At 70.9% G+C, this 55,948-nt stretch carries 56 protein-coding genes and 2 riboswitches (2 of these 58 only partly in view); of the genes, 32 read left to right on the forward strand and 24 right to left on the reverse strand.

Going from position 1 to position 55,948, the window contains the following annotated elements:
- The 4 genes from qcrA to ADL12_RS15755 all read left to right on the forward strand — a co-directional run.
- Positions 1 to 239 carry the end of a cytochrome bc1 complex Rieske iron-sulfur subunit gene (qcrA, locus tag ADL12_RS15740; RefSeq protein ID WP_062702803.1) on the forward strand. Its footprint begins 811 nt before the window's first position, so 239 of the gene's 1,050 nt are visible here — the last part of the coding sequence; its start codon lies off the left edge, out of view; it ends in the stop codon at positions 237 to 239.
- Entirely contained in the window at positions 236 to 1,873 is a 1,638-nt protein-coding gene (gene qcrB / locus ADL12_RS15745) for a cytochrome bc1 complex cytochrome b subunit (protein ID WP_062702804.1), read from the forward strand. Before qcrA ends, qcrB begins: the two co-directional genes overlap by 4 nt.
- Before the next feature lie 283 nt (positions 1,874 to 2,156).
- A complete protein-coding gene (trpD, locus tag ADL12_RS15750; RefSeq protein ID WP_062702806.1) occupies positions 2,157 to 3,221 on the forward strand; it encodes an anthranilate phosphoribosyltransferase in 1,065 nt (354 codons plus the stop codon).
- A gap of 85 nt (positions 3,222 to 3,306) precedes the next feature.
- A riboswitch (SAM riboswitch) is annotated at positions 3,307 to 3,423 on the forward strand.
- Positions 3,424 to 3,584: 161 nt separating this feature from the next.
- Positions 3,585 to 4,952: an aminotransferase class V-fold PLP-dependent enzyme gene (locus tag ADL12_RS15755; protein WP_062702808.1), complete on the forward strand. Its 1,368-nt coding sequence runs from the start codon at positions 3,585 to 3,587 to the stop codon at positions 4,950 to 4,952.
- Here the strand turns inward: ADL12_RS15755 and ADL12_RS15760 are convergent.
- The 7 genes from ADL12_RS15760 to ADL12_RS15790 all read right to left on the reverse strand — a co-directional run bounded on the left by ADL12_RS15760 (position 4,907) and on the right by ADL12_RS15790 (position 11,231).
- Positions 4,907 to 6,106, reverse strand: coding sequence for a glycerate kinase (locus ADL12_RS15760; protein ID WP_062702809.1), 1,200 nt, complete (start codon positions 6,104 to 6,106; stop codon positions 4,907 to 4,909). The two genes, ADL12_RS15755 and ADL12_RS15760, sit on opposite strands and share 46 nt — an antisense overlap.
- Entirely contained in the window at positions 6,106 to 7,530 is a 1,425-nt protein-coding gene (locus ADL12_RS15765; protein ID WP_062702810.1) for an SLC13 family permease, read from the reverse strand. Before ADL12_RS15765 ends, ADL12_RS15760 begins: the two co-directional genes overlap by 1 nt.
- A gap of 83 nt (positions 7,531 to 7,613) precedes the next feature.
- Positions 7,614 to 8,276, reverse strand: a complete 663-nt coding sequence (locus tag ADL12_RS15770; RefSeq protein ID WP_062702811.1) for a response regulator transcription factor — start codon at positions 8,274 to 8,276, stop codon at positions 7,614 to 7,616.
- 16 nt (positions 8,277 to 8,292) lie between these two features.
- Positions 8,293 to 9,780, reverse strand: a complete 1,488-nt coding sequence (locus ADL12_RS15775; protein ID WP_079052066.1) for a sensor histidine kinase — start codon at positions 9,778 to 9,780, stop codon at positions 8,293 to 8,295.
- Complete coding sequence (locus tag ADL12_RS15780) at positions 9,716 to 10,009, reverse strand: hypothetical protein (protein ID WP_062702812.1); 294 nt, start codon at positions 10,007 to 10,009, stop codon at positions 9,716 to 9,718. The genes ADL12_RS15775 and ADL12_RS15780 overlap by 65 nt, the downstream gene beginning before the upstream one ends.
- Before the next feature lie 97 nt (positions 10,010 to 10,106).
- Positions 10,107 to 10,388: an Lrp/AsnC family transcriptional regulator gene (locus tag ADL12_RS15785; protein WP_031483291.1), complete on the reverse strand. Its 282-nt coding sequence runs from the start codon at positions 10,386 to 10,388 to the stop codon at positions 10,107 to 10,109.
- Positions 10,389 to 10,430: 42 nt separating this feature from the next.
- Positions 10,431 to 11,231, reverse strand: a complete 801-nt coding sequence (locus ADL12_RS15790; protein WP_244187908.1) for a rhomboid family intramembrane serine protease — start codon at positions 11,229 to 11,231, stop codon at positions 10,431 to 10,433.
- 159 nt (positions 11,232 to 11,390) lie between these two features.
- Between ADL12_RS15790 and ADL12_RS15795 the strand changes: the two genes are divergently transcribed.
- The 5 genes from ADL12_RS15795 (at position 11,391) to ADL12_RS15815 (ending at position 16,972) form a co-directional block, all read left to right on the forward strand.
- Positions 11,391 to 11,630: a hypothetical protein gene (locus tag ADL12_RS15795; RefSeq protein WP_062702813.1), complete on the forward strand. Its 240-nt coding sequence runs from the start codon at positions 11,391 to 11,393 to the stop codon at positions 11,628 to 11,630.
- Positions 11,631 to 11,701: 71 nt separating this feature from the next.
- A complete protein-coding gene (locus ADL12_RS15800) occupies positions 11,702 to 13,045 on the forward strand; it encodes an NYN domain-containing protein (protein WP_062702814.1) in 1,344 nt (447 codons plus the stop codon).
- 211 nt (positions 13,046 to 13,256) lie between these two features.
- Positions 13,257 to 14,291 carry a C40 family peptidase gene (locus ADL12_RS15805; protein WP_062702946.1) on the forward strand — a complete coding sequence of 345 codons (1,035 nt, stop codon included), beginning with the start codon at positions 13,257 to 13,259 and terminating at the stop codon, positions 14,289 to 14,291.
- 419 nt (positions 14,292 to 14,710) lie between these two features.
- Positions 14,711 to 15,724 (forward strand): C40 family peptidase, encoded by a 1,014-nt coding sequence (locus ADL12_RS15810; RefSeq protein WP_062702815.1) that lies wholly within the window; start codon positions 14,711 to 14,713, stop codon positions 15,722 to 15,724.
- A 54-nt stretch (positions 15,725 to 15,778) separates the two neighbouring features.
- Positions 15,779 to 16,972, forward strand: a complete 1,194-nt coding sequence (locus tag ADL12_RS15815; RefSeq protein ID WP_062702816.1) for a hypothetical protein — start codon at positions 15,779 to 15,781, stop codon at positions 16,970 to 16,972.
- On the opposite strand, the gene ADL12_RS15820 is transcribed toward ADL12_RS15815, so the two are convergent.
- Positions 16,960 to 17,490: a PadR family transcriptional regulator gene (locus ADL12_RS15820; RefSeq protein WP_062702818.1), complete on the reverse strand. Its 531-nt coding sequence runs from the start codon at positions 17,488 to 17,490 to the stop codon at positions 16,960 to 16,962. The two genes, ADL12_RS15815 and ADL12_RS15820, sit on opposite strands and share 13 nt — an antisense overlap.
- A gap of 88 nt (positions 17,491 to 17,578) precedes the next feature.
- On the opposite strand from ADL12_RS15820, the gene ADL12_RS15825 reads away from it, so the two are divergent.
- The gene (locus ADL12_RS15825) at positions 17,579 to 18,895 is read left to right on the forward strand and encodes an MATE family efflux transporter (protein ID WP_062702820.1); all 1,317 of its coding nucleotides are present in this window, start codon (positions 17,579 to 17,581) and stop codon (positions 18,893 to 18,895) included.
- Here ADL12_RS15825 and ADL12_RS15830 read toward each other — a convergent pair.
- Positions 18,856 to 20,091, reverse strand: coding sequence for a glycosyltransferase family 87 protein (locus tag ADL12_RS15830; RefSeq protein WP_062702822.1), 1,236 nt, complete (start codon positions 20,089 to 20,091; stop codon positions 18,856 to 18,858). The genes ADL12_RS15825 and ADL12_RS15830 overlap by 40 nt on opposite strands.
- Before the next feature lie 119 nt (positions 20,092 to 20,210).
- On the opposite strand from ADL12_RS15830, the gene ADL12_RS15835 reads away from it, so the two are divergent.
- Together ADL12_RS15835 and ADL12_RS15840 are read left to right on the forward strand one after the other, a co-directional pair.
- On the forward strand, positions 20,211 to 21,353 hold the full coding sequence (locus ADL12_RS15835) for a glycosyltransferase family 4 protein (protein ID WP_062702824.1): 1,143 nt from the start codon (positions 20,211 to 20,213) through the stop codon (positions 21,351 to 21,353).
- A 136-nt stretch (positions 21,354 to 21,489) separates the two neighbouring features.
- Positions 21,490 to 23,112, forward strand: coding sequence for a GMC oxidoreductase (locus tag ADL12_RS15840; RefSeq protein ID WP_482262147.1), 1,623 nt, complete (start codon positions 21,490 to 21,492; stop codon positions 23,110 to 23,112).
- Between the two features lie 58 nt (positions 23,113 to 23,170).
- On the opposite strand, the gene ADL12_RS15845 is transcribed toward ADL12_RS15840, so the two are convergent.
- Positions 23,171 to 24,967, reverse strand: a complete 1,797-nt coding sequence (locus ADL12_RS15845) for an AMP-dependent synthetase/ligase (RefSeq protein ID WP_062702828.1) — start codon at positions 24,965 to 24,967, stop codon at positions 23,171 to 23,173.
- A gap of 308 nt (positions 24,968 to 25,275) precedes the next feature.
- On the opposite strand from ADL12_RS15845, the gene ADL12_RS15850 reads away from it, so the two are divergent.
- From ADL12_RS15850 to ADL12_RS15875, 6 genes are all read left to right on the forward strand, one after another.
- On the forward strand, positions 25,276 to 26,073 hold the full coding sequence (locus ADL12_RS15850) for a metallophosphoesterase family protein (protein ID WP_079052068.1): 798 nt from the start codon (positions 25,276 to 25,278) through the stop codon (positions 26,071 to 26,073).
- Positions 26,074 to 26,208: 135 nt separating this feature from the next.
- Positions 26,209 to 26,649 carry an SRPBCC family protein gene (locus ADL12_RS15855; protein WP_062702832.1) on the forward strand — a complete coding sequence of 147 codons (441 nt, stop codon included), beginning with the start codon at positions 26,209 to 26,211 and terminating at the stop codon, positions 26,647 to 26,649.
- A gap of 99 nt (positions 26,650 to 26,748) precedes the next feature.
- Positions 26,749 to 27,924 carry an ArsA family ATPase gene (locus ADL12_RS15860; protein ID WP_062702834.1) on the forward strand — a complete coding sequence of 392 codons (1,176 nt, stop codon included), beginning with the start codon at positions 26,749 to 26,751 and terminating at the stop codon, positions 27,922 to 27,924.
- 57 nt (positions 27,925 to 27,981) lie between these two features.
- Positions 27,982 to 28,467, forward strand: coding sequence for a DUF5304 domain-containing protein (locus tag ADL12_RS15865; RefSeq protein WP_062702836.1), 486 nt, complete (start codon positions 27,982 to 27,984; stop codon positions 28,465 to 28,467).
- Between the two features lie 112 nt (positions 28,468 to 28,579).
- Positions 28,580 to 29,533 (forward strand): ROK family glucokinase, encoded by a 954-nt coding sequence (locus ADL12_RS15870; RefSeq protein ID WP_062702838.1) that lies wholly within the window; start codon positions 28,580 to 28,582, stop codon positions 29,531 to 29,533.
- A 128-nt stretch (positions 29,534 to 29,661) separates the two neighbouring features.
- The gene (locus tag ADL12_RS15875; protein ID WP_062702949.1) at positions 29,662 to 30,411 is read left to right on the forward strand and encodes an endonuclease/exonuclease/phosphatase family protein; all 750 of its coding nucleotides are present in this window, start codon (positions 29,662 to 29,664) and stop codon (positions 30,409 to 30,411) included.
- On the opposite strand, the gene ADL12_RS15880 is transcribed toward ADL12_RS15875, so the two are convergent.
- The 4 genes from ADL12_RS15880 to ADL12_RS15895 all read right to left on the reverse strand — a co-directional run bounded on the left by ADL12_RS15880 (position 30,412) and on the right by ADL12_RS15895 (position 33,716).
- Positions 30,412 to 31,446 (reverse strand): CU044_5270 family protein, encoded by a 1,035-nt coding sequence (locus tag ADL12_RS15880; RefSeq protein ID WP_062702840.1) that lies wholly within the window; start codon positions 31,444 to 31,446, stop codon positions 30,412 to 30,414.
- Complete coding sequence (locus tag ADL12_RS15885) at positions 31,439 to 32,062, reverse strand: RNA polymerase sigma factor (RefSeq protein WP_062702842.1); 624 nt, start codon at positions 32,060 to 32,062, stop codon at positions 31,439 to 31,441. Before ADL12_RS15885 ends, ADL12_RS15880 begins: the two co-directional genes overlap by 8 nt.
- A 180-nt stretch (positions 32,063 to 32,242) precedes the next feature.
- Entirely contained in the window at positions 32,243 to 32,944 is a 702-nt protein-coding gene (locus ADL12_RS15890; protein ID WP_062702843.1) for a hypothetical protein, read from the reverse strand.
- The gene (locus ADL12_RS15895) at positions 32,937 to 33,716 is read right to left on the reverse strand and encodes an alpha/beta hydrolase (RefSeq protein WP_062702845.1); all 780 of its coding nucleotides are present in this window, start codon (positions 33,714 to 33,716) and stop codon (positions 32,937 to 32,939) included. The genes ADL12_RS15890 and ADL12_RS15895 overlap by 8 nt, the downstream gene beginning before the upstream one ends.
- A 165-nt stretch (positions 33,717 to 33,881) precedes the next feature.
- Between ADL12_RS15895 and ADL12_RS15900 the strand changes: the two genes are divergently transcribed.
- From ADL12_RS15900 to ADL12_RS15920, 5 genes are all read left to right on the forward strand, one after another.
- The gene (locus ADL12_RS15900) at positions 33,882 to 34,646 is read left to right on the forward strand and encodes a lysophospholipid acyltransferase family protein (protein ID WP_062702950.1); all 765 of its coding nucleotides are present in this window, start codon (positions 33,882 to 33,884) and stop codon (positions 34,644 to 34,646) included.
- A 64-nt stretch (positions 34,647 to 34,710) separates the two neighbouring features.
- Positions 34,711 to 35,940: a MacS family sensor histidine kinase gene (gene macS, locus ADL12_RS15905; RefSeq protein WP_062702847.1), complete on the forward strand. Its 1,230-nt coding sequence runs from the start codon at positions 34,711 to 34,713 to the stop codon at positions 35,938 to 35,940.
- Positions 35,937 to 36,629 carry a response regulator gene (locus tag ADL12_RS15910; protein WP_062702849.1) on the forward strand — a complete coding sequence of 231 codons (693 nt, stop codon included), beginning with the start codon at positions 35,937 to 35,939 and terminating at the stop codon, positions 36,627 to 36,629. The genes macS and ADL12_RS15910 overlap by 4 nt, the downstream gene beginning before the upstream one ends.
- A gap of 138 nt (positions 36,630 to 36,767) precedes the next feature.
- The gene (locus ADL12_RS15915) at positions 36,768 to 37,796 is read left to right on the forward strand and encodes a 6-phosphofructokinase (protein WP_062702851.1); all 1,029 of its coding nucleotides are present in this window, start codon (positions 36,768 to 36,770) and stop codon (positions 37,794 to 37,796) included.
- A 62-nt stretch (positions 37,797 to 37,858) separates the two neighbouring features.
- Positions 37,859 to 38,854, forward strand: a complete 996-nt coding sequence (locus ADL12_RS15920) for a 2-hydroxyacid dehydrogenase (protein ID WP_062702853.1) — start codon at positions 37,859 to 37,861, stop codon at positions 38,852 to 38,854.
- Here the strand turns inward: ADL12_RS15920 and ADL12_RS15925 are convergent.
- Positions 38,806 to 40,686: an anthranilate synthase family protein gene (locus ADL12_RS15925; protein ID WP_062702855.1), complete on the reverse strand. Its 1,881-nt coding sequence runs from the start codon at positions 40,684 to 40,686 to the stop codon at positions 38,806 to 38,808. The genes ADL12_RS15920 and ADL12_RS15925 overlap by 49 nt on opposite strands.
- A gap of 99 nt (positions 40,687 to 40,785) precedes the next feature.
- On the reverse strand, positions 40,786 to 40,842 hold the full coding sequence (locus ADL12_RS58455) for a trp operon leader peptide (protein WP_071528813.1): 57 nt from the start codon (positions 40,840 to 40,842) through the stop codon (positions 40,786 to 40,788).
- Positions 40,843 to 40,938: 96 nt separating this feature from the next.
- Here ADL12_RS58455 and ADL12_RS15930 point away from each other — a divergent pair, with 96 nt between their 5' ends.
- On the forward strand, positions 40,939 to 42,291 hold the full coding sequence (locus ADL12_RS15930; protein WP_062702856.1) for a class II 3-deoxy-7-phosphoheptulonate synthase: 1,353 nt from the start codon (positions 40,939 to 40,941) through the stop codon (positions 42,289 to 42,291).
- Positions 42,292 to 42,411: 120 nt separating this feature from the next.
- Complete coding sequence (locus ADL12_RS15935; protein ID WP_107119925.1) at positions 42,412 to 42,672, forward strand: (2Fe-2S)-binding protein; 261 nt, start codon at positions 42,412 to 42,414, stop codon at positions 42,670 to 42,672.
- A 4-nt stretch (positions 42,673 to 42,676) separates the two neighbouring features.
- On the opposite strand, the gene bfr is transcribed toward ADL12_RS15935, so the two are convergent.
- Positions 42,677 to 43,153 carry a bacterioferritin gene (gene bfr, locus ADL12_RS15940; protein WP_062702861.1) on the reverse strand — a complete coding sequence of 159 codons (477 nt, stop codon included), beginning with the start codon at positions 43,151 to 43,153 and terminating at the stop codon, positions 42,677 to 42,679.
- 176 nt (positions 43,154 to 43,329) lie between these two features.
- Here bfr and ADL12_RS15945 point away from each other — a divergent pair, with 176 nt between their 5' ends.
- Positions 43,330 to 43,962: a sulfite oxidase-like oxidoreductase gene (locus ADL12_RS15945; RefSeq protein WP_062702864.1), complete on the forward strand. Its 633-nt coding sequence runs from the start codon at positions 43,330 to 43,332 to the stop codon at positions 43,960 to 43,962.
- A 34-nt stretch (positions 43,963 to 43,996) separates the two neighbouring features.
- On the opposite strand, the gene ADL12_RS15950 is transcribed toward ADL12_RS15945, so the two are convergent.
- From ADL12_RS15950 to thiO, 6 genes are all read right to left on the reverse strand, one after another.
- Entirely contained in the window at positions 43,997 to 44,488 is a 492-nt protein-coding gene (locus ADL12_RS15950) for a DUF4396 domain-containing protein (RefSeq protein ID WP_062702866.1), read from the reverse strand.
- A gap of 76 nt (positions 44,489 to 44,564) precedes the next feature.
- Positions 44,565 to 45,458 (reverse strand): deoxyribonuclease IV, encoded by an 894-nt coding sequence (locus tag ADL12_RS15955; RefSeq protein ID WP_062702868.1) that lies wholly within the window; start codon positions 45,456 to 45,458, stop codon positions 44,565 to 44,567.
- A 34-nt stretch (positions 45,459 to 45,492) separates the two neighbouring features.
- The gene (gene pknB, locus ADL12_RS15960) at positions 45,493 to 47,430 is read right to left on the reverse strand and encodes a Stk1 family PASTA domain-containing Ser/Thr kinase (protein WP_062702869.1); all 1,938 of its coding nucleotides are present in this window, start codon (positions 47,428 to 47,430) and stop codon (positions 45,493 to 45,495) included.
- A 119-nt stretch (positions 47,431 to 47,549) separates the two neighbouring features.
- Positions 47,550 to 48,344 carry a thiazole synthase gene (locus ADL12_RS15965; RefSeq protein ID WP_062702872.1) on the reverse strand — a complete coding sequence of 265 codons (795 nt, stop codon included), beginning with the start codon at positions 48,342 to 48,344 and terminating at the stop codon, positions 47,550 to 47,552.
- Between the two features lie 3 nt (positions 48,345 to 48,347).
- Positions 48,348 to 48,572, reverse strand: coding sequence for a sulfur carrier protein ThiS (thiS, locus tag ADL12_RS15970; protein WP_062702873.1), 225 nt, complete (start codon positions 48,570 to 48,572; stop codon positions 48,348 to 48,350).
- A complete protein-coding gene (gene thiO, locus ADL12_RS15975; RefSeq protein ID WP_062702952.1) occupies positions 48,569 to 49,735 on the reverse strand; it encodes a glycine oxidase ThiO in 1,167 nt (388 codons plus the stop codon). Before thiO ends, thiS begins: the two co-directional genes overlap by 4 nt.
- Positions 49,733 to 49,844, reverse strand: a riboswitch (TPP riboswitch). It overlaps the preceding gene by 3 nt.
- A gap of 52 nt (positions 49,845 to 49,896) precedes the next feature.
- Here thiO and ADL12_RS15980 point away from each other — a divergent pair.
- The 6 genes from ADL12_RS15980 (at position 49,897) to ADL12_RS16005 (ending at position 55,198) form a co-directional block, all read left to right on the forward strand.
- Positions 49,897 to 50,271, forward strand: coding sequence for an avidin-fold protein (locus ADL12_RS15980; protein ID WP_062702875.1), 375 nt, complete (start codon positions 49,897 to 49,899; stop codon positions 50,269 to 50,271).
- A gap of 32 nt (positions 50,272 to 50,303) precedes the next feature.
- On the forward strand, positions 50,304 to 51,533 hold the full coding sequence (locus ADL12_RS15985) for an NAD(P)/FAD-dependent oxidoreductase (protein ID WP_062702877.1): 1,230 nt from the start codon (positions 50,304 to 50,306) through the stop codon (positions 51,531 to 51,533).
- 77 nt (positions 51,534 to 51,610) lie between these two features.
- A complete protein-coding gene (locus tag ADL12_RS15990) occupies positions 51,611 to 51,982 on the forward strand; it encodes an Rv2175c family DNA-binding protein (protein WP_058925820.1) in 372 nt (123 codons plus the stop codon).
- Positions 51,983 to 52,303: 321 nt separating this feature from the next.
- Positions 52,304 to 52,966, forward strand: a complete 663-nt coding sequence (thiE, locus tag ADL12_RS15995; protein ID WP_062702879.1) for a thiamine phosphate synthase — start codon at positions 52,304 to 52,306, stop codon at positions 52,964 to 52,966.
- A gap of 249 nt (positions 52,967 to 53,215) precedes the next feature.
- Positions 53,216 to 54,139, forward strand: a complete 924-nt coding sequence (metF, locus tag ADL12_RS16000; protein WP_062702881.1) for a methylenetetrahydrofolate reductase [NAD(P)H] — start codon at positions 53,216 to 53,218, stop codon at positions 54,137 to 54,139.
- Positions 54,140 to 54,196: 57 nt separating this feature from the next.
- Positions 54,197 to 55,198 (forward strand): SCO2102 family sporulation regulator, encoded by a 1,002-nt coding sequence (locus ADL12_RS16005; protein ID WP_062702882.1) that lies wholly within the window; start codon positions 54,197 to 54,199, stop codon positions 55,196 to 55,198.
- 50 nt (positions 55,199 to 55,248) lie between these two features.
- Here ADL12_RS16005 and ADL12_RS16010 read toward each other — a convergent pair whose 3' ends face one another.
- Positions 55,249 to 55,948 carry the 3' end of a phytoene desaturase family protein gene (locus ADL12_RS16010; RefSeq protein WP_062702883.1) on the reverse strand. 815 nt of this gene lie beyond the right edge of the window, so 700 of the gene's 1,515 nt are visible here — the last part of the coding sequence; the start codon falls outside the window, past its right edge; the stop codon is at positions 55,249 to 55,251.

Consider the following 55,948-nt stretch of genomic DNA (forward strand, 5'->3'; position numbering starts at 1 on the left):
ACTCGAAGATCTGCACCCACGTCGGTTGCCCGATCTCCCTGTACGAGCAGCAGACGCACCACGCGCTCTGCCCCTGCCACCAGTCCACCTTCGACCTCGCCGACGGTGCCCGAGTGATCTTCGGTCCCGCCGGTCACGCCCTGCCGCAGCTGCGTATCGGCGTGAACGACGAGGGCTACCTCGAGGCGCTCGGCGACTTCGAAGAGCCTGTCGGTCCTGCATTCTGGGAGCGCGGATGAGCACTACAGAGACCACCGAGTCCCGCTCTCGCGGGAAGGCACCGGCCGGCGAGCGCGTCGCCGACTGGGCCGACGGCCGGCTGGGGATCTACTCCCTGGCCAAGGCCAACATGCGCAAGATCTTCCCCGACCACTGGTCGTTCATGCTGGGAGAGGTCGCGCTCTACAGCTTCCTCATCATCATCCTCACGGGTGTGTATCTGACGCTGTTCTTCCACCCGTCGATGAACGAGGTGGAGTACCACGGCAGCTACGTCCCGCTCCAGGGACAGCTGATGAGCGAGGCGTTCAGCTCGACCCTGCACATCTCCTTCGACGTGCGCGGTGGTCTGCTCATTCGGCAGATCCACCACTGGGCGGCGCTGATCTTCCTCGCGGCCATGTTCGTGCACATGATGCGCGTGTTCTTCACCGGCGCGTTCCGCAAGCCGCGTGAGGTCAACTGGCTGTTCGGCTTCCTGCTGTTCGTCCTGGGCATGTTCACCGGCTTCACCGGCTACTCGCTCCCGGACGACCTGCTTTCCGGCACCGGTGTCCGCTTCATGGAGGGCGCGGTCCTGTCCGTGCCGATCGTCGGCACGTACCTCTCGTTCTTCCTCTTCGGCGGCGAGTTCCCGGGCACCGACTTCGTGGCCCGCTTCTACTCGATCCACATCCTGCTGCTGCCGGGCATCATGCTCGGCCTCGTGGTGGCGCACCTGATCCTGGTCTTCTACCACAAGCACACGCAGTTCGCGGGCCCCGGAAAGACCAACAAGAACGTCGTCGGCATGCCGCTGCTGCCGGTCTACATGGCCAAGGCCGGAGGCTTCTTCTTCCTGGTCTTCGGTGTCATCGCCGCTCTCTCGGCGATCGCCCAGATCAACCCGATCTGGGCGATGGGCCCCTATCGCCCGGACATGGTGTCCACCGGCGCCCAGCCCGACTGGTACATGGGCTTCTCCGAGGGCCTGATCCGCTTCATGCCGGGCTGGGAGGTCAACTTCTGGGGCCACACCCTCGTCCTGGGTGTGTTCATCCCGCTGATGATCTTCCCGCTGGTCCTGGTGGCGATCGCGGTGTACCCGTTCATCGAGGCCTGGATCACCGGCGACAAGCGCGAGCACCACATCCTGGACCGCCCGCGCAACGCCCCGACCCGCACCGCCTTCGGTGTCGCCTGGATGTCGCTGTACCTGCTGCTGCTCGTCGGTGGTGGCAACGACCTGTGGGCCACGCACTTCCACCTGTCGATCAACGCGGTCACCTGGTTCGTCCGGATCGGCTTCTTCGTCCTGCCGGTCCTCGCGTTCATCATCACCAAGCGGATCTGCCTCGGCCTTCAGCGCCGGGACAAGGACAAGGTGCTGCACGGCCGCGAGTCGGGCATCATCAAGCGCCTGCCGCACGGTGAGTTCATCGAGATCCACGAGCCGCTCAGCCAGGACGCGCTGCACACCCTCACCGCGCACGAGCAGTACAAGCCGCTCGAGATCGGCCCGACGGTCGACGAGAACGGCGTCGAGCGCAAGGTGAAGGGCTCCGAGAAGCTGCGCGCCAAGCTCAGCAAGGCGTACTTCGACGAGGACGGCCAGATCCCGAAGCCGACCGTCGAGGAGTACAAGGAGATCACCAGCGGCCACGGCCACCACTGATCACTGCGCCAGCCACGCCACGGTTGAAGGGCCCCGTCCGATTGCGGACGGGGCCCTTCGCCGTGCGTGGAGTGTCTCTCGGACGAGTCCGAACAGAGGGTCGCTTCGACGGGACAGGCGATTCGCCCGCCGGGCGGGTGGAGCGTGGGCCGGGCGAGCTGAGATGAGCACCCGTCCGGTGTTCGGACTGGGCCTCTCTCCGTGCCCCGGGGCTGGATAGGGTGGACCCGTTGAGACTCGCGTCCCGTAGTGCGGGACACCACAACTGACCCAGGAGCGGCTTATGAGCGCTGTGACCCCCGCTGGAGGCGACACCGCGGCGGGCCGTTCCTGGCCCGAGGTGTTGAGCGCCCTGCTCGGCGGACAGGACCTGAGCGCCGGCGACACGGCATGGGCGATGGACCGCTTCATGAGCGGTGAGGCCTCGGACGCCCAGATCGCGGGCTTCATGGTGGCCCTGAGGGCCAAGGGCGAGACGGTCGAGGAGATCAACGGTCTCGTCGAGGCGATGTACGCCCACGCCCAGCCGCTGGACATCCCCGGCCCCGCCGTCGACATCGTCGGCACGGGCGGGGACCGGGCCAAGACGGTCAACATCTCGACGATGTCCGCCATCGTGATCGCGGGCGCCGGCGCGAAGGTCGTCAAGCACGGCAACCGGGCGTCGTCCTCGGCGAGCGGCTCGTCCGACGTGCTGGAGAAGCTCGGCATCAACCTGGAGCTGTCGCCGGAGGGCGTGGCGCGGGTGGTGGACGAGGCCGGGATCACCTTCTGCTTCGCCGCCAAGTTCCACCCCTCGATGCGGTTCGTCGGTGGCGTACGGCGGGACCTGGGCATCCCGACCTCGTTCAACCTCCTCGGCCCGCTGACCAACCCGGCCCGCGTCACCGCCTCGGCCGTGGGCTGCTTCGACACCCGGATGGCGGGGCTCATCGCCGGCGTACTGGCCGAGCGGGGGTCGTCCGCGCTGGTGTTCCGCGGCGACGACGGCCTCGACGAGCTGACGACGACGGCCACCTCGCGGGTGTGGGTGGTCCGCGACGGCAAGGTGACCGACGAGGCCTTCGACCCGCGCGACGTCGGCCTCGACCTGGTGCCCGTGGAGGCGCTGCGCGGCGCCGACGCGTCGTACAACGCGGAGGTCGCCCGGCGCCTGCTGGACGGCGAGACGGGGCCGGTGCGGGACGCCGTACTGCTCAACTCGGCGGCGGCGCTGGTGGCATTGGAGCAGACGGACGCTCCGCTCACCGAGCAGATCCGGCTCGGCATGGCGAGGGCGGCGGAGTCGATCGACTCGGGTGCGGCGAAACGGACGCTGGAGCGTTGGGTGGCTGCCAGCAACGCCTGAGCCGGCAGCATGTGACGCAGGGCGCAGTCCAGGATCCGGACTGCGCCCTTGCGCATCGAAGATCGTATGGCAGGATGTTGGACCAGGTCATGAGTGACAGTCATGAGGCCCCGGCCGACTGTCCGGCAACCCTCCGTCCGTGGCGGGGTGCCCCGGGTGAAGACCAGGTCGTAGGCAGCGAGGTCTACGGCAAGCGCGGACCCCTCGCAAACCAGGGGTCCTGGTCGTCGAGGGAGCCTTCTGTGAGCAAGCGAATGCGATAGGGCGTAGAGCCCCGCCTCCGCGTACCCCTTTCACCTTTCCCCGTGCTTGAGCCGTATCTGCTCGCGCGGTGATTCCCCTTGCTCTCACAGGAGTTCACCCATGTCTGTCTCCACCGCTGTCTGCGCCCCGCTGCCCGTTCTCGGCCGTGATGTCACCGTCCCCCTCGTCACCGGCGGCGAAGTCACCTACGCCGCGCTCGACTACGCCGCCAGCGCCCCTGCCCTGCAGCGCGTCTGGGACGACGTCGCCGCCTACGCGCCGTACTACGGCAGCGTCCACCGCGGTGCCGGGTACCTCTCCCAGCTGTCGACCGACCTCTTCGAGAACGCCCGCAGGACCGTTGCCGAGTTCCTCGACTGCCGCGCCGACGACCAGCTCGTGTTCACCCGGTCCACGACCGACTCGCTCAACCTGCTCGCCGCCGCCCTCCCCGCCGACTGCCAGGTCTTCGTCTTCGAGACCGAGCACCACGCCTCCCTGCTGCCCTGGAAGAACGCCCGGGTCACCTACCTCGACGCACCGCGCACCCCGCAGCAGGCCGTACGGACTCTCGAGCGCGCCCTCGCCGACCGCACTGTGTCGATTGAAGGGGGCTACGGCCCGGCCCTGGTCTGCGTCACCGGCGCCTCGAACGTCACCGGCGAGCTGTGGCCGGTCCGTGAGCTGGCCGCCGCCGCCCACGCACACGGCGCCCGGATCGTCCTCGACGCCGCCCAGCTGGCCCCGCACCACCCGGTGAGCGTCCAGGACCTCGACGTCGACTGGGTCGCCTTCTCCGGCCACAAGCTGTACGCCCCCTTCGGCTCCGGCGTCCTGGCCGGCCGCGCCGACTGGCTGCGCGAGGCCGAGCCGTACCTCGCGGGCGGCGGCGCCAGCCGCAAGGTCACCCGGCGCGAGGACGGGGGAGTGGACGTCGAGTGGCACGAGAGCGCCGCCCGCCACGAGGCCGGCTCCCCGAACGTCATCGGCGCCTACTCCATCGCCTCCGCCTGCAAGGCCCTCACCGAGGCCGGCTTCGACGACCTGGTCGCGCGCGAGCAGTACCTGATCGAGAAGGTGAGGGCGGGTCTCGCCGAGGTCCCCGAGGTGCGGGTCCTCTCCCTCTTCGGCGACGACGCCCCGCGCGTCGGCGTCATCTCCTTCGTCGTCGACGGCTGGAACAGCTCCCACTTCGCCGCCGCCCTCTCCGCCGAGTACGGCATCGGGGTGCGCGACGGCCTGTTCTGCGCCCACCCGCTGGTCCGGACGCTGCTGGGCAGCGACCCGCAGGCACAGGGCGAGTGCGGCGCTCCGGAGGCCGCCCCGGGCGAGAAGTCCCTCAACGCGATCCGGGTGAGCTTCGGGGCCGGCACGCCGGACGAGCACGTCGAGCGGTTCGTCGAGGCCGTGAAGGAGCTCGTCACGGACGGGGCGAAGTGGAACTACCGCACGGAGGACGGCCGTTGCGTCCCGGACACCTCTGCGTGAGCCGGTAGCCGGGCGCCCAGCAGGATCATCCGCAGGGCGCGTTCGGTGGCGTCCGTGAGGAGCTCGGAGGCGCGCACAAGGGCCTCCGTCAGGGCCATCGGCGCCGGCAGGATGCCGCTGAAGGCGTCCACGCCGGGCACGTTGTGCGCGCCCTCGCCGAGGGTGCCCGCCAGCGCGAGCACCGGGCGGCCGGACAGCTTGGCGCGGCGGGCCACCTCGGCCGGGACCTTCCCGCGGGGCGTCTGGTGGTCCATGGCGCCCTCGGCGGTGACGACCAGGTCGGCGCGGGCGAGGCGGGCGTCCAGGTCGAGGTGGGCCAGCAGTACCTCGAAGCGGGGGAGCAGTCGGGCGCCCAGTGCGGCGAGGCCCGCGCCCAGGCCGCCGGAGGCGCCGGTGCCGTCGCCGTACCGCAGGTCGGTGCGGGTGATGGCGAGGTCGCGGGTGAGGACCTTCGCCCAGTTCTCCAGGCCCGCCGACAGCTCCTCGACCTGTGCGGGCGTCGCCCCCTTCTGCGGGCCGAAGACGCGGGCCACGCCGCGCACTCCGCACAGCACGTTGTACGGGTTGCAGGCGACGAGCAGCTCCACCTCACGCAGGCGCGGATCCAGGCCCCGGGCGTCGACCCGGCTGAGGCGTGTCAACTCCCGGCCGCCCCGGGGAAGTTCACGCCCGTCGGCGTCCAGCAGTCGCATCCCGAGCGCCTGGAGCGCGCCGGCGCCCCCGTCGGAGGTGCCCGAGTCGCCGCAGCCGACGAGGATGCGCCGTACGCCGGTGTCGAGCGCGGCGCGGATCAGTTCGCCGACGCCGTAGGTCGTCGTGGCGCCGGGGTCGCGCAGGGCGCGCGGGACCAGGGAGAGGCCCGCGACCGCGGCCATCTCCACGACTGCCGTGTCGCGGTCGCGGGAGCCGAGCAGGGCGAAGTGCGTCCCGACCGGTTCGCCGACCGGGCCCGTGGCCGGCAGTGCGACGAGCCGTCCGCCGGTCGCGGCGGCCAGCGCGGCGGCCGTGCCCTCGCCGCCGTCCACCAGCGGGATCCGGTCGATCACGACGTCCGGCAGGACCCGGCGGACGCCGTCCGCGATGGCGTCGGCGGCGGCCTGGGCGGACAGGGACTCCTTGAAGCCGCTGGGGGCTACGACGACTCGGGTCAGCATCAGATCTCCTGGCGCAGCACGGGTACGCCGAGCAGCGGCCACACCGCGACGGCGAAGAGCAGGACGAGGGCGGCGGTCAGCGGGGCCAGGACGGCGGACAGGCGCAGCAGGTCGCGCGGGGTGTAGGTGGGCGTCCCGGGGAGGTCGGAGAAGAGCGTGACCGGCTTCGCGGACGCCGGGAGCGTGTGGCAGAAACCGGCCGCGGCGGTGGACGCGAGCGCGGCGGCCACCGGATTCACGCCCGCGCCCACGGCCGCCGCGACGACCAGCGGGACGAGGACCGACGAGCGGGCCGAGCGGGACTGGAGGACCAGGTGCGCCGCCGTACTGATCGCGATCACCACGGCCAGGAACACCAGCGGGCTGACGCCCGTGGGAAGCCCGTCGACCAGCCATTTCGCGGCCCCGGAGTCGGCGAGCGCGACGCCCATCGCCATCGTCGCGGCCATGAACAGCAGCAGCGACCAGGGTACCGTCTTCAGCGCGTCCTTCAGGTGCACGGTGCCGAGCGCCGGCGAGGCCGCCACCACCGCGCCGATCAGCGCCACGACCGCGGGCGGCACCCGGTGCAGCGGCTCGCTGCACCACAGCAGCACGACCGTGCCGAGCAGCAGCGCGCAGCGCTTCTCCGCCTGCGACCACGGGCCGGTGACCGGGTGGTCGCTGTGCTCCTGGATCTGCTCGGGGGTGATGCGCACGGCGCCCTTGCGATCCGCGCGCCGAGTGGTCGTCAGGAGTACCGCCTCGGCGGCCAGGTGGGACGACGTCACCGCCAGGGGCAGGCCGAGCAGCAGCCATTCGGTGAAGCCGATCCGGTCACCGGTGGCCGACCACAGCACCGACACGGTGATCAGATGGGCGCCCGCCCCGATCAGGGTCGCCACCGCCGACAGCAGGATCACGGTCGGGAACAGCAGGGCCAGCATCACGACCAGTCGCCTGCGGTCGGCAAGAGCCTTGGCCAGGGCCAGGAACACCGGCAGCGCGAGGGCGGCCCGGCCCGACGTGGCCGGCACCGCGAACGCCGTGACGACCAGGGCGGCCGTGGTGAGGTGCACGAGCTGCCGTACCGTGCGCGCCCCGCCGACCAGGAACGCCGCCGCCCGGCCCGCGAGCCCCGTCCGGGTCACCGCGGCCGCCAGCACGAAGGCGCAGATCAGCAGCCACACCGTCGAGTCGCCGAGGGTGCCGAACAGGGTGTCGCTGCTGATCACCCCGGTCACCGTCAGCGCGAGGCCCGCGCCCAGCGCGATGTACGTGTCGTCGACCGGCGTGGCGATCCAGGCGCAGGTCGCCAGGGCGAACACGGCGAGGGTGAGGCGGGCGTCGGCGCCGAGTCCGGGGAAGTTGCCGGGCACCGCGAGCAGTGCGCACAGGGAGAGCGGCACACACAGGGCGGCGCTCAGTCGGAGGTTCAGGGTCACGTCATCGAGGGTTCACCCGGGCGGTGAGCCGTCGATGAGCCGTACATGAAAGAGGCTTCACGCGCCGAGCAGGCGGGGTGACTTCACGCGGACAGGCGGTACCCCACCCCGCGCACCGTCTCGACCCGTTCGGCCCCCAGCTTCTTGCGCAGCGCCCGCACATACACGTCCACGATGTTCGACCCGGGATCGAAGTCGTAGCCCCACACGTGCGACAGGATCTGTTCGCGGGACAGTACCTGCCCCGGATGCCTCAGGAACAGCTCCAGCAGCACGAACTCACGGGCCGTCAGGTCCACCGTCCGCTCCCCGGCCCGTGCCCGCCGCGTGCGCAGGTCCAGGGTCAGCGAGCCGGACCGCAGGACCGTCACCTCGGGCGCCCTGGCCGCCGTACGCAGGCGCAGCCGTACCCGGGCGAGCAGCTCCTCGAAGCGGAACGGCTTGGTCATCCAGTCGTCGGCGCCGCCCTCCAGACCGGCCACTGTGTCCCGTACGGAGTCCCGGGCGGTCAGCACGATCACCGGAACCGTCACCCGGGCCTCGCGCAGTTCGCGCAGCACCGTGAAGCCGTCCCGGCCGGGCAGGCCGATGTCCAGGACGACCAGGTCGAAACCGCCGGTCAGGGCGTACTCGTAGGCCGCCTCGCCGTCGCCGACGACGGTGGTGGTGAAGCCGTTGGCGCGCAGGCCCTTCTCGACGAAGGAGGCGATCCGTTCCTCGTCCTCGACGATCAGAATGCGGTTCACGTGCGTACCTCTTCGTTCACGGGCGGGCCCCTTCCAGGGTCAGTACGAAGGTGGCGCCGCCGCCCTGTGTGGCGTGCAGGCGGATCCGGCCGCCGTGGGCCTCCGCGATCGCCCGGACGATCGACAGGCCGAGCCCGGCCCCCGAGCCCTGGGCGCCGCGCCGGGCGGTGCCGCGCCGGAAGCGTTCGAAGATGACCTCGGCGTCCTGCGGCTGGACACCGGGTCCGGAGTCGGCGACGTACAGTTCGACGCCCTGGCCGTCGACGCGGGAGCCGATCCGGACGGTCTGCCCCGGCGCGGTGTGCTGCACGGCGTTCTGGGCGAGCTGGACCATCGCCTGCGTGATCCGCTGCGGGTCCAGCTCGGTCTCGGCATCGGCCACTTCGGCGAGCTGCCAGTCCCGCTCGCCCAGGGTGCGGGCCTTGACGTAGACGTCGGCGGTGAGCTCGGCGAGCTGGACCGGCTCCGGGGTGACGAAGTCGGGTCGCTCGGCCTTGGCGAGCAGCAGCAGGTCCTCGACGATGCGGCTCATCCGGTCCAGCTCGTCGGTGACCAGCCGGATCGTCTCCTCGCGCTCCACCGGGTCGTCGCCCATGAGCTCCAGATGCCCGCGCACGATGGTGATCGGCGTGCGCAGCTCGTGGCCCGCGTCGTCCACGAACTCGCGCTGGGCGGCGAAGGCGCGCTCCAGCCGGTCGAGCATCGCGTTGAACGTCTCCGCGAGCGCGGCGATGTCGTCGCGCCCGTGCACCGGGATACGGCGGGTGAGGTCCTGCTCGGTGAGCTGTGCGGCAGCCGTGCGCACCAGCCGTACGGGTTGGAGGATCCGCCCGGCGACCGCCCAGCCGATGCCGGTCGTCATCAGCAGGGCGACCCCGGAGATGGCGAGCAGGATACGGAACTCCTCGTTCACCGCGGCCTGTTCGCGCCCCGGGTGGAAGGCGACGACGAACGCGGCCTCCGCCTCGCCGCCGGCCCGGGCGACCGTGACCTTGGCCCAGCGGATCTCGCCGGACGCCCGGTGCAGCGTGCCGGTGGAGTCGGGGGAGCCGAGGATGCGGCGGCGGGCGTCGGCGTCCTCGTGCAGGGGCACGGCGACGGGGATGTCGCGCGGCTGGATGATCTGCGCCGGGGTCTGTCCCGCCCGGCCCACCAGGCCGATCAGCTCCTCGTCCGGGTCGGCGTACTGCCGTACCAGGAACTCGCGCAGCAGCCGGGAGGGGTCGGTGAACGGGCGGCCGGTCTCGGGGTCGACGCCCCGTTCCTCGAAGTTGGCGAACTCGCCCGCCTCCTGCGCGAGCAGCCCGTTCACCCGGTGGTCGACGTCCCGCAGCAGGATCGATCGCGTGGTCATCGCCACCGACACGAGCCCTACGGCCATGACGAGCAGCAGCCAGAGCAGGATGCGGACCCGCGCGGAGATCCGCCGGCGCACCGGATCAGCCGTCGTCCCCGAGCTCGCCACGGTCGTCGTCCGAGGTCTCCCGGTCGGGGGCGTCGTCATCGTCGTCACTCGCGGGGCTGTCGGTCACCGGGGGCCGGGAGACGACCTCGTCGCTCGGCGTCGGTGTGGGCCGGGTGGGCGTCGGGGTGGGGGAGCCGCGGTCCAGCTCCACCTTGGCCGGGACCTTGGGGGCCTCCGGGTTGTCGGTGAGGGCGAAGCTGGTCGCGGCGATGCCGAGCGGAATCGCCACTACGGCCGCCAGGGCCGCGATCCGGTGCGAGAAGACCATGCGGCCGATCCTGCCCCCGTCACCCGGCGGTGAGCATGAGCCCAGGATGAAGAACTCTTCATCTTGCGCCGCGGGTGTCAGCGGGAGTCGGCCGGGATCAGCTGTCCAGGCCGATGGCGAACGCGGCCTCGATGTCGTGCTGCGAGTACGTCCGGAACGCCACGTGCGTGTCCGTCGCCTCCACGCCGGGGATCTTGCTGATCCGGCCCGGGATGACCTCGGCGAGATCCTCGTGCTGCTTCACCCGGACCATGGCGATCAGGTCGTACGTACCGGTGACGGAGAAGACCTCGGTCACGCTCTCCAGCGAAGCGATCCGCTCCGCGATCTCGGGAATCCGGTCCACGCTGGTCTTGATGAGGACGATCGCGGTGATCACGGCTGGTTCTCTCCCTCGGAGGCCATTGCTGGGGCTCTCACCCTACTCGTGGTCCAGCCGGCCTGGTTTTTCTGCCGGGGGTCCGGCCCGCGGCGGAGCCGCTGTGGGATGCTGCGGCCCCCGGGAAGACACAGCAGTCGCAGGCCTGAACCTGGCCCACGCGTAGCCGAAGCCCAGCCCGAAACCCACCAGGTGCGCCAGGTAGGCCACGCCCGGCCCCTGCTCCGCCCGGCCCGCCGCCACCCACTGCAGGGTCACCCAGAAGGGCAGGACGACCCAGGCCGGGAAGCGCAGCGGCAGGAAGAGCAGGAACGGCAGCAGGCTTGTCACCCGCGCGCCGGGGAAGGCGAACAGGAACGCGCCGAGGACGGCCGAGATCGCCCCGGACGCGCCGACCAGGGACTGGGTGGAGTCGTCGTTGGCGGCCGCGTAGCCCAGCAGGGCGAGGTAGCCGCAGCCGAGGTAGAAGAGCGTGAACTGGACGCGGCCCATCCGTTCCTCGGTCATCACCCCGAAGACGTAGAGGAAGAGCATGTTGCCGAGCAGATGCACCCAGCTGCCGTGCACGAAGAGGGCCGTGGCGGGAGTGAGGGCGGCGCGGGGCGAGCCCTCGAACAGCTCGGCGGGCACCACGCCCCAGCGGTGGAAGTAGGCCCGCTGCGCGGCGAGCAGCTCGTCGCCGGAGCCGTACGCCGGATTCAGCCCCGCCGCCGGGCCCGTCAGGAAGAGCAGACAGCACAGGGCGATCAGCCCGTACGTCATCGGCGCCGACGACCGGAAGACCGAACGGCCCACCCTGCCGAACCGAGCCCCGAAACGCGCCACGCTCCAGTCCCTGATCATGGACACAGAGCATGACGTAAGGGGACGCACGCGCACAGACCGCCTCGCCGCCGTGGACGGCCGAGCGGTGAGTACCCGCCAGGCCGTAGGGTTACGAGCCACACGCACCGGGGAGCTCGGGGCGTATCACCGACACTAGAAGGAAAGCGAACAGTCACGATGACGGTTCCCCTGCCGACCGCCACGACGCGGTGGCGCTGCACCCTCTGCGGCAACCTCACGCGTTTCGACGTGACGCGCTCGTCCAAGGTCGTGGAGTACGTCCACCTCGATCTGGCCGGTGAGCCGAAGGTCGAGGAGCGCGAGGTGCTCAGTGAGACCATCGAGTCGGTGCGCTGCCGCTGGTGCAACGCCGTGGACAAGGTGGAACTCGTGGACAGGCCGGGCGCCGGCTCCTGAGGATGGGGGTCCCCCCGCTCGAGTAAATTCGAGAGTGGGGGAGGGCCCCGCACAGCATTGGGGTGTGACGGATGGTGGAGACACAAGGCGGGGGGCCGGGCGACGGCGCCGCTGAGGTGCTCGACCGTCCGCTGCCCGACGGTGTGCGGCGCAAGGTCGTGCAGATCGTGTCCGACGGGTTCGGCGGGCTGACCGTCGGCGAACTGCCCGCACAGCTGCGGCAGTACGCCCGGTTCGCGCCGAACCGGCGGGCCAAGTTCGCCGGCAACGCCATGGCGGCGGCGCTGGAGACCGATCCGCTGTTCCGCCAGCGCATCGGGGAGAAGTTCAGAGAGGCCCAGCCGGAGCTCTCCGGCGCTCTCGACTCAGGCTCGGCGCCTCCGGCCGCGGATCCGCTCGACGTGGCGGCCGCGGCCTATGTTCTGCGGCCCACCGGTTGGGTCAAGCTGGTCACCGCGGCCGGCGAGGAGGCCCAGCGGGCCGACGCCGAGCGCGCCGACGAGGAGAGCCGCGCCGAGCTGGAGCGCCTGCGCGAGGAGCTCGCCCAGGCCCGTGACCACACCCGGGCCGAGACCGAGCGGCTGCGCTCCGAGCTGGACGCGGCCAAGAAGGAAGCCGAATCGCTTCACCGCAAGCTCCGGTCGGCCCTCAGTGACGTCAAGCGCGGCGAGGCCGCCGTGCGCAAGGTCCAGGGCGAGATCGAGGCCGTGCGCGCCGAGGGGCACGCCCAGCTGTCCGCGGCCGAGAGCGAGACCCGGCGGCTCAAGGCGCGGCTCGGGGAGGCCGAGGCGGCCCTGGAGGCCACGCGCAGAGCGGCACGCGAGGGGCGCAGTGTCGAGGACATGCGCGTACGGCTGCTCCTGGACACCCTGCTGGACGCCACTCAAGGGCTGCGCCGGGAGCTGGCGTTGCCGCCGGTCTCCGTACGGCCCGCCGAGACCGTGGACGCGGTCGAACCGGGCCGCATGACCCCGAAGGACATCGCCGCACGGGCGTTGTCCGAGAACGACCCCGCGATCCTCGACCAGCTCCTCGCGCTGCCGCAGGCCCATCTGGTGGTCGACGGCTACAACGTCACCAAGACCGGCTACCCCCAGATGCCGCTGGAGAAGCAGCGGCTCAGGCTGCTCGGCCAGCTCTCCCAGCTCGCCGCGCAGACCGGCGCCGAGGTGACCTGTGTCTTCGACGGGGCCGAGCTGGCCGCGCCGGTGCTCCTGGCGCCGCCGCGCGGCGTGCGGGTGCTGTTCTCCAAGCCGGGCGTGACGGCCGACGAGCTGATCCGCCAGCTGGTGCGCGCCGAGCCGCCGGGCCGTCCGGTCATCGTCGCCTCGACGGACCGCGAGGTGGCGGACGGAGTGGCCCGGGCCGGAGCGCGCCCGGTGGCTTCTGCGGTGCTTCTCAAGCGACTGTCCTGAAAACGCCAACGTACAGGTGTAATGCCCGAATTGGTGGAACAGGCGCGCAACGTAGTGTCAAGCTCGCCTCACTCCATGTGAGTTGTGTGTAAAGAATGACGGGTGTGACGAGAATTTTCGTGTGAGGATTTGATCTGATCACAACTGGGTCACTAGGGTCTGGCCTCGAACCTCCGAGCGGGTGATCACTCAGAAGAAGGAGTTCACCTCCGTGGCGTCCCACCGTCGACCCAAGCAGCCGAGCCGAGCACGCGTGACCGTGCTGACCACCGCGGCCGCTGCTGCCGTGGCCATCAGTTCGCAGGCCGCCAACGCGGCACCCAGCGAGAAGCCGAGCAAGGACGAGGTCAAGGCCAAGGTCGACAAGCTCTACGAGCAGGCCGAGCACGCCACCGAGGAGTACAACGGGGCCAAGGAGAAGCAGGGGAAGCTCCAGAAGGAGATCTCCACCATCCAGGACAACGTCGCCCGCGGCCAGGAAGAGCTCAACGAGCTGCGTGACGCCATGGGCCTGGCAGCCGCCGCCCAGTACCGCACGGGCAGCATCGACTCCTCCCTTCAGCTGTTCCTGTCGTCGAACCCGGACGACTACCTGGACAAGGCGTCCACCGCCGACCAGCTCAGCGCCCAGCAGGTCGAGTCGCTGAAGAAGATCCAGGAGAAACAGCGCGAACTCGCCCAGGAGCGCGCCGAGGCCGCCGAGAAGCTCAAGGACCTCGCCTCCACCCGCACCGAACTGGGCAAGAAGAAGGAACAGGTCCAGGCCAAGCTCGCCGAGGCCCAGAAGCTGCTCAACACCCTGACGGCCGCGGAGAAGGCGGCCCTCGCCGCCGCGGAGGAGCGCGCCAGCCGTTCCTCCGCCGAGCGCGTGGACCTCGGCAACACCGGCCCCGCCTCCGGCCGGGCCATGGCCGCCTTCCAGGCCGCCCAGAGCAAGATCGGCTCGCCCTACGTCTACGGCGCCTCCGGCCCGTCCTCCTTCGACTGCTCGGGCCTGACCTCCTGGGCCTTCGCCCAGGCCGGCGTCTCCATACCGCGCACCTCGCAGGCCCAGGCCAGCGCCGGTACGCGCATCTACAGCCAGTCCGAGCTCAAGGTCGGCGACCTGGTCATCTTCTACGGCGACCTGCACCACGTCGGCTTCTACGCGGGCAACGGCCAGATCCTGCACGCCCCGCGCACCGGCACGGTCGTGCGCTACGAGTCGATCAACAACATGCCGTTCCAGTTCGGCGTCCGGATCTGATCCCGGCTCCACGCCTGCAAGATCAACACCGCGTGCCGCCCGAACGAGCGAATTGCGGCACCGCCGACTGACCCCACGCCCCGCCCATGACCTGCGTCATAGGCGGGGCGTCACTGTGTGTGCCGGCAGCGGTCGTTGGTCGGTATCCGCTCGCGCGGCTAGCATCGCCGCGTCCTTCAACGGAAGTCGTTGGACCTACCGCCGGACGGGCGGGAAGTCACGCCTGCGGAGACCGCGTAAGACCAGCCCTCATGGGTCGGCGGCGGCCTGTGAAACAGGAACCCGTGGTGGCATCGCCAAGCGATGCGGACCAGAATCTCCTGCCCCCGGGCCGGAGAGGGCGTCAATGTCTGCCGCGTTTCCCCCGGTGCCCGGGGGAGACCGGTGGCGTCCGACACATGGAAGGAGTTGCGGCATCCGTGGGGTCCCATCGTCGCCTTGCACCGTCCGGGTTCGACCGGGGCGCCGGTGCAGCGCTCTGTGTCATGTCAGCCGCCGCCACGGCCCTCGGAGTCGTACCGGCAACGGCCACGCCGCACGACGACACCCGGGCCAAGGTGGACCGCCTCTACGAAGAGGCCGAGAAGGCCACCGAGGCCTACAACGAGGCCGACGAACGCGCCGACAAGCTCCGCAAGCAGGTGACCGACGCCCAGGACGGGATCGCCCGGCAGCAGGAGAGCATCAACTCCATGCGGGACGCCCTCGGTTCGCTGGCCGGCGCCCAGTACCGGTCCGGCGGCATCGATCCCTCCTTCGCCCTGCTGCTCTCCGACGACCCGGCCGACTACCTCGACAGGGCCGCCCGGATCGCCCGGATCAGCGCCCACCAGGCCGGCCAGCTCGAAGACCTCCAGGACGCGATGCGCGCCCTCGCCCAGGAGCGTGCCGAGGCGGCCGGGAAACTCGTCGAACTGGAGAAGAGCCGCAAGGTCGTCGCCTCCCACAAGCGGACCGTCGAGCGCAAACTCGCCCTGGCGCGCAGGCTCCTGAACTCCCTCACCCGGACCGACCGCGCCGCCTACGACCGCGCCTCCCGCTCCGGCCGTGACGTCATGCCCGACTTCGGGAGCATGGCCGCTCCGTCGGGCCGCGCGGCAGCCGCCATCGCCGCCGCCCACTCCGCGCTGGGCAAGCCGTACATCTGGGGCGCCAACGGCCCCTCCGGGTTCGACTGTTCGGGCCTCATCCAGTGGTCGTACGCCCAGGCCGGCGTCTCCCTGCCGCGCACCTCGCAGGGGCAGCGGTACGCCGGCCGGCAGGTACCGCTCTCCGAGGCCCAGCCCGGCGACGTCGTCACCTACCGCTCCGACGCCAGCCACGTCGGGATGTACGCGGGCAACGGCCAGGTGATCCACGCGCCCTACCCCGGCGCACCCGTGCGCTACGACCCGGTGGGCATGATGCCGGGGGCGACGGTCACCCGGGTCTGACGCGGGTGTGACACGGGTCTGACCGCCGCGCCCTCGTCGCCGTACGATCGGCAAATGGCTGGTCGAAGGCGGGCTTCGGGAGCGCGGGTGGTCCTCGCGCTCTGTCTGCTGCTCGTCTGTCTGGTGGGCTGCGGCGGGCGGCCCGCCACCGACAGCGCCAAGGCCGAGGTGCAGCGCGTCCTCGACCGGCGGGCGGCCGCGATGCTCGACCGCGACGCGGCGGCGTATCGCCGGACGGGCACGCAGGACGGGTTCGACAACCTGCGCGCGGTGCCCCTGGCCGGGTGGTCCTACCGCCTGACCGGCCTGCACCGCACCGGCGACACCGCCACCGCCGAGGCCGAACTCCGCTATCGCGTCGAGGGCTACGACCGGGCCCCGGTCAGCGCCGGCCGCACGCTCAGCCTGAGCCTGGACGCGCAGGGCGAGTGGTACGTCGAAGCCGAGCGTCCCGCCGGAAAATCCGCCGAGCAGCTGTGGGACCAGGGCGAGGTGAACGTCGTACGGGGCGACGACAGCCTCGTCCTCGGCGTCGGGCAGTCCAAGGAGGCGCTGCGGTCGTACGCGGAGCTGGCGGACGACGCGGTGCCGGCCGTGTCGCAGGCGTGGGGCACCGACTGGGCCCGGCACGTCGTGGTCCTCGTACCGAATTCCCTGAACGACATGGCCGGGCTGCTCGGCTCGCCCGCGTCCTCCTACCGCGGGATCGCCGCCGTCACCACCGGTGAGACCGGCGCTCCGGCGAAGGCGCCCGCCGACCGGATCATCGTCAACCCCGATGCGTACGGCGTCCTGGGGAAGGTGGGCAAGCAGGTCGTGCTCACCCACGAGACCACCCATGTCGCCACCCGCGCCGACACCGCCGCCGCCACCCCGTTGTGGCTCTCCGAGGGCTACGCCGACTGGGTCGGCTACCTCGGCAGCGGCCGCTCCCCGTCCGAGGCCGCGCCCGAGCTGCGGCGGGCCGTGGCCGAGGGGCAGGGGCCGCAGGCGCTCCCGTCCGACGCGGACTTCGGCTTCACCGGCGACGCGGACAGGCTGGCGGGGGCCTATGAGAGCGGGTGGATGGCCTGCCGGATGATTGCGGACCGCTGGGGTGAGGTCAGGCTCGGCGAGTTCTACCGGGCCGTGGGCGCGCACGAGCAGCGGAAGGGGGCGGTGGAGGGCGCGTTGAAGGACGTGCTGGGGACGTCGTTGGCCGAGTTCACCGCGCAGTGGCGGGCGTATCTGCGGGCTCAGCTCGGCTGATCCAGCGCGGCGATGGCCTCCGTCAGCCACGCGCGTTCCGCCTCGCCCGTGGCCCGGGCCACCCGCAGCATGCCCTGCCGGAACAGGTCGTCCGTCTCCTCCGCCCGTACCGGCCGGCCGTCCTCGTAGAAGAAGCTCGTGGGCGCGGTGAGGAACTCCAGTCGGCGGTGCAGCACTTCGGCCTGTTCCCGGCGGTCCGGCAGGTGCCGTAGGAAGGACAGGACCGTGTTGAAGCGCACCTGGTCGGTGATCTCGACCGGCTTGGGGTGGCGCAGGCGTTCCAGCAGGTCCTCGCGGCCCTTGTCGGTGAGGGAGAGGATCCGGCGCGGGGCGGCGCTCGCGCCCGGCTCCGCGTGCTCGTCGAGCTTGCCCGCCTTGATGAGGCGCGTGATCGCCGGATAGAGCGCGCCGTCGCTGACGGGGCGGACATGGCCGCTCAGCGCTTTGATGCGCGCCTTCAACTCGTAGCCGTGCAGGGGCTCTTCGGCCAGGAAGCCGAGGATCGACAGCTCCAGCATGGTCCTCCTTGCGGACGTGATGAGGCCATGGTACCTCTTATCGAGCTACCTCTAATCGAGGTATCAGTTTCGGTGAGGGGGCCGGATCGTGAACGCATACCGCCAGCAGCTCATCTCGCTCGCCCACCCCGTCTACTTCTCGCTCCTCGCCTCCGTCGCCGCCGGGATCATCAACACCGTCTGGGTGTCCCGGCTCGGCGGCTCGGCCTTGGCCGCCGTGGCGGTCGCGACCAACACCGAGAACGTCCTGCTCGGCGTGGCGCTCGTCTTCGGCTCCGGTACGACCGTGCTGGTCGCGCACGCCAGGGGCGCGGGGGAGGCGGGGGCCGTGCGGGCCGCCGTCCGCGGGGGATGGGCGGTGTGTGCGCTTCTCACGCCGGTGGTGGTCGTGGGCGGGTTCCTGCTGCGGGAGCCGTTGGCGCGGCTGGTGCTCGGCGGGGGCTCGGCCCAGTCGCTCGCGGTCGGCTACTTCGCGATCTCGCTGCCGGGGGTGGCGGTCTTCTTCGCGCAGCAGTTGGTCGACGGCATCCTCAAAGGCGCCGGCGACACCAGAACCCCGATGCGGCTCGCGCTGCTCGCGAACGGGCTGATCCTGGTCTGCGACCCGTTCCTCATCCAGGCCTACGGCGTCCAGGGCGCCGCCGCCTCGACCGTGCTGTGCCGGAGCGTGGCCCTCGGGGCGGGGCTGGTCGCCCTGCGGCGGAACCGGTTGCTGCGGGCGGCCGCCGAGGCGCGGCCTGCGCAGTCGCTCGCCGGTGCGGCGCGGTGGACGCTGCGGACCGGGCTGCCGATGTCGGCCGACTTCACCGTGCGGCAGGCGGGCGCGCTGGTGCTGGTGGCGATCGTGGCGCGGCTCGGGGTGACGGCGGTGGCCGCGTACTCGATCGCGTACAAGGTCATGTACGTCGCCACCATGGGTTTCTACGCGGTGCGCCAGGCCGCCTCCATCCACACCGCGCACCTGCTCGGCGCCGGGCAGGACGCACGGCGCGCGATCGGCCGGCAGGCGATGCTGGTCGCGGGGGCCTTCGCGGTCGCGGCGGCCGTCCTGCTGGGCGTGACCGCGCCCTGGACCATGGCCGCCTTCGGCGCCGGTCCCGACGTCGCCCGCGCCGGCGCGCTCTTCCTGCGCTGCATCGGGCCCTACCTGCTCCTGACGGCTTGCTTCATCGCGCTCGGCGGGGTCTTCGAGGGGAGCGGGGGAGCGCCGGTGCTGGTGCGGGTGACCGTACTCGGTACGGCCGTACAGCTGCCGCTCGCGTACGGGCTGACCGGCCTCGGTCTGCCGGGGGTGTGCCTGGCCTTGGCGGTCGCCATGGGGGTGCAGTGCGCGGTGGTGCTGGTGGTGTTCCGCAGGGCCCGGCGTCAGGAGGGCAGTGACGTTTCCTTGGCGCGGGTCGCCTGAGCCGGTACGGGGAGCGGGGAGGTGCGGGTGACCGTCGAGTGCCAGAGCTCGCGGGCCGCGAGGAGCGTGGCGAGGACCAGCAGGCCGTTGCGGAGGAACAGGAGGGTGACGCCGAGGCCGTCGCTGGCGACGACGTGCGAGAACCAGAGCGGGAACTCCAGGACTGTCACGAAGGACGCCGCGAGGACCAGGCCTGCGGGGAGCCCCATACGGCTGCCGCGGAAGCACAGGCACACGGCCGCGAGGCCGACCAGCCACACCAGGTACTGCGGGCTGATCACCCGGCTGGTCGTCGTGAACATCAGCACCGCCACGAAGGCCGCGTCCGCGAGCGTGTGCGACAGGAACCGCCTGGCCCTCAGCCGCCACAGCAGCAGCCAGCCGAAGGCGAGCCCGCTCAGGGCGACGGCGGCCGTGCTGACGACGTCGACGTACGGGCCGAGGAACTCCACCGAGCCGTAGTTGAGCAGCACCTGGCCGTCCCAGCCGAAGTGCCGGGCCACATGGAAGACCAGCGCGCCCAGCGACTCCACCTCGGTGCCCCGGTCCCGCTGGAAGGTCAGGAAGGCGAAGGCACCGGGCATGGCGAGGGCGAACAGCGCCGCCAGGCCGCCGGCGGTCAGCGCGGCCGAGGCCCAGGCGCTGCGCCTGCGGGCCGCGACCAGCAGCAGCACCGGCCACACCTTCAGCATCGCCCCGAAGGCCGTCAGCGCGCCCATCACCCGGGGATGCCGGGCGCCCGCGAGCAGCGCGGCCATGGCGACGGCGGTGACCATCACGTCGTAGCGCGCGTACACGGTCGGTCCGAGCAGCGGTACGCCCACCACCCACACCCAGGCCCCGCGCAGCGTCCGGCCCGGGCGCAGGCCCGCGTACAGCAGGAGCAGGACGACGACCAGGTCGGCGGAGAAGGCGAGGACGAAGAACGCCGACGGGTAGTCCAGCCAGAACACCAGCGCGGGGGAGAGGATCGCGAGCGCCGCGGCGGGCGGGTACTGCCAGGTGACGTCGTCGAGCGGGAACGTCCCGGTGCGCAGCACCTCGTACCAGCCCTGGTAGATCACCGACACGTCACTGGTGACGTCCGGCCCGGGAAAGACGTACACCTTGAACACGAAGAGCAGCAGGAGCAGCCTGGTCAGGCCCCAGATCCCCAGAAGCCACGCCAGGGATCGCCGCGTGCCCGTCGTCTCCACCAGATCCCCTGCCGTTCGCTCCCACCGTGCGGGAACATGATGTCCCCTCCAGCTGTGTGCGGGCCACACACGTGGCCGACCTCCAGCTGTGAACAGCGGCTTCGGTAAGGTCGGCGGCGATGCACAAGACGCTCATCGTGACCAACGACTTCCCGCCCCGCCCCGGCGGCATCCAGGCCTTCCTGCACAACATGGCGCTGCGGCTCGACCCGGAGCGGCTGGTCGTCTACGCCTCCACCTGGAAGCGCGGCCGCGAGGGCGCCGAGGCCACCGCCGCCTTCGACGCCGAGCAGCCCTTCACGGTCGTACGGGACCGTACGACGATGCTGCTGCCGACGCCGGCGGCGACCCGGCGGGCGGTCGGACTGCTGCGCGAGCACGGGTGCACCTCGGTGTGGTTCGGGGCGGCGGCACCGCTCGGCCTGATGGCCCCGGCCCTGCGCAAGGCAGGCGCCGAGCGGCTGGTGGCCACGACCCACGGCCACGAGGCGGGCTGGGCCCAGCTGCCCGCGGCCCGGCAGCTGCTGCGCCGCATCGGGGAGTCGACGGACACGATCACCTACCTCGGCGAGTACACCCGCTCGAGGATCGCCGTCGCCCTGACGCCGCAGGCGGCCTCGCGGATGGTGCAGCTGCCTCCGGGGGTCGACGAGAAGACCTTCCACCCCGGGTCGGGCGGTGACGAGGTCCGGGCACGACTGGGTCTGACGGACCGGCCGGTCGTCGTCTGCGTCTCCCGTCTGGTCCGGCGCAAGGGGCAGGACACCCTGATCCAGGCCATGCCCCGCATCCTGGCCGCCGAGCCGGACGCGGTGCTGCTGATCGTCGGGGGCGGGCCGTATGAGGGGGACCTGCGGCGGATGGCGCGTGAGACGGGCGTTGCCGAATCGGTCCACTTCACCGGCCCCGTGTCCTGGCCCGAGCTACCTGCCCACTACGGCGCCGGCGACGTGTTCGCGATGCCGTGCCGGACGAGGCGGCGGGGGCTGGACGTCGAGGGGCTGGGGATCGTCTACCTGGAGGCCTCGGCGACGGGCCTGCCGGTCGTGGCCGGGGATTCGGGCGGGGCGCCGGATGCGGTGCTCGACGGTGAGACGGGCTGGGTCGTCCGGGGTGGCTCCCCGGAGGAGGCGGCCGACCGCATCATCACGCTCCTGCAAGACGCCGAGCTGCGCAGCCGTATGGGCGAGCGTGGCAGGGAGTGGGTCGAGGAGAAGTGGCGCTGGGACCTGCTGGCGGAGTACTTGAAAAACTTGCTGTAGTGCAGCTGGCCTGAAGGGGCGCGGGGAACTGCGCGACCAGCCCCCAACAACCCGCAGCCGCCAACAACGAATACTCGGCAACCCACTAGGCGGAACCCCAAAATCCGCACATGCTGCGCACATGACATCAAACCTGATGCAGCATCAGCTGACAAGACGTCAAATCCTAGGCATGGCGGCCCTCCAAACCGCCGCCACCCTCGGCTTCACCCGCATCGCCCTCAAGTCCGCCCAAGCGGCCGAGCCCGACGCAGTCGAATCCGCCCCGGCGATAGTCATCGGCTCAGGCTACGGCGGCGCAGTCGCCGCCCTCCGCCTCGGCCAAGCAGGCATCCGCACCCTCGTCCTCGAGATGGGCCGCCTCTGGAACACCCCCGGCCCCGACGGCAAGGTCTTCTGCTCCACCGCCGCCCCCGACCAGCGCTCCATGTGGTTCCGCACCCGCACCGAGGCCCCGCTCGCCACCTTCCTGTGGCTGGACGTGGTCAACAAGGACATCAGCCCCTACCCGGGCGTCCTCGACCGCGTGCACTACGACAACATGTCCGTCTACGTCGGCCGAGGCGTCGGCGGCGGTTCGCTGGTCAACGGCGGCATGGCGGTCACCCCGCTCCCGTCCTACTTCGCCGAGCAGTTCCCGACCGTGGACACCGCGGAGATGTACGGCACCTACTTCCCGCGCGCCCGCTCCATGCTCGGCGTCAACACCGTCGACCCGAGCTGGTTCGAGTCGACCGAGTGGTACCGGTTCACCCGGATCTCCCGCAAGCACGCGACGAACACCGGCCTGAAGACCACCTTCGTACCCAGCGTCTACGACTTCGCCCACATGCAGCGCGAGGCCGCCGGCACGGCGACGAAGTCGGCGCTCGCCCAGGAGGTCATCTACGGCAACAACCACGGCAAGCGAAGCCTCGACAAGACCTACCTCGCCGCCGCGCTCGGCACCGGGAACGTCACCATCCACACCCTGGAGAGGGCGAGGTCGATCAGCAGGGCGCCCGACGGGACGTACATCCTGACCGTCGACCGGATCGACAACACCGGCTCGGTCGTCGAGACCAAGGAGTACGGCTGCACGTACCTCTTCCTCGGCGGCGGCAGCGTCGGCACGACCGAACTCCTCGTCCGCGCCCGGGAGACCGGCACCCTGCCCGCCCTGGACGCGAGCGTCGGCGCCGGGTGGGGAACCAACGGCAACGTGATGCTCGGACGGGCCAACCACCTGTGGGACACGGTCGGGGAGAACCAGTCGACCATGCCGGTCATGGGCATTGACGACTGGGCCAACGCCGCCAACCCCGTCTTCGCCGAGATCGCGCCTTTACCCACGGGACTGGAGCACTGGGTCAGCCTCTATCTGGCGATCACCAAGAATCCGTCGCGGGCGTCGTTCTCGTACGACAGCGGTACGGGAGCCGTGAGACTCGGCTGGAGTGCCGCGCAGAGCGCGGTGTCGGTGAGCATGGCCAAGAAGCTGTTCGACCGGATCAACGCGGCAAACGCCACGATCTACCGGTACGACCTGTTCGGCTCGTCCAACAAGGTCTTCGCCGACGACTTCACCTACCACCCGCTGGGCGGCTGTGTGCTCGGGAAGGCGACCGACAACTACGGCCGGGTGAAGGGGTATTCACGGCTGTACGTCACCGACGGCTCGCTCGTGCCCGGGTCGATCGGGGTGAACCCGTTCGTGACGATCACCGCGCTCGCCGAACGCACGATGGCGCGGGTCCTCGTGGAGGACACCGCGCCATGAGCCGTCGTACCGCCTGAGAAAGGGCGTACCCAGAAAGGACGTACTCAGAAAGGGCGTGCTACTTCTGGTAGATCGCCTCGATCTCGTCCGCGAAGTCCTTCGCCACGACGTTGCGCTTGAGCTTCAGCGACGGCGTCAGATGGCCCGAGTCCTCCGTGAACTGGGAGGGGAGAATGCGGAACTTCCGCACCGATTCCGCCTTCGACACCGCGGCGTTGCCGTCGTCGACCGCCGACTGGATCGCGGCCAGCAGGTCCGTGTCCTCGTGCAGCGACGCCGCGGTGGAGCCCGCCGGTTTGCCGTGCTCGGCGCACCAGCGGCCCAGGAACTCCTCGTCGATGGTGACCAGCGCGCCCACGAACGGCCGCCCGTCGCCCACCACCATGCACTCCGCGACCAGCGCGTGCGCCCGGATACGGTCTTCGATCACGGCCGGGGCGACGTTCTTGCCGCCCGCGGTGACGATGATCTCCTTCTTGCGGCCGGTGATCCTGAGGTAGCCGTCCTCGTCGAGGGTGCCGATGTCACCGGTGTGGAACCAGCCGTCGGCCAGCGCCTCCTCGGTCGCGCCCGGGTTGTTGAAGTACTCCTTGAACAGGTGCTCGCCGTGCAGCAGCACCTCCCCGTCGTCCGCGATCCGCACCACGGACCCCGGCAGCGGCTGACCGACCGTGCCGATCTTCTGCCGGTCCCAGGGATTGAACGCGGTCGCGGCGCAGGACTCGGTCAGGCCGTAGCCCTCCAGGACCGTGAAGCCGATGCCGCGGAAGAAGTGGCCGAGGCGCTCGCCCAGCGGGGCGCCGCCTGAGATGGCGTACTCGCCACGGCCGCCGAGGACCGCGCGCAGCTTGCTGTAGACCAGCTTGTCGAAGACCTTGTGCTTGATCTTCAGGCCGACGGGCGGGCCGGACGGGGTGTCCAGCGCCTTGCTGTAGGCGATCGCGGTGTCCGCGGCCTTGTCGAAGATCTTGCCCTTGCCGTCCGCCTGCGCCTTGGCGCGCGCCGAGTTGTAGACCTTCTCGAAGACGCGCGGGACGCCCAGGATCAGCGTCGGACGGAACGAGGCCAGCTCGTCGGTGAGGTTCTTGATGTCCGGGACGTTGCCCAGCTTGATCGGCGCCATCATGGGCGCGACCTGGACCAGGCGGCCGAAGACGTGGGCCAGCGGGAGGAAGAGCAGGACCGAGCACTCACCGGTGCGGAACAGCGGCCGCAGCCGCTCCACGATGTTCCCGCACTCGGCGAAGAAGCTGCGGTGGGTGAGGACGCAGCCCTTGGGCCGGCCGGTCGTCCCGGACGTGTACACGATGGTCGCCGGGTCGTCGGCCTTCGCCAGCGAGCTGCGCTCCTCGACCGTCGCGTCGCTGATGTCCTGCCCGAGCCGGCCCAGCTCCTCGACGCCGCCGGCCTCGATCTGCCAGACGTGCTTGAGGGCGGGCAGCCGGTCGCGCACGGACTCGACGGCGGCCGTGTGGTTGTCCAGCTCGACGACGCAGGCGGTGGCGCCCGAGTCGGAGAGGATCCACTGGATCTGCTCCGGCGAGCTGGTCTCGTACACCGGCACGGTGACCGCGCCCGCCGACCAGATCGCGAAGTCGAGCAGGGTCCACTCGTAGCGGGTACGGGACATCAGGCCGACCCGGTCGCCCGGCTGGACACCGGCGGCGATGAAGCCCTTCGCCGCCGCGTGTACCTCGGCGAGGAAGGCGGTGGCCGACACGTCCTGCCAGGCGCCGCCCACCTTGCGGGCGATGACGGCGACGTCCGGGTGCTGCGCGGCGTTTCTGCGGACGATGTCGGTCAGATTGCCGTCCGCAGGGACCTCGTACAAAGCCGGAAGGCTGAACTCGCGCAAGACTGCTGCTCCTCATAGGGCGCCGGCGCCACGACGTTGTGTGATGCGACGGTGCGGTCCAAGGCTCGGGCAAGTGCTCGGGAATTCACATGTTGAAATCCAGAGCACGACTGGACCGACCGGACGTTACCCGCCGGTATGGCTTCTCCGACAGGGGGTCCCGGCGAGATGTTCGCTGCGTCACACGGATCGGTGTTTCTGCTTGTGTTCCTGCGCGCACAGTAGTCGAGCTGTCTGACGACTGGCCAGTAACCATCGGTCCCGCCGCCACTGTTCACGTATGCCCCACACGCTTACCCTTGATCGTCATGGCACCGACACCGACGGGAAACCGCAGGACGCGCGTCCACGTGGTCAGCGACGTACACGGCAACGCCCGTGACCTGGCCCGGGCCGGCGAGGGTGCCGACGCCCTGATCTGCCTCGGCGACCTGGTGCTGTTTCTGGACTACGCCGACCACTCGCGCGGCATCTTCCCCGACCTGTTCGGCGTGGCGGCCGCCGACCGCATCGTGGAACTGCGCACCGCCCGCCGCTTCGAGGAGGCGCGGGAGTTCGGGGCGCGGCTGTGGGCCGGGATCGGTTCGGACCGGGGCGTGGTGATCGAGAAGGCGGTACGCAAGCAGTACGCCGAGATGTTCGCGGCGTTCCCCACACCGACGTACGCCACCTACGGCAATGTCGACATGCCGCCCCTGTGGCCGGAGTACGCCGGGCCGGGCACGACGGTGCTGGACGGGCAGCGGGTGGAGATCGGCGGCTGGACCTTCGGCTTCGTGGGCGGCGGCCTGCGCACCCCCATGCGCACGCCGTACGAGATCAGCGACGAGGAGTACGCGGCGAAGATCGAGGCCGTGGGCGAGGTGGACGTGCTGTGCACGCACATTCCGCCGGAGGTCCCGGAGTTGGTGTACGACACGGTGGCGCGACGCTTCGAGCGGGGGAGCAGGGCGCTGCTGGAGGCGATTCGCCGCACACGTCCCCGTTACTCACTGTTCGGGCATGTCCACCAGCCGCTGGTCCGCCGGATGCGGATCGGGGCGACGGAGTGCGTGAACGTGGGGCACTTCGCCGGGTCGGGGAAGCCGTGGGCGCTGCAATGGTGAGCGGTATCGGGCGGGCGGTGGGTGAGGGGCGCAGGTGGGGGTGAAGTCGGCTGGTCGGGCGCGCGGTAGCCTTCACGCTGCACACGCGTGCGCGACACGACTTCATACCGGCCCGCATCTGGAGGAGCCACGGCGATGGCGGAACACACCAGCTCGAGCATCACGATCGAGGCGGCACCGGCCGATGTCATGGGGGTGATCGCCGACTTCGCCCGCTACCCGGACTGGACCGGCGAGGTGAAGGAGGCGGAGGTCCTCAAGACCGACGGCCAGGGCCGCGCCGAGCAGGTCCGCCTCGTCATGGACGCCGGGGCGATCAAGGACGATCAGGTGCTGGCGTACACCTGGAGCGGCGAGAACGAGGTGTCCTGGACGCTGGTGAAGTCCCAGATGCTGCGGTCGCTCGACGGTTCGTACATCTTGAAGTCGGCCGGTGCCGGGGCGACCGAGGTGACGTACCTGCTGACGGTCGACGTCAAGATCCCGATGCTCGGGATGATCAAGCGCAAGGCCGAGAAGGTCATCATCGACCGGGCGCTGGCCGGCCTGAAGAAGCGGGTGGAGTCGGGCAAGTAGGGGTTCCACCCCTTCCCCGGGCTCTTCGAGTACGGGGGCCGCGACGCCGGGGCACCTCGCAACAGGGGAGAACCCCGGCGTCCGTTACGGTTCACCCCCATGCGCACCATCCTGATCACAGGCCCGGGCGGCAGCGGCCGTACAACCGTCGCCGCCGCCACCGCGCTCACGGCGGCGACCCACGGCACCAGAACCCTGGTCCTCAGCGCCGACCGCACCGACACCCTGGGCGCGGCTCTAGGCGTGGCCACCGGACCGACCCCGACCGAGGTCGCCCCCCACCTCACCGCCTGGCGGCCCGACGCCGCCACCGGGTTCCGGGACGACCTCGCCGCCTTCCAGGAACGTGCCACCACCGCCCTCGACCTCCTCGGCGCCTCCCGGCTCGACCCGGACGAGGTCACCCCCCTCCCTGGCGCCGAGGAGCTCGCGCTGCTCCGCGCCCTGCGGGACGCCGCCCTCGCCGAGGCCCACGACCTGCTCGTGGTCGACCTCCCGGCCACCCCGCACGCCCTCGCCCTGCTCTCGCTCCCCGAGGAGCTGCGCCGCTATCTGCGCCGGCTGCTCCCGTCCGAGCGGCAGGCGGCCCGTGCGCTGCGGCCCGTCCTGGGGCGGCTGGCCGGCGTTCCGATGCCGGCGGAGTGGCTGTACGAGACCGCGGGCCGCTGGGACGTCGAGCTCGCCGCCGTCGAGGCCGTCGTAGCCGACCGTGACACCGTCGTACGGCTGGTCGCCGAGCCGGGCCCGGGCGGCGCCGACGCCGTACGTGCCGCCACCCTCGCCCTCGCCCTGCGCGGCCTGCGCCCCGACCTGCTGGTCGCCAACCGGGTCCTGCCGGAGGCGCAGGCGCCGGCGGACAGTTGGCTCGCCGGGCCCGTCGCCCAGCAGCGCAAGGTCCTGGAGGAGTGGGGGGAGGACCACGACGTCCGTCGCGTCGCGCACCTCGGCCGGGACCCGCGGGGCGCCGACGATCTCGACGCGCTCGCCGTGCCCGCCGTCAACGACTCGTCGTCCACCGTCGAGTGGCCCGTCACCGACCGGCTCGCCGAGGACGGCGTCCTCGTCTGGGCCATCCCGCTGCCCGGCGCCGTACGCGACGAGCTCGACCTCGTCCGGCGCGGTGACGAACTCGTCGTCACCGTGGGCCAGTTCCGGCGTATCGTGCCCCTGCCGTCCGCCCTACGCCGGTGCGGTGTGGACGGGGCCGCGCTGCGCGACGGCGAGCTGCGGATCCGGTTCGCGCCGGATCCGGATCTCTGGCCGCGGACCCGGTGAAGCGGGTGCGCCCGTTCGGGTAACGTCGGAGAGACGAACCGTAGTCAGGAGTCCGTCATGAGCGAAGAGCTCCCCCCGTCCGACGCCGGTCAGCACGAGGCGATCGACGAGGTACGGGCGACCGACGCCGACGCCTGGGCGACGGCGTGCGCCGAGGACCTCGCGGCGGAGAAGGCCCGCCGTCGCGCCGAGTACGGCCCGCCGCCCGGCTCGGCCGCCGAGGAACTGCGCAAGCTCGTCGACGCGGTCGCGGACAAGCTGTCGACCCTCCAGTCCCCGCTGCTCGGCGCGGTCGCCGGACCCGCCGCCCAGCAGGTGGTCAAGCAGGTCGTGGAGCAGGCCAAGGCCGCCGTCGAGCCCGTCATCGAGCGCAACCCGGACGTCTTCGACCATCTGGCCGCGGCGGGCAACGAAATCCTCGCCGCCTACCGCTCCGCGGTCCAGGCCCAGGAACGGCGCTGGACCACCGGGGACCAGGATCCCGACGAGCGCCGCGACCGGGGCGACGACGCCGGCCCCGGCGAGCGCATCGACCTGGACTGAGGCCCGCGACCGCCCCTCAGCCGGGCTGCCCACCGGTCGGACGACGGGACCCTGACGGCAGGGCCTCGGGTACCGTTGGCCGTAGCGGGGCTCGACCGAAACTGAGGGATTCATGGGACTCACCATCGGCGTCGACATCGGCGGCACGAAGATCGCGGCCGGCGTGGTCGATGAGGAAGGCAACATCCTCTCGACCCACAAGGTGCCGACCCCGGGCACGCCCGAGGGCATCGTGGACGCCATCGCCTCCGCGGTGGAGGGCGCACGCGCCGGGCACGAGATCGTCGGCGTGGGCATCGGTGCCGCCGGATACGTCAACCGTCAGCGTTCCGAGGTCTACTTCGCCCCCAACATCGACTGGCGCAACGAGCCGCTGAAGGCGAAGGTCGAGGCCCGCGTCGGCCTCCCGGTCGTCGTCGAGAACGACGCCAACGCGGCCGCGTGGGGCGAGTACAAGTTCGGCGCGGGCAAGGGCCACCGCAACGTCATCTGCATCACGCTCGGCACCGGCCTCGGCGGCGGCATCATCATCGGCAACAAGCTGCGCCGCGGGCACTACGGCGTGGCCGCAGAGTTCGGCCACATCCGCATGGTGCCGGACGGCCTGATGTGCGGCTGCGGCTCGCAGGGCTGCTGGGAGCAGTACGCCTCCGGGCGCGCCCTCGTCAGATACGCCAAGCAGCGCGCCAACGCCACCCCCGAGAACGCCGAGATCCTGCTCGGCATGGGCGACGGCACCCCCGAGGGCATCGAGGGCAAGCACATCTCCATGGCCGCCCGCCAGGGCGACCCGGTCGCCGTCGACTCCTACCGCGAACTCGCCCGCTGGGCCGGCGCCGGCCTCGCCGACCTGGCCTCCCTCTTCGACCCGTCCGCCTTCATCGTCGGCGGCGGCCTCTCCGACGAGGGCGAACTGGTCCTCGACCCGATCCGCAAGTCCTACAAGCGCTGGCTGGTGGGCGGCAACTGGCGCCCGGTGGCCGACGTCATCGCGGCCCAGCTGGGCAACAAGGCGGGCCTGGTGGGCGCGGCGGACCTGGCGAGAGAGCCCGACCCGATCATGTAAGCCCCACTTTTTGGACGCCGGGGACTGTCCCCACCTCAGGGGCGCGGGGAACTGCGCGACAAGCCACGACGAACCGGCAGTCGCCAACGAACCTCGCGCCCCGAGCTATTGGGCGTAAATTGATCGACATGGAGTCGCTCCCCAATTCCCGCACGGAGCCCGACGGTTCCCCGGTCATCAGGGTCCTGAGCTACAACATCCGCTCGATGCGCGACGACACAGCCGCCCTCGCCCGCGTCATCACCGCCTGCGATCCCGACCTGGTCCTGATCCAAGAAGCCCCCCGCTTCTTCCGCTGGCGCAAGAAACTCTCCCGCCTGGCTCGCGCAGCGAACCTCGTGATCCTCACCGGCGGCGCCACGGCAGCGGGGCCTGCGATCCTGTGCAACCTCCGGGCCACGGTCGAGCGGACCGAGGACGTGCTGCTGCCGCTGACTCCGGGTCTGCACCGCCGCGGCCTGGCCACGGCAGTGGTCCGGTTCGGCGGCGCCCGCCTCGGCGTCCTCAGCTGTCACCTCAGCCTGCAGAAGGACGAGCGCTACGAGCAGGCCGGCATGCTCCTCGACCGGCTGGCCGGCCTGGGCGTGGAGCACGCGATCGCAGGCGGTGACCTGAACGAGCGCCCCACCGGCCGTACCTTCAGCCGCATGTCCACCGACCTGAAGGACTGCTGGGCCACCGCCCCCTGGGGCGGCGAGTACACCTCGACCCCGGCCGACCCCCATCAACGTATCGACGCGATCTTCGCCACCAAGGGCGTCGACGTGCTCGGCTGCGGAGTACCCCTCGGCCACCCCGGCGTGACCGAGACAGACCTGAGGGCGGCCACGGACCACCTTCCGGTCCTGGCCGCCCTCAGGGTGCCCGCCAGCGCGTAGCTACGGCCGCTGCTTCGCCTTGTCGACGACGGCCCAGCTGTCGAGGTAGGAGAGCTGGGTGTACCTCTTCATGCTCGGGCCGTCGCCCGAGGTGCGCTCGTCACGGAAGCCGAGGAACGCGTACGTCTTCGGGTCGAAGACGAAGTAGCCGCCGAAGCCCGCGGCGCCCTCCGGAAGCGTGGGGTCGTCGTACGTGATGGCCACGCCGGTGCGTCCCTTCGCGTCCTGCTGGTTCGGCACCGCCTTCACCCCGGGCACCATGCCGAGCGCCTCGTACGCCGCCGGACGCAGCCCCTCCGGCATCACCGGGACCAGCTTGAGCAGTCCGGCGAGGCTGAAGTGGATGTTCGACCACTCCTGGTCGCCGATGTCGTCCAGCGAGTCGACCTTCTCGCCCATGCCCCAGTCGTCCTGGATCGAGAGGATCAGCTTCTTGGGATCGGTCGGCAGCTTCCGCAGCGTTCCCCAGTCCTGCGGAGGCCAGCTGCTCTGGTTCTCCTCGAGCGGCGGCGACCACCACCCCTTGCCGATCTCCATGATCCAGGACGGCTTCGAGCCGTCCACCGAGCGCCAGTTCTCGTCGACGTAGCTCTTCGTCTCGCCGGTCTTCTGCTCGGTCTCCTTGATGATCTCCTTGGTGTAGATGAACTGGTCGTCGCGCGGGGTGACCGTCCGCTCGTGCTTGCGCTCATAGGCGGCGGCCCCGTTGAGCACGGTCTGCGCGCTCACGTTCCGCATGGCGGGGGCGCTGGTAGCGGGCGGCTGGGCCGTACGGCCCCGGTCCGGGCCCGCACCGTCGTCGTCCCGCACGGCGACCAGGACCCCGGCGGCGACCGCCGCGGCGAGCGCCCCGGTCAGGGCGATGCGCAGGACGGGGCGCCGCGGCCGCAGGACCGGGGCGGGCTGGTCCATCGCGGCGAGCAGGCGCCCGCGCACCCGGTGCCGGGTGGAGTCGTCGAGCGGGGGACCCCCCGGCGGGAAGTCCCTCAGTTCTCGCAGTTCGGCGAGTTCTCTCGGGTCGTCGATGTCATGCATGGGCGTCTGCCTCTCGGAATGCCGTCGGATCGGATCCGCCCAGTGCTTCGCGCAATCTGCTGCGAGCCCGGTGCAGCCGGGATCTGACGGTGCCGACCGGCACGCCGAGGGCCTGGGCCGCCTCTTCGTAGTCGAGGCCGGCCCAGGCCACCAGCAGGACGACATCGCGGTGCCGGGCGGACAACCCGCCCAGCGCAGCTGCCAGTTCCCGGCGCACCCCCGTGGCACCGGCTCTGGAAACCGCCCGGTCGGCGACCGGTTCCTCGTGCTCCACCGGCTCCGGCAGCCGAGCGAGCGCCTTGAACCGGCGCGCCTCGGCCCGGCGGTGCCGGCCCACGAGGTTCGTCGCGATGCCGAACAACCAGGGGCGGGCGTCGTCCCGCCCGAGGTCGTAGGTCTGGCGCCGCTGGAAGGCGGTGATGAAGGTCTCCGCCATCAGATCCTCCGCCGCCTCGGGACCGAGCCGCCGGGCCGCGTAACGGTGCACGGCTTGGGCGTATCGGTCGTAGAGCACGGCGAACTGCTCGGGCTCGTCCCGGGACCGCGCGATCACGCGGGCATCACTCTCCTCGCGATCCTCGTCGCGGGTGCCGACGCCCGGTGGTCCGACGGTCATCGGGGCTCCTTTCGTTCGTCTGAACGCCTCGAAGGCTTGGGCTTGTTCAGGGTGTTCATCTCTCCTTCGCCGCTCGGCGGAACCGAGTTCCCTTTTTGCGTGCCGGATCCGGTGGCCGACTGAGGAGACAGGTGAGGGCCCGCCCGGAGTGTCTCCGGACGGGCCCTCATCGAAGGTGCGTCAGACGACCGCGCCGCGCCCCGGGTCGTCGTCCTCGTCGTCGTCCGTCTTCATCCGCATCACCAGCGTGGCGAAGCCGCCCAGGAAGCCGCCGATGCCGAGGGTGGCCAGCCACCAGGTCATCTCCCAGCCGAACACGACCGCGAGCAGCAGCAGGACCGGCCCGCCGATCACCGCGAGCCAGGCGAACTTCGCCGTCGCGTCGGCGGCGGGCAGCGTCGGCGGCTCCGGCGGGACGAAGTGGCCCTCGTCGTCGGCGTCGAAGTCGTCCTCGGACGGCTCGGGCACGCTGTAGTCGCGCGGGCCGACGCCGGGCGCGAAGGAGACGGAGCTGCCCAGCGGCTTGCCCGGCTCGACCGGCTTGTCCTCCCGGGGCTCCCCGGTCTCCCCGATCTGCCCGGTTCCCTCGGTCTCCCCGGTCTCGTCGCCCTTCTTTTCCTTCTTTTCCTTCTTGCCCTTCGGCCCTCCGCCCGTCCCGGTGTCCGTCCCGCCGCCCGCCTCGTCGTTCGTCTCGGACTCCAGCAGCGCCAGGTCCTCGACCGACTTGAACGGCTTCGCGCCGGGCGGGTCCGGCGGCTCGTCGCCGTACCCGGCGACGATCGCCGCCCAGGCGGCGTCCTCGTCGAACGGGACGTGCTGCTCTTCCGGCTCGCGATCGTCGTGGTCCTCGCGCCTGTCGCGGTCGGAGCCGTGCTCAGCCACGTGTGGTTGTCCCTTCTTTGCCGACGCCGGTTGCGAGCCGGTCGATGAAGCCGAGGCTCTCCTCGAAGATCCGGTCCGCGTCATGGTCCAACGTCGCCACGTGATAACTCTGTTCCAGCACGATCTCCGTTACGTCCGTCGACGACACCCGGCTCAGTACCCGGGCCGAGTCCGCGGGCGGCACGGTGTGGTCCTGGGCGCTGCGCAGGAGCAGCAGAGGCTGGGTGACCTGCGGCAGCTCGCCGTCGACCAGGCGGAAGAAGGTCCGCAGGGAGTGGGCCGCGTGCAGCGGCACCCGGGTGTACCCGATCTCGATGCCGTCCTCCTTCGCGATGTCACCGGCGACCCCCGGCACCGTACGGACGAAGTGGCGGGACACCGGAAGGGTGTACGCGTACAGCCCGTGCACCTTGTTGGCGGGGTTGACGACCAGCACGCCCGCGACGTCCTCCCCGTGCTTCGCGGCGAGCCGCAGTGCCAGGGCGCCGCCCATGGACAGGCCGGCGACGAAGACCCGCTCGCAGCGGTCGCGGAGGTTGCGCAGCTCGCGGTCCACCTCGGCGTACCAGTCCTGCCAGCCGGTGAGCTGCATGTCCTCCCAGCGGGTGCCGTGGCCCGGCAGCAGCGGCAGCGAGACGGTGAACCCGCGCTCGGCGAGATACTCCGCCCAGGGGCGCAGCGACTGGGGGGAACCGGTGAAGCCGTGGCAGAGCAGAACCCCGACCTCCCCGCCCTCGTGGCGGTACGGCTCGGCTCCAGGAAGGACCGGCACCTTACGGCCTCCTGTTCGTGAGAAGGACGGACATCGATACAGCCAGGTGTGCTTCACCGTACGCGACCGCACTGACACCGACCAGGGCCGTCGGACTCTTTGACAGTGCTCCGGGTTAAGGTCTGATCGACAGACACAGGAGGCACTCGGTTGTTGTACGGCGCGATGAAGGTAGCCATCGGGGGACCGTTGAAGGTCGCCTTCAGGCCCTGGGTGGAAGGCCTGGAGAACGTTCCCGCCGAGGGCGCCGCGATCCTCGCGAGCAACCACCTCTCCTTTTCCGACTCGTTCTTCCTGCCCGCGGTCCTCGACCGCAAGGTGACCTTCATCGCGAAGGCCGAGTACTTCACCACTCCCGGCCTCAAAGGCCGGATCACGGCCGCGTTCTTCAAGGGCGTCGGCCAGCTGCCCGTGGACCGCTCCGGGGCGCGCGGCGCGGGCGAGGCGGCCATCAAGAGCGGTATAGAGGTCCTCGAGCGCGGTGAGCTGTTCGGTATCTATCCGGAGGGCACGCGCTCGCCCGACGGGCGGCTCTACCGGGGCAAGCCCGGCGGCCTCGCGCGCGTGGCGCTCGCCACCGGAGCGCCGGTCATCCCCGTGGCCATGATCGACACGGAGAAGATCCAGCCGCCGGGCCAGGTCATGCCCAAGCTCATGCGGCCGGGCATCCGGATCGGCAAGCCCCTGGACTTCAGCCGGTACCAGGGCATGGAGCACGACCGTTTCGTGCTCCGCGCGCTGACCGACGAGGTCATGTACGAGATCATGAAGCTCTCCGGCCAGGAGTACGTCGACATGTACGCGACCGCCGCCAAGCGGCAGATCGCGGAGGCGGCGAAGGCCGAGAAGGACGCGGAGAAGGCGGCCAGGGCCGCACTCGCGCAGGCCGAGAAGGAACAGGCGCAGAAGAAGAAGGAACAGTCCGAATAGGGAGCGGTCCGAACAGGGAGCGGTCCGACCGGAGTCGGCCGCACCAGGGCCGGGGGGTGGGGGAATGGCCAAGCGCGAGCGGGTCATGAGGATGTCCGTCGAGCAGCCGCTGTGGCGCGCGCTCGCCGGGTACCGCGTGCTGACCATGGTGTACGCGATCGGGCTCTTCATCAGCGCCCACGCCGAGGTCGCCCGCCCCTGGGTCGCCATCGCCTACTTCGCCGTACTGGCCGTCTGGACCCTGGCCACCCTGCCCAGGGTCGCGAACGCCGCGAGCTGCACCAAGCGCTTCCTCGCCGTGGACCTCACCATCGCCCTGGCCGGCATCCTGCTCACCCGGCTCGCCGAGGCACCCGAGCGGATCGACGCCGGAGCCCCCACCCTGCCCTCGATATGGACCGCCGGCGCCGTGCTGGCCTTCGCCATCAAGGGCGGCTGGCGCTGGGCGGCGTTCGCCTCCACGCTGGTCGCCGCCGCCAACCTGGTCGAACGCTCCGGGGTACCCACCCGCGACACCATCCACATGGTGCTGCTCGTCTGGATCGCCTCCATCGCCATCGGCTACGTCGTCGAGGTCGCCCGCGCCTCCGAGCGCACCCTGGCCCGCGCCCTGGAGATCGAGGCGGCGACGCGTGAACGGGAGCGGCTCGCCCGGGACATCCACGACGGCGTGCTCCAGGTGCTCGCGATGGTGCAGCGGCGCGGTGCCGTCATCGGCGGCGAGGCGGCCGAGCTGGGCCGGATGGCCGGCGAGCAGGAGGTGGCGCTGCGCACGCTGGTCTCGGGCGGCCTCGTACCCGTGTCGCGGGTGTCGGAGGACGCCGCCGAGGGGGCCGTCGTACGGGCCGTGGACGAGCCGGACGACGCCGCCGGTCCGGTCGATCTCCGGGTGCTGCTCGCCCCGTACGCCGGCGCCATGGTGAGCCTGGCCGAGCCCGGCGCGCCCGTGCCGCTGGCCCCGGCCGCCGCGCGGGAGCTGGCCGCGGCCGTGGGGGCCGCTCTGGACAACGTCCGTAAGCACGCGGGGGAGCACGCGCGCGCGTGGATCCTCGTCGAGGACGAGCCCGACGAGGTGATCGTCACCGTGCGGGACGACGGACCCGGCATCCCCGAGGGACGGCTCGCGCAGGCCGAGGGCGAGGGGCGGCTCGGAGTCGCCCTGTCGATCCGGGGGCGACTGCGGGACCTCGGCGGCACCGCCGAGCTGATCTCGGTGCCGGGGCAGGGCACCGAAGTGGAACTGAAAGTACCGAAGGACAGCAGCGCTTCACGGGGGAAGGCGGAGCAGCGATGACGGACACCGCGAGCGGACAGCAGGACCCGATCAAGGTCATGGTGGTCGACGACCACCCCATGTGGCGCGACGCGGTCGCCCGCGACCTGGCCGAGTCCGGCTTCGAGGTGGTCGCCACCGCGGGCGACGGCGAGCAGGCCGTACGCCGCGCCAAGGCCGCCGCTCCCGACGTCCTCGTGCTCGACCTCAACCTGCCCGCCAAGCCCGGCGTTCAGGTCTGCAAGGAGCTGGTGGGCCACAACCCCGCACTGCGCGTCCTCGTCCTGTCCGCGAGCGGTGAGCACGCCGACGTCCTGGAGGCCGTGAAGTCCGGCGCCACCGGCTACCTGCTGAAGTCGGCCTCGACCGAGGAACTCCTCGACGCGGTGCGCCGTACGGCCGTCGGCGACCCCGTGTTCACGCCGGGCCTGGCCGGCCTGGTCCTCGGCGAGTACCGCCGCCTCGCCTCCGAACCGGCGCCCGCCGTACAGGGCGCCGACCAGCCGGGGGCCCCGCAGCTCACCGAGCGCGAGACCGAGGTGCTGCGGCTCGTCGCCAAGGGCCTGAGCTACAAGCAGATCGCCGAACGCCTGGTGATCTCCCACCGCACGGTCCAGAACCACGTCCAGAACACCCTCGGCAAGCTCCAGCTGCACAACCGGGTGGAACTGGTGAGGTACGCGATAGAGCGCGGCCTCGACGACGAGTGATCCATCGGCCGTCGGCTTGACGACGCGTAAACCAAATACCCGGCAGTTCACCGGAATTGCCGTTCCGACCCATCCCGTTGTGACCTGGATCACCATTAGCGTGGCCTCACCAGGCAACCGCGGCGAAGGGACATTTCCATGCGGGTCGGAGTACTGACCGGAGGCGGCGACTGCCCCGGTCTCAACGCCGTCATCCGGGCCGTCGTACGCAAGGGCGTGCAGGAGTACGGCTACGACTTCGTCGGCTTCCGGGACGGCTGGCGAGGTCCGCTCGAGAACGACACCGTCCGTCTCGACATCCCCGCCGTGCGCGGCATCCTGCCCCGCGGCGGCACCATCCTCGGCTCCTCGCGCACCAACCCCCTCAAGCAGGAGGACGGCATCCGCCGTATCAAGGAGAACCTCGCCAAGCAGGAGGTCGAGGCGCTCATCGCCATCGGCGGCGAGGACACCCTCGGCGTCGCCACCCGCCTCTCCGACGAGTACGGCGTGCCCTGCGTCGGCGTACCGAAGACCATCGACAACGACCTGTCCGCCACCGACTACACCTTCGGCTTCGACACCGCCGTCGGCATCGCGACGGAGGCCATCGACCGGCTGCACACCACCGCCGAGTCCCATATGCGCGTCCTGGTCTGCGAGGTGATGGGCCGTCACGCCGGCTGGATCGCCATCCACTCCGGGCTGGCCGGCGGCGCCAACGTCATCCTCATCCCCGAGCAGCGCTTCGACGTCGACAAGGTCTGCGCCTGGATCACCTCCCGCTTCAAGGCGTCGTACGCCCCGATCGTGGTCGTCGCCGAGGGTGCCATGCCCAAGGACGGCGACATGGTCCTCAAGGACGGGTCGCTGGACTCCTTCGGGCACGTGCGGCTGTCCGGGGTCGGCGAATGGCTGGCCAAGGAGATCGAGAAGCGCACGGGCAAGGAGGCCCGCACGACGGTCCTCGGGCACATCCAGCGCGGCGGCACCCCCAGCGCCTTCGACCGCTGGCTCGCCACCCGCTTCGGGCTGCACGCCATCGAGGCCGTCCGCGACGGCGACTTCGGCAAGATGGTCGCCCTGCGCGGCACGGACATCGTCCGTGTCCCGATCGCGGACGCCACGGCCAAGCTGAAGACGGTGGATCCGAAGCTGTACGAGGAGGTCGGGGTCTTCTTCGGCTGACGGGGCACCTGGGGGTTGTGGGCCGTATATTCGGCCCACAACCCTATGAATCGGGAGCAGTCGTGGAGATTCTCGCCTTCGGTGTCCAGGCGGACGAGAAGCCCCTGATCGAGCAAGCCTTCCAGGGCCGTCACGAGGTCCGCTGTCTGGACGTCTTCCTCAACGAGGACACCGCCCCGATCGCCACCGGCTACGAGGTCGTCTGCACCAGCGTCAACTGCGACCTCGGCCACCGGGTCCTGCAGACCCTCGCGGCCGGCGGGACCCAGATGGTCGCCCAGCGCTCCACCGGCTTCAACAACATCGACCTTCAGGTCGCCGAGCGGCTCGCCATGACGGTCGCCCGGGTCTCGTACTACTCGCCCTACTCCGTGGCCGAGTTCGCCTGGACCCTTGCCATGGCGGTCAACCGCCGGATCGTGCGGGCCTCCACGCGCACGCGTGACTTCGACTTCCGCCTCGACGGCCTGATGGGCCGCGACATGCACGGCCGCACGGTCGGCGTCCTCGGCACCGGAAAGATCGGCGAGGCGTTCACCCGCATCGCCCACGGCTTCGGCATGAACCTGCTCGGCTGGGACGTCGCAGAGAACCCCGCCTGCCTGCAGCTCGGCATGCGCTATGTCCCCAAGGAGCAGCTCCTCGCCGAGTCCGACCTGGTCAGCCTGCACGTCCCGCTGCTGCCGGAGACGCAGCGCCTCATCGACGCGGACGCCCTGAAGGCGATGAAGGACGACGCGATCCTGGTCAACTCCAGCCGCGGCGGCCTCATCGACACCGCGGCCCTCGTCGCCGAGCTGCGCGAGGGCCGCTTCACGGGGGTCGGCCTCGACGTGTACGAGGCGGAGGCGGGCCTGTTCTTCCTCGACAAGTCCCTCCATGCCATCGAGGACGACACGCTGGCCCGCCTCGTCACGTTCCCGAACGTCCTGGTCACGTCGCACCAGGCGTACTACACCCAGGACGCCGTCGGCCAGATCATCGAGACCACGCTGCACAACGTCCTCGACTACAAGGCGGGCCGCCGCTCCGAGAACGTGCTGGTGCCGCGCAGCTGACCCACCAGATCGCGTACGACGTCTGCGCCGTTCAGCGTCAGGATCGACTCGGGGTGGAACTGAACGCCGGCGAAGCCCGGGCCGCGTACGGCATGCACCTCCCCGTTGCCGGCCCGGCTGACCTCGATGCCGTGCGCGGCGAGCTCCCGCAGGGCCTCGTCGTCGCAGCGCGCCACGAAGCTGTTGTAGAAACCGACCGTCTCCGACCGTTCGAACAGGTCGATCGTCGTCTGCGCCCCCTGGTACGGCACTTCCTTCCGTACGATCTCCAGCCCCAGCTCGGCCGCGATCAGCTCGTGCCCGAGGCAGACGCCGAGCACGCCGTGCCGGTGGCTGCGGACGACCTCGGCGGTGAGGTCGCGCAGGAACCGCATCTTGGGGTCTTCCAGATCGGACGGATCGCCGGGACCGGGACCCAGCACCACCGGCCCCTCGTGCGCGAGCACCGCCTCCCGCAGCCCGTCCTCGTCGTACCGCCGGACGGTCACCTCGAGTCCGCTCGACCGCAGCACGTGCGCGAGCATCGCCGTGAAGGTGTCCTCCCCGTCGACGACCAGGGCGTGACCGGCCAGCTCCTCGGACCGCTCCTGCATCCGCAGCCAGAACGGCGCCAGGGCGGCGCGGCGCCCGTCGAGCGCGGCACGCACGCGTGGGTCGTCGGCGAGACGCACGCGCGCGTGCTCCTCACGCGGCCGGGACGGTCGTACGCCAAGAGCCGCCAGCACCCCCGCCGCCTTCGCATGGGTCTCCGCGACCTCGCTCGCCGGGTCCGACCCCCGGACGAGTGTGGCGCCGACCGGCACTCGCAGCCCGCCGTTCGCGTCGATGTCGGCGGTGCGGATGAGGATGGGGGAGTCGAGGGTCTGCGCGCCGCCGGAGTCGCGGCCGATCAGGGCCAGCGCACCGGCGTAGTAGCCACGCCCACCGACCTCGTGCCGCTCGATCACCCGGCACGCGTTCTGCACGGGCGAGCCGGTGACCGTGGCCGCGAACATCGTCTCCTTCAGGACCTCCCGCACATCCAGCGAGGACTTCCCGCGCAGCTCGTACTCGGTGTGCGCGAGGTGTGCCATCTCCTTCAGCCGGGGCCCGACGACGACCCCGCCCATGTCACCGACGGTGCACATCATCTTGAGCTCCTCGTCGACGACCATCGACAGCTCCTCGATCTCCTTGCCGTCGGCGAGGAAGTCGAGCAGGTGCTCGGGGGTGGGTCCCTCGACGGGATAGCGGTACGTCCCGCTGATCGGGTTCATGACGACGGTCCCGCCGGACATCCGCACGTGCACCTCGGGGCTCGCCCCGACCAGCGTGCGCTCCCCGGTGTGCACGACGAACGTCCAGTACGCGCCCCGCTCACCCTCCAGCAGCCGCCGGAACAGCGCCAGCGCGTCGGCGCGCCCGAACCCCGGGATCTGGCCCTCGTACGTCCGCCGGATCACGAAGTTCGCGCCCTCGCCCCGCCCGATCTCCTCCCGCAGCACGCGCCCGACGATCTCCGCGTACTCCTCGTCACCGACGTCGAAGCCGCCGCCCTCGACGCGCACGTCGTGCGACGGGAGCTGGGCGAGAGCGTCGGCGAGCGGGATGTCGTACGACTCCTCGGGCGTCAGCACCGTCAGTGGCGTGCCGTCGTCGCGGACGTCGAAGCCGCGCTCGCGGATCTGGCGGAAGGGGACGAGCGCCAGGCCCTCGTCGGGGAGGTCGGCCAGGCGGTCGTAGGTACTGACCGGGCCGATCAGGACCTCGACGGTCTCGTGATCGTGGCCCGGCGTGCGGCGGCGCAGCAGGGCGAACGGGCGGGGGTCGGCCGGCAAGCCGAGCAGGTTCATGGGTCCGTGCTCCTTCTCAGGGGGAGAGGAACGGCCCGTGCCCGGAAACACCGAAGGCCGCCCCTCGGGCGGCCTTCGCGAAGTCTTGCGTACGCGCAGTCAGTGGGCCGCCGGATGAGCGGTCCACCACCAGTTCTGGGTCGAGTGCGCGAACATGCCAGGCACCCTACCCCATGTCCGGGTCGTGTACCCCGTGTCTCAATTGCTGGGCATGCGGCTGGACGCCCGACACGACCCCGTAATGTTGAGGGCGTGACCGTGAACGCTAAGACCAGCGCGAGCGCTGGCAACACCTGGCGAGACCTGCCCGCGGCGCAGCAGCCCGAGTACCCCGACACCGAGGCTCTGCGCGCAGTGATCGCGGACCTCGAGTCGTATCCCCCGCTCGTCTTCGCGGGCGAGTGCGACCAGCTGCGCGCCCGGATGGCGGCCGTCGCCAAGGGAGAGGCGTTCCTCCTCCAGGGCGGCGACTGCGCCGAGGCCTTCGACGCGGTGTCCGCCGACCAGATCCGCAACAAGCTCAAGACCCTGCTCCAGATGGGCGCCGTGCTGACGTACGCCGCCTCGGTGCCCGTGGTGAAGGTCGGCCGCATCGCCGGCCAGTACTCCAAGCCGCGCTCCAAGCCGACCGAGACCCGCGACGGCGTGACCCTGCCGACCTACCGCGGCGACTCCGTCAACGGCTTCGACTTCACCGAGGAAGCCCGCATCCCGGACCCCGAGCGCCTGAAGCGGATGTACAACGCGTCCGCCTCCACGCTCAACCTGGTGCGCGCCTTCACCACCGGTGGCTACGCCGACCTGCGCCAGGTGCACGCCTGGAACCAGGACTTCGTGAAGTCGTCCCCGTCGGGGCAGCGCTACGAGCAGCTGGCCCGCGAGATCGACAACGCGCTGAACTTCATGCACGCCTGCGGGGCCGACCCGGAGGAGTTCAAGACGGTCGAGTTCTACTCCTCGCACGAGGCGCTGCTGCTCGACTACGAGTCCGCGCTCACCCGCGTCGACTCGCGCACGGGCCGCCTGTACGACGTCTCCGCGCACATGGTGTGGATCGGTGAGCGCACCCGGCAGCTGGACCACGGGCACATCGAGTTCGCCTCGAAGATCCGCAACCCGATCGGCGTCAAGCTCGGCCCGACCACGACGGCCGAGGAGGCGCTGCAGTACATCGAGCGCCTGGACCCGGACCGTGAGCCGGGCCGGCTGACCTTCATCGTTCGCATGGGTGCCGACAAGGTCCGCGACAAGCTCCCCGAGCTGGTCGAGAAGGTCACCGCCTCCGGCGCGACCGTGGCCTGGGTGACCGACCCGATGCACGGCAACACCTTCGAGGCGGCCTCGGGCCACAAGACCCGCCGTTTCGACGACGTGCTCGACGAGGTCAAGGGCTTCTTCGAGGTCCACAAGGCCCTCGGCACCCACCCGGGCGGTATCCACGTGGAGCTGACCGGTGACGACGTCACCGAGTGCGTGGGCGGTGGCGACGAGATCTTCGTCGACGACCTGCACCAGCGCTACGAGACGGCCTGCGACCCGCGGCTCAACCGCAGCCAGTCGCTGGACCTGGCCTTCCTCGTCGCGGAGATGTACAGGGACCAGTAACCGGTTCGGTTATTACCGGCGTGTGGGGTGGGGCGCGGATCACATACGATCCGCGCCCCACCCCACTTTTACGGTTCCTGTGTGACGGGTAAGGTTAGGTTAGCCTCACCGATCAAGGGGATGGCACGACTTCGATCCCGGCGGGAGGTGGTCCGCGTGTACGTCTGCAGTTGCTTCGGTGTCACCGAGCAGCAGGTCAAGCAGCACGCGGAGGACGGCGCCTGCACGCCCCGCCAGATAGCGTCCGCCTGCAAGGCGGGCACGGACTGCGGCTCGTGCGTACGTCGTATTCAGGCGATCCTGGGCCGGGGTGCGTGCCCGCGCCGTGAGCTGGCCGACCATGGGCGGCCGGTGCTCACCGACCTGGCGGACGCGGCCTAGCTCGCTAGCTCGGCTGCTCGATCTGCTGCGCGATGTAAAGCGCCTCACCGAGCTTGTCGATGAGTTCCAGCTGCGTGTCCAGGTAGTCGATGTGGTGCTCCTCGTCCTCGAGGATCGACTCGAAGAGGTTTGCGGACGTGATGTCGCCCTTGGTGCGCATCACCTCGATACCGCGCTTGAGGCGGTCGATCGCCTCGACCTCGACCTGTCGGTCGGCCTGGAACATCTCGGTGACCGTCTGACCGACCCGTACGTGGAACAGGCGCTGGTAGTTGGGCAGGCCGTCCAGCATGAGAATGCGCTCGGTGATCTTGTCCGCGTGCTTCATCTCATCGATGGACTCTTCGCGCGTGTACTTGGCGAGCTTCGTCCAGCCCTTGTTGTCCTGGATCCGGTAATGCAGCCAGTACTGGTTGATCGCCGTCAGCTCGCCGGTCAGCTGCTCGTTCAAGAATTCGAGGACCTCGGGGTCGCCCTGCATCGCAGAGGCTCCTTCCACGCGGGGGAACTGGCAGGTTGCGCCGCATGATTGCACCGGCAGAGAAGATCGTCCAGTAAGTCTTCACTTAGTAAGTTAGGGCATGCTTAGTCCGTTATGTGGCGAATTGGGGAGGGGTGTGGTCAGGTGCACTGCCCCAGGTCTGTCAGGATGGAGTCATGGGTCAGCCGGTGGAGCGCGAAGGTGGAGCAGCAGCACACTCCGAGCTTCCGCCGGGACAGCGGGTGCAGCGTGGCTGGCCGGTCACGCACTACGGCCCGGTCCCTAAGTTTCGCCCCGAACGCTGGGAGTTCAGGGTGTTCGGCGCCACCGCCGACGGCGAGAAGCACTGCTGGACCCATGAGGAGTTCGCGGCCCTGCCGTACACGAGCGTCGTCGCCGATCTGCACTGCGTCACGAAGTTCAGCATGCTCGGTGCGGAGTGGGGCGGCATTCCGGCCCGGACGATCCTGGAGATCGCCCCTCCCGCACCTGCCGTCACTCATGTGATGGTGTGGGCGGAGTACGGCTTCAGCTCCAACCTCCGCCTCTCCGACTTCGCCTCCGAGCGCACGATCTTCGCCACCCACAAGGACGGCGAACTGCTCACGGCGGAGCACGGTTTCCCCCTCCGTCTGGTCGTCCCCCATCTGTACGCCTGGAAGGGGCCCAAGTGGGTCCGCGGCGTGGAGTACATGACCGCCGACCGCCGCGGCTTCTGGGAGGAGCGCGGCTACCACAACATCGGCGACCCCTGGAAGGAACAGCGGTACTCGTACCAGGAGGAGCCCGGGGAGGGCCCCGAGCTCTGACTCCCGGTCTCTTTCCCGGTTCTTTCGCCGGCTGTCAGTGGTGGTGCTGGTGCACCACCGCGTGGCCCTTGCCGCGGCCGATCATCCACTTGTTGACCGGGGTCGTCAGGACGAAGGCGACGGCGAGCGCGATCGCCAGCACCCACCAGAACAGCGGGTCGGCGAGTTCGGCATCCATGGCGCCCGGCCACAGCACGATCACGCCGTTGTCGACCAGTTCCATCACGGCGATGGAGAGGGTGTCGGCGGCCAGGGCCACCTTGATCGCGGCACGGAGGCCGAGCCCCGCCTTCAGGACTCCGCGCAGCGTGAGCGCGTAACCGAAGAAGAAGGCCAGGACGATCGCCAGGATCAGAGTCGGTACGCTGCTCCAGCCGAGCGCGGTGCCGATCACCATGCCGAGGACCTCGCCGATGGCACAGCCGGTGAGGCAGTGCAGGGTGGCCTGGACGGCCATGGCCCACGTGCTGGTGGCGGCCGCCTCGCCGGGGTGGTGAGCGTGTGCCGCGTGTGCTTCGTGCTGCATGAGATCCCCCAATGCCAGGTCACGGTTCCTACATCGAGCAAGAACCGCATACCCCCCAGGGGTATTCCCTATCGCGCTATGCGTCCCGAAGTTTTTTCAGCCGCTCCACGTCCGCCGCGTGCCCTTCCTTCCCGCCCGGCGTCTCGATGATCAGCGGGACGCCCGCCGTGGCCGGGTGCGTCATCAGCGCCCGGAACGGGTCCTCGCCGATGTGACCTGCGCCGATGTTCTCGTGCCGGTCCTTGTGCGCGCCGACGACGTCCTTGGAGTCATTGGCGTGGATCAGCTTCAGGCGGCCCTCGCCGACCGTGTCCACCAGCAGGTCGAGCGTCTGGTGCATGCCGGACGGGCCGGTCAGGTCATGGCCGGCGGCGAAGATGTGGCAGGTGTCCAGGCACACGCCCAGCTTCGGATGGGCGTCCAGCGCCTCGAAGTACGGCCCGAAGTCCCAGGTCCGAGAGCACAGGGAGGCGCCCTGACCGGCGGTGGACTCCAGGAGCAGATACGGGTCGTCGTCGTGGGTCAGCTCGTCGAGCAGCGGCAGCAAGTGCTCCCGTACCTGCTTCAGGGCCACCGACCGCTCCCGGCCGCCGGTCGCGCTGCCCGTGTGCACGACCACGCCCAGCGCCCCGATCTCCCGCCCGCGCCGCAGCGAGTGCCGCAGTGACTCCACCGACTTCTCGACCGTGGCCTCGGTGTGCGAGCCGAAGTTGATCAGATACGGCGCATGCACATACGCCGGGATCGACTCGGCCTCGCACACCGCGCGGAACTCCTCGTCCTGCCGCGGATTCCCGGCGGGCGTGGCCCAGCCACGCGGGTTGGCGACGAAGACCTGGACCGTCTCGGCCTTGAGGTCGTGGGCGTAGGTGAGCCCGACGGAGTGGAGACCGCCGGCCACGGGGACGTGGCCGCCGATGGGGTTGCGGGAGGGGCCCGAGAGGGCGGTGCCGGACTGCTGACTTCTCACCTGTTCAGGGTGTCATGCTGCCCGGCCCAGCCCCTCACCGGATGGTGATCGTGATCGTCGACCCCTTCGGCGCCGTGTCCCCGCCCTTCACGGACTGCTTCTTGACCGTGTCGCCGAACAGCCCGAGCAGGCCGCGGTCCTCGTCGACCTCGAAGCCGGCGGCCTCCAGCTCGGCCCTGGCGTCGTCGACGCTGTCACCGGTCACGTCCGGGACCTCGATCATCTCGGGGCCCTTGGACAGCGTCAGCGTCACCGTGTCGCCCTCGGCGGCCTGCCTGCCTTCGGTCGGCGACTGCTGGGCGACCTGGCCCGCGTCGAAGTCGGAGTTGACCCGCGCGGCGGCGACCTTCACCTTCAGGCCGGCCTCGGCGAGGTCGGCCTTCGCGTCGGCCAGGCTCTTGCCGGTGACGTCCGGGACGTCCACCGGGCTGCCCTTGCTGACGGTGAGCGCGACCGCGGAGCCGGAGCGGACCTTGGTGCCGGTCGCGGGGTCCACGGAGATCACGGAGCCCCTGGTGACGTCGTCGCTGAACTCCCGGGTCACCATGCCCGGTTCGAGTCCGCTCTCCTTGAGTTCGCTCTTCGCCTTGGCCAGCGGGTATCCCTGGAGGTCGGGCACCTTCACGGTCTCCGGTCCGGCCGAGATGACCAGGTTCACGGAGTCGTTGTGCCGGATGCGGGCGCCCGTCTCTGGGTCCGTGCTGATCACGGTGCCGCGCTCGACGGTGTCGCTGTAGGCGCGCTCCACCTTGCCGAGCTCCAGCCCGGCCTCCTCCAGCCGGGCCGTGGCCTGCGCCTGGGTCTTGGACAGCAGCGACGGGACCTTGGTGAACTGGCCGGAGTTGATGTACCAGATGCCGACACCGAGGCCGAGGGCCAGCAGGACGGCGGCGACGATGACGAGCGGGCCGCGCGGCGCACGCGGGGTCCGTGACCGGTGCCCGGGCGGCGGGGGCGGCGGGGTCTCCAGCCGGCTGGTCCGGTGAAAGACGGCCTCGGGCTCGTCCTCGTTCACGGGCAGTGGCCGCTGGATCGTCAGCGCGCGCGGGATCACGCTCGTACGGTCGTCGGCGTGGGTGCGCTCAGCCGCGAGCGCCTGCGGCGGAACCGCGTCCAGCTGGTCCGCGCTCAGTGCGGCTCGTGTCTCCCGCGCCTGCGCGAGCAGCGCCACGGCGTCGTACGGACGGATGTCCGGGGTGCGCGCGGTGGCCGACGCGACCAGCTCGTCGAGCCCGTACGCCAGCCCCGGCACGATAGCCGAGGGCGGCGGGACGTCCTCGTGCAGGTGCTTGTAGAGCACCACCGCGGGGGAGTCCCCGTCGTGCGGCTTGTCGCCGGTGAGCATCTCGTAGAGGACGACACCGCACGCGTACACGTCGACGCGGGCGTCGGCGGCACCGGGCTGCTCGATCTGCTCGGGCGCGAGATAGGAGACGGTGCCGAGCACGGCGCCGGTGGTGCTGGTCACGGTGTCCACGGACCGCACGAGCCCGAAGTCGGCGACCTTGACCCGCCCGTCGTCCCCTATCAGGACGTTCTCGGGCTTCATGTCCCGGTGCACGAACCCGGCGCGGTGCGCGGCGCCGAGCGCGGCGAGCACCGGCTCCAGGATGTCGAGGGCGGCCCGGGGCTGGAGCGCCCCGCGCTCGCGCAGGACGTCGCGCAGCGTGCAGCCCGCGACGTACTCCATGGCGAGATAGACGTACGACCCGTCGGTGCCCTGGTCGAAGACCTGCACCACATTGGGGTGCGCGAGCCGGGCGACGGACTTCGCCTCACGGATGAACCGCTCGACGAACACCCCGTCCACCGCCAGTGCGGGATGCATCACCTTGAGCGCGAGCACGCGGTCGAGGCGGGTGTCCAGGGCCCGGTAGACCGTGGCCATCCCGCCGACGGCGATCCGCGCGTCGACGCGATACCGGCCGTCGAGCACCTGCCCGACCAGAGGGTCCTGAAGGGTCGTATCCACGCAGGTGAGTGTACGAGCCGACACTGACACGCCTGCCGGTTCCGCCGGGATCGAGCCGGGACTGCAGCCGAGCTGTGACGGACGACTCATCGGTCGATGGTCTTTCATCGAACGTGCGTTCAGAATGCGGGGCGTTCCGGGTCCAGCCGTGCCAGGCCCTCCGCCGGGGACGACGCCTCCGCGAAGTGCCGCCTCGGAATCCGCCCCGCCCGGTACGCCAGCCGCCCCGCCTCCACCGCATGCCGCATCGCATCGGCCATCAGCACCGGCTCCTGAGCCCGCGTCACCGCCGAGGCGAGCATCACCCCCGCGCACCCCAGCTCCATCGCGAGCGCCGCGTCCGACGCCGTACCGGCGCCCGCGTCCAGAATCACCGGTACGCGCGCGTGCTCCACGATCAGCTGGAAGTTGTGCGGGTTGCGGATGCCGAGCCCCGACCCGATCGGGGAGCCGAGCGGCATGATCGCCGCGCAGCCCACGTCCTCCAGCTTCCGCGCCAGCACAGGGTCGTCATTCGTGTACGGCAGCACGGTGAACCCGTCGTCCACCAGCGTCTCCGCGGCGTCCAGCAGCTCGATCGGATCCGGCAGCAGCGTCCGCTCGTCGGCGATGACCTCCAGCTTGATCAGATCCGTACCGAGCGCCTCGCGCGCGAGGCGGGCCGTCAGCACGGCCTCTCCCGCCGTGAAGCACCCCGCCGTGTTCGGCAGCACCCGGATCCCGAGCTTCTCGAGCACCGACAGGACAGAGCCGTGCACCGACGGGTTCACGCGCCGCATGGCGACCGTCGTCAGCTCCGTCCCGGACGCCACCAGCGCCCGCTCCAGGACCTCCAGGCTGGGCGCCCCGCCCGTGCCCATGATCAGGCGGGACGTGAAGGACGTATCAGCGATGACAAAGGGATCGTCGGCCATGGTTCAGCCTCCTTGGACGGCGGTGAGGACCTCGACGCGGTCCCCCTCGGAGAGGGACGTCGACGACCACTGCGCGCGCGGTACGACGGTTTCGTTGAGGGCGGCGGCCACTCCGGAGGGCGCCGCGGTGAGGGACTGCACGAGCGTGTCGAGAGCCGTGCCCGGCTCGATCTGCCGACGGTCGCCGTTGACCGAGATGGTGACCGGGGTGTTCACCGAGGTGTTCATGCGGGCTGCTCCGTGAGTGCGGCGGCGCTGAAGCGTTTGGGCGTGAACGGCCGGGCCTCGTCCGGGAGTTCACCGGTGGTCAGGGCGTGCGCCATGGCGTCGCCGGTGACCGGCGTGAGCAGCACGCCGTTGCGGTAGTGCCCGGTGGCCAGCAGCAGCCCGTCCAGCTCGGTCGGGCCGAGCAGCGGCGCGTTGTCGGGGGAGCCCGGGCGCAGACCGGCCCGCGTCTCCGTGAGCGGCAGTTCGGTGATGCCCGGCACCAACTCGTGGGCGTCGCGCAGCAGCTCGTACACGCCGCCCGCGGTCACCGTCGTGTCCCAGCCCAGCTCCTCGCTCGTCGCCCCGACGACCAGCTCCCCGCTCTCGCGCGGCACCAGATACACCTGGCTGCCGCGCACCACGGCCCGCACGGTCCGGCTCAGGAACGGCGCGTACCGCTTCGGCACGGTCAGCCGCAGCACCTGCCCCTTCACGGGGCGCACGGGCGGCAGTACGTGGTCCGGGACTCCGGTCAGTCGCCCGCTGAGGCTGCCGGCCGCGAGGACGACCTGGCCCGCGCCCAGCTCGGTGCCGTTCGCCGTGGTGACACCGGCGGCCCGGTCCCGTACGACGTCGAAGCGCTCGGCCCACGTCCGGTGGAAGACCACACCGGCCCGCTCGCACGCGGCCACCAGTGCCCCGGCCAGCCGCCGCGGATCGATCTGGTGGTCGCCGTCCACGCGCAGCCCCCCGCGCACGCCCGGCGCGAGCATCGGCTCCAGGCGCCGGCACTCCCGCCCCGACAGCCACTCGGAGTCCAGCCCGGACCGGCGCTGCAGGGCGTGCAGTTCGCGCAGATGGGCGCGGTCGTCGGAGTCCAGCGCGACCGCGAGCGTGCCGCACCGGCGGTAGCCGAGGTCATGGCCGGTGAGGTCGGTCAGCTCGGCCGCGAAGTCCGGGTAACGGCGGGCCGAGGCGAGATTCAGGCCCAGCAGGGTCTGCTCGCCGTAGTGCAGTTCCGTGACGGCGGCCAGCATGCCGGCCGCCACCTGGGCGGCGCCGCCGCCCGGCTCGGGGTCCACGACGGCCGTGGTGAACCCGCGCTGCGCGGCCCGCCACGCCGTGACCAGGCCGATGATTCCGCCCCCGATGACAAGGACGTCTGACGTTCGCGTACGCGACATGGGCGTCCAGCCCCTCCCTTCGCCGGCATGACCCGGATCAGGTTCGTACGGTCGGAGGCCGCCAGCCTCCCTCTCAGCCCGGTGCGTCCGGGCTCCCGCGAGTGCTCTACGTTGGCCACCCTAGCCCGCCGCCACATGTCTCAGTAAGGGAGCCCGCGCCCATGGCCCGCTCGCTCGACGGTCTCGTCCTCGCTCCCGTCGCGGACCAAGCCCCAGGTCAGGTGGGTACGCGCACCCGGTTCACGTACCACGAGAAGGACGGCGAGATCTGGGCCGAGTACGCGGGCGGCGATGTCGTGCGCGGGTATCTGGTGGGTGGCAGGGAAGGCGACCGGCTGGACTTCCGGTACGTGCAGCTCAAGCGTGACGGGACGACGTCGTCGGGCCACTGTGTGTCGGCGGTGACCGAGCTGTCCGACGGGCGGGTCCGCCTGGAGGAGAGCTGGGCGTGGGAGTCGCAGACGGGCAGGGGAACCAGCGTGGTGGAACAGGTTCCGGACGAGGTTGTGGAGCAGGTCACTGAGCACGCCCCCTGACTGACAAATAGTCAGTTGACTATGGTGATCAGGTGAGCGAGCAGACGCAGCAACGGGGCACGTCACAGGCGCGGCGCGTGGTCGTCGCCGGCGCGGGCATGGCCGGTGTGCAAACCGCGGTCGCCCTGCGTGAACGGGGCTTCACCGGCACCGTCACGCTGATCGGCGCCGAGCCCCACCAGCCGTACGACCGACCGCCCCTGTCCAAGGCCGTGCTGCTCGGCAAGGCCGAGGGCTCCGCCTTCGACGTCGACTTCGAGGCGCTCGGCATCGAACTGGAACTGGGCCGCGAGGTGCTGGGCGTACGCACCGCCGACCACGAGCTGGACACCGAGGCCGGGCCCGTCCCGTACGACGTCCTCGTGCTCGCCACCGGTGCCGAACCGATCCGGCTGCCGGGCGCGGAGGGCGTCCCCGGCGTGCATCTGCTGCGCACCCTGGACGACGCCGAGCGGCTGCGGCCGGTGCTGGCCCGGCAGCACGACATCGTGGTCGTCGGCGCGGGCTGGATCGGCGCGGAGTTCGCCACGGCCGCGCGCGAGGCGGGCTGCGCGGTGACGGTCGTGGAGGCCGCCGACCGGCCGCTCGCGGGGGCGCTGCCCGCGGAGGTGGCGGCGCCGATGACCGCCTGGTACGAGGACAGCGGGGCGGTGCTGCGGACGCACGCGCGCGTGGAGCGCGTCGAGCCCGGCGCGGTGTTCCTCGACGACGGCTCACGGCTGCCCGCGGGCGCCGTCGTGGTCGGCATCGGGGCGCGGCCCGCCACGGCCTGGCTGGCCGGCTCGGGCATCGAGCTCGGCGTGCACGGCGAGGTGGTGGCCGACGACCGCCTGCGCACCTCCGTGCCGGACGTCTACGCGGTCGGCGACTGCGCCTCCTTTCCTTCGGGACGGTATGGCGAGCGCCTGCTGGTCCACCACTGGGACAACGCCCTGCAGGGCCCGCGTACGGTCGCGGCGAACATCCTCGGTGAGACGCCCGCGATCTACGACCCCGTGCCGTACTTCTGGTCCGAGCAGTTCGGCCGGTTCGTCCAGTACGCCGGCCACCACGCCGGGGCCGACACGACCCTGTGGCGCGGCGACCCGTCGGGCCCGGCCTGGACGGTCTGCTGGCTGAAGGACGGCCGCCTGGTCGCACTGTTGGCGGTGGGCCGACCGAGGGATCTGGCGCAGGGGCGACGGCTGATCGAGGCGGGTACGCCGATGAATCCGGCGCTGCTGGCGGACCCGGCGCGGCCGATGAAGGCGGCGACGGCGTAGGGCCGAGAGCGGGGTGTTCCGCGCGCTCGGACGGGCCTGGCTTCCGACTGTCAGTGGCAGATGGCAGGCTTGTTCCCGTGACCGAGATTGACGCAAAGATCGATGCTCTCGTCCCCGCCTGGCTCACCCTCCCCGACATCGCAGAGATGCTCGATGTCGAGGTGACCCGCGTCCGGCAGCTGGTCAAGGACGGCCAGCTCATCGCCGTACGCCGTGGTGAGAACCGCGCACTGCACGTCCCTGCCGCCTTCATCGACGGGGCCGAGCAGAAGGTCGTCAAGGGCCTGTCCGGGACCCTGACGCTCCTGCGGGACGACGGCTTCACGGACGAAGAGATGCTGGAGTGGCTCTTCACCCCCGACGAGAGCCTGCCCGGTACGCCCGCGCAGGCCCTCAGCGAGAATCGCGGCACGGAGGTGAAGCGCCGCGCCCAGGCGCTCGCCGTCTGAACCGAACGCCCTGATCCGAACACCGTCCGGCCTATGGACCGGGCTCCTGCGGGCCACGGTCGCGGTTGACCGCGGCCCGCAGGAGCCGGGGCCGGCGTTTCGGGTGTGGCCACCTGGGGCCATCAGCCGGTTCGAGCACAGGGGTGCGGCACGTCGCCTCGCCACGCCGCGCCTCGTCCGGCCCAGCTCCTGCGCTGCAACGGGCCATGGAGTGCCGCCCGGCACCGGCCCGCGACGCAGCGCCAGGCTCCGGCTACCGTGCCACCGTCCGGCACCAGCCCGACGTCACCCGCCCGGCAACCCGATCACAGGGGGCACCGCATGTCCGACACCGCCACCGCAGGCACCGCCCGCGCCCAGCTCGCCGACGCCCGGCTCTACCTCTGCACGGGCGCCCGTAAGCAGCAGGGCGACCTCGCGGAGTTCCTGGACGCCGTCCTGGCCGCCGGTGTCGACATCGTGCAGTTGCGCGACAAGGGCATGGAGGCGGCCGAGGAACTGGAGCACCTGAAGGTCTTCGCCGACGCCTGCGCCCGACACGGCAAGCTCCTCGCGGTCAACGACCGTGCCGACGTGGCCCACGCCGCCGGCGCCGACGTCCTGCACCTCGGCCAGGGCGACCTCCCGGTCCCCGCCGCCCGCGCGATTCTCGGCGACGACGTCCTCGTCGGCCGCTCCACGCACTCCGAGTCGGAGGCCGCCGCGGCCGCCGTCCAGGCGGGCGTGGACTACTTCTGCACCGGCCCCTGCTGGCCCACCCCCACCAAGCCCGGCCGCCACGCCCCCGGCCTCGACCTGGTCCGTCACACCGCAGCCCTCGGCACCGACCGCCCCTGGTTCGCCATCGGCGGTATCGACCTCGGCAACCTCGACGAGGTGCTGGAGGCCGGCGCCCGCCGTGTCGTCGTCGTACGGGCGATCACGGAGGCGGACGACCCCGCCGCGGCAGCGGAGGAGTTCGCGAAGCGGCTGCGGCAGGTGTAGGTGGCCGTGGCGGTCCGGCCTGCGGAGCGGCCGGTCTCAGTTTTGGCCCCGCCGCGTCTCAGTCAGTGGTCAGTCGGTGGTCAGTCAATGGTCAGCCGGCCGCGATCCAGGGTCTCGGGGCTCTGCCCCGCCCGCTGCGGAGGCCCCTTTATGGCTCATATTGTCCAAGGCGTGGACAACAATCCGACAAATCGGTCAAATGTCCGGCGCCCTGTTGGGGGACCGGGGACCCCTGGCTAACCTGCGAGTATGGCCCTCGGCACCGCATCCATCAGGTCGGACCACGCTCGTACCGTGCGCGAGATGCTCGCGACCGGCAAGACGACGTATTCGTTCGAGTTCTACGCCCCCAAGACTCCGAAGGGCGAGCGGAACCTGTGGAACGCGCTGCGCCGGGTCGAGGCGGTCGGGCCCGACTTCGTCTCCGTGACCTACGGCGCGGGCGGTTCCACCCGCGCGGGCACGGTCAAGGCGACCGAGGCGATCGCCTCGGACACCACGCTCACGCCGATCGCCCACCTCACCGCCGTCGACCACTCGGTGGCCGACCTGCGCAACATCATCGGGCAGTACGCGGACGCGGGCATCCGCAACATGCTGGCGCTGCGCGGCGACCCGCCCGGCGACCCGCTGGGTGAGTGGGTGCGCCACCCCCAGGGCCTCACCTACGCCGCCGAGCTCGTCGAACTGATCAAGACGTCCGGCGATTTCTGCGTCGGCGTCGCGGCCTTCCCCGCGATGCACCCGCGCTCCGCCGACTGGGAGACCGACGTCCGTCACTTCGTCGACAAATGCCGTGCGGGCGCGGACTACGCGATCACGCAGATGTTCTTCGAACCGGAGGACTACCTGCGCCTGCGCGACCGTGTGTCGGCCGCCGGCTGCGACACCCCGATCATCCCGGAGATCATGCCGATCGCCAGCATGAGGACGCTGGAGCGGATCCCGTCCCTCACCAACGCCGCCTTCCCGGACGCCCTGAAAGAGCGGATCCTCACAGCAAAGGACGATCCGGCCGCTGTACGCTCGATCGCAATCGAGTTCGCCACGGAGTTCTGCGCACGGTTGCTGGCCGAGGGAGTGCCCGGATTGCACTTCATTACGCTCAACAACTCCACGGCGACCCTGGAAATCCACGAAAACCTGGGCCTGCACCACCCACCGCAGGCCTAGACCGGCCGTACCGGCGTACGTCACACTGCGTAGGCGGCCACTGGGAGAGGGGCGTACATGGGCTGGACGGTCCTCTACATCGCGTTCGGCGTCGTCGCGCTGTGGCTGCTGGGCGAGGTGCTGCTGCAGTACAAGGCACGGCTGCGCTGGCGACTGCTCGCCTTCGTCGGCTTCCTCGGTGTCGTGGTCGGGGTGCTGATCCCGTCCGTCATCGTCATCGGTCTGGGCGCGGCCGCCTTCGCGGTCGGTCAGACCTACGTCACGCTGTCCTTCCGCCGCGGCTTCTCGGCCGGCTGGGCGGTCTCCGCTCCTGCCCTCGGCCCCCTCGGCGCCGTCAAGCGTCGCCGCGGTGAGCCGGACCGCCAGGAGCCGACCCTGGAGGTCTCCGACCTCGAGGCGGGCGAGGGCGGTTTCGCGGGCCACGACGGCACGTACGGTCATGACGACGCCAAGTACGACCAGGGCGGCGCCGGTTACGGCCAGGACGACTACGACCGCGACGCCTACGACCGCGACGACGTCTTCACCCCCTCGCGCCCGGATCGGCTCGCGGCCGCTGAGACGACCGCCGTCTACGAGCCGCAGCCCCTGCCCGACGACACCGGCTCGTACGGCATATACAGCGCCCCCGCCTATGCCGCCGCCGACCAGAACTACGCGGCCGCGGGCCAGCCCCAGGACCAGTACGCGACGGCCGACCAGAGCTATGCGTACGACGGCTACTCCGGCTACGACCAGCAGCAGTACGGCTACGACGCCACCGGCCAGCAGCAGTACGCCGCCTACTCCGACCCGTACATCGGCACCCAGACCTACGAGGGCGGCTCCTACGACGCGTACGGCCAGCAACAGTACGGCCAGCAGGGCTACAGCCAGGACCAGTACGCCACCGGCACCTACGGCGAGACCCCGTCCGGTGGCGTCTGGGTCCCGCAGCAGCGCACCGACGAGGCATACGGCGGCGAACTCCCGCCGGAGCAGCAGTACCCGTACCAGGGCGACGGCCAGCAGCAGGGGCAGGGCCAGGGGAACGGGTACGACGAGCAGTACCGCTTCTGACAGCCCGCCCAGCACCTATCGCGAGACGCCCTGCGCGGGCGTCGCAGGCTTCACTGTGAGCCCCGGAACTCCGGCCCCTCCACGATCAGCCCGGCCACCAGCGTGCCCGACATACCGGCGTGGGGGAGACCGCCGCCGGGGTGGGACCAGCCGCCGACCCTGAACAGACCAGGTATCGCGGTGCTGTTGGACGGGTGCAGCAGATGTCCGTCGCCCGCGGCCAGCGTCGGCGCCGGAACCGCTCCGCCCTCCGCGCCGGTTGCCTCCGCTACGTCGGCCGGGGTGCGCACCTCGTGCCAGAGGAGGCGGTCGCGCAGGCCCGGCACGGCACGCTCAGCGACGGCGATCAGATTCTCGGCGTGACGGTCGAAGACCTCCCGCTCCGCCCAGCCCCAATCGGGCTGCGCGGGCACCACCGAGCTGAGCGTGATCGCCTCATGGCCGAGGTCCGGAACCAGTTCGGGATCGTCGGGCCGCAGCACCGTGACCGTGGGCTGCGCGGCCATGCCCGGAGCGGCGCCGGACAGGGCGCCCAGTTCGGACTCGCGGTCCTGCGTGTGCACCACCGTGCGGTGCGCCGTGCCTTCCGGTCGGCTGCCCCGCAGCGCCAGCAGCACGGTCATACGGCTCGCTGTCCCGCGCTGGGGCGCGACCTCGTCCGCGCCTCGAACCGCGGTCTCTCGGACGAGGCGGTCCAGCACCCCGGGAGTGACCCCGGCGACCACGAAATCGGCCTCCGTCACCGACCCG

It is taken from the genome of Streptomyces regalis (assembly GCF_001509475.1).
Taxonomy (GTDB): Bacteria; Actinomycetota; Actinomycetes; order Streptomycetales; family Streptomycetaceae; genus Streptomyces; species Streptomyces regalis.

Coding starts and splice junctions, on each gene's coding strand:
- ADL12_RS15840 (WP_482262147.1), top strand. CDS start 21,490: ATGCAGCATCAGCTGACAAGACGTCAAATCCTAGGCATGGCGGCCCTC.
- ADL12_RS15865 (WP_062702836.1), top strand. CDS start 27,982: ATGAGCGAAGAGCTCCCCCCGTCCGACGCCGGTCAGCACGAGGCGATC.
- ADL12_RS15800 (WP_062702814.1), top strand. CDS start 11,702: ATGGTGGAGACACAAGGCGGGGGGCCGGGCGACGGCGCCGCTGAGGTG.
- ADL12_RS15835 (WP_062702824.1), top strand. CDS start 20,211: ATGCACAAGACGCTCATCGTGACCAACGACTTCCCGCCCCGCCCCGGC.
- ADL12_RS15850 (WP_079052068.1), top strand. CDS start 25,276: ATGGCACCGACACCGACGGGAAACCGCAGGACGCGCGTCCACGTGGTC.
- ADL12_RS15860 (WP_062702834.1), top strand. CDS start 26,749: ATGCGCACCATCCTGATCACAGGCCCGGGCGGCAGCGGCCGTACAACC.
- ADL12_RS15870 (WP_062702838.1), top strand. CDS start 28,580: ATGGGACTCACCATCGGCGTCGACATCGGCGGCACGAAGATCGCGGCC.
- ADL12_RS15775 (WP_079052066.1), bottom strand. CDS start 9,780: ATGACGACGCCCCCGACCGGGAGACCTCGGACGACGACCGTGGCGAGC.
- ADL12_RS15925 (WP_062702855.1), bottom strand. CDS start 40,686: ATGAACCTGCTCGGCTTGCCGGCCGACCCCCGCCCGTTCGCCCTGCTG.
- ADL12_RS15945 (WP_062702864.1), top strand. CDS start 43,330: ATGGGTCAGCCGGTGGAGCGCGAAGGTGGAGCAGCAGCACACTCCGAG.
- thiS (WP_062702873.1), bottom strand. CDS start 48,572: ATGAACACCTCGGTGAACACCCCGGTCACCATCTCGGTCAACGGCGAC.
- ADL12_RS15815 (WP_062702816.1), top strand. CDS start 15,779: ATGGCTGGTCGAAGGCGGGCTTCGGGAGCGCGGGTGGTCCTCGCGCTC.
- ADL12_RS15910 (WP_062702849.1), top strand. CDS start 35,937: ATGACGGACACCGCGAGCGGACAGCAGGACCCGATCAAGGTCATGGTG.
- ADL12_RS15780 (WP_062702812.1), bottom strand. CDS start 10,009: ATGGTCTTCTCGCACCGGATCGCGGCCCTGGCGGCCGTAGTGGCGATT.
- bfr (WP_062702861.1), bottom strand. CDS start 43,153: ATGCAGGGCGACCCCGAGGTCCTCGAATTCTTGAACGAGCAGCTGACC.
- ADL12_RS15855 (WP_062702832.1), top strand. CDS start 26,209: ATGGCGGAACACACCAGCTCGAGCATCACGATCGAGGCGGCACCGGCC.
- ADL12_RS15915 (WP_062702851.1), top strand. CDS start 36,768: ATGCGGGTCGGAGTACTGACCGGAGGCGGCGACTGCCCCGGTCTCAAC.
- ADL12_RS15875 (WP_062702949.1), top strand. CDS start 29,662: ATGGAGTCGCTCCCCAATTCCCGCACGGAGCCCGACGGTTCCCCGGTC.
- ADL12_RS15755 (WP_062702808.1), top strand. CDS start 3,585: ATGTCTGTCTCCACCGCTGTCTGCGCCCCGCTGCCCGTTCTCGGCCGT.
- ADL12_RS15900 (WP_062702950.1), top strand. CDS start 33,882: ATGAAGGTAGCCATCGGGGGACCGTTGAAGGTCGCCTTCAGGCCCTGG.
- metF (WP_062702881.1), top strand. CDS start 53,216: ATGGCCCTCGGCACCGCATCCATCAGGTCGGACCACGCTCGTACCGTG.
- thiO (WP_062702952.1), bottom strand. CDS start 49,735: ATGTCGCGTACGCGAACGTCAGACGTCCTTGTCATCGGGGGCGGAATC.
- ADL12_RS15760 (WP_062702809.1), bottom strand. CDS start 6,106: ATGCTGACCCGAGTCGTCGTAGCCCCCAGCGGCTTCAAGGAGTCCCTG.
- qcrB (WP_062702804.1), top strand. CDS start 236: ATGAGCACTACAGAGACCACCGAGTCCCGCTCTCGCGGGAAGGCACCG.
- ADL12_RS15965 (WP_062702872.1), bottom strand. CDS start 48,344: ATGGCCGACGATCCCTTTGTCATCGCTGATACGTCCTTCACGTCCCGC.
- ADL12_RS15795 (WP_062702813.1), top strand. CDS start 11,391: ATGACGGTTCCCCTGCCGACCGCCACGACGCGGTGGCGCTGCACCCTC.
- ADL12_RS15935 (WP_107119925.1), top strand. CDS start 42,412: ATGGCACGACTTCGATCCCGGCGGGAGGTGGTCCGCGTGTACGTCTGC.
- ADL12_RS15880 (WP_062702840.1), bottom strand. CDS start 31,446: ATGCATGACATCGACGACCCGAGAGAACTCGCCGAACTGCGAGAACTG.
- ADL12_RS16005 (WP_062702882.1), top strand. CDS start 54,197: ATGGGCTGGACGGTCCTCTACATCGCGTTCGGCGTCGTCGCGCTGTGG.
- thiE (WP_062702879.1), top strand. CDS start 52,304: ATGTCCGACACCGCCACCGCAGGCACCGCCCGCGCCCAGCTCGCCGAC.
- ADL12_RS15820 (WP_062702818.1), bottom strand. CDS start 17,490: ATGCTGGAGCTGTCGATCCTCGGCTTCCTGGCCGAAGAGCCCCTGCAC.
- trpD (WP_062702806.1), top strand. CDS start 2,157: ATGAGCGCTGTGACCCCCGCTGGAGGCGACACCGCGGCGGGCCGTTCC.
- ADL12_RS15980 (WP_062702875.1), top strand. CDS start 49,897: ATGGCCCGCTCGCTCGACGGTCTCGTCCTCGCTCCCGTCGCGGACCAA.
- ADL12_RS15885 (WP_062702842.1), bottom strand. CDS start 32,062: ATGACCGTCGGACCACCGGGCGTCGGCACCCGCGACGAGGATCGCGAG.
- ADL12_RS15790 (WP_244187908.1), bottom strand. CDS start 11,231: ATGATCAGGGACTGGAGCGTGGCGCGTTTCGGGGCTCGGTTCGGCAGG.
- macS (WP_062702847.1), top strand. CDS start 34,711: ATGGCCAAGCGCGAGCGGGTCATGAGGATGTCCGTCGAGCAGCCGCTG.
- ADL12_RS15950 (WP_062702866.1), bottom strand. CDS start 44,488: ATGCAGCACGAAGCACACGCGGCACACGCTCACCACCCCGGCGAGGCG.